We start from the raw sequence: 57,671 nt of genomic DNA on the forward strand, positions 1-57,671 counted from the left end.
CAACTGGAAGAAAACCCGGAGGCTTCCCAGTGGAACCTGTACAACCTCGTGTCGCAGTGCCTGTCGGTTCCAACAGAGCAGCGAGGGGCTTTCGTGCGCGAATATTTCCAGCGTACGTTCCGTTCCATGGACACCCGGAAGCTGCTCGACCTGGGCTCCTTTGCAGCGGCACGGCAGTACCTGGCCCTTCGTATTTACCCGGCGCAGACAGTGGAAGGGACGGCGCTGAAAGAAAACTCACTCACCCGCCGCGACCTCGAAGGCACCTACACCGTCGTTATGCTCGACCTGCCGGACGTCTTTACCAACCTGCGGCGGAATGACTTTGAGAAATGGAAAACGTCCGAAGAGGCCGTGTTTGCAGCAGCAACCGAAAACGTCGCCCGCCAGCAGGTGCAAAAGGTGAGCGAGGAATTTGAAGTGGACAGCAGCAAAATCCGCATCAGCTTTTTGGAAGAAGAAAACTACGCCGCCAGCTACGTGCTCAACCTGGAGCGCAACCAGCCCGATCTCGTCGGCGCCTGGGGTACCGTGGTGGCCATACCCAACAAAGGCTTTGCGCTGATGTGCCGGATCGACCCCGAGCGGCCGGTTGACTTTGTCAAATTCATCCAGGCTACCTATGGGCAAATGATGAAATCGTACCAGGAACACCCCCAACCGGTGAGTGATCGCTACTTCTGGTATTATAAAGGGAAGTTCACGCCTATTACGCTGACCACGCCAGGTACAGATGGCCTGCAGGTGCTGGCGCCGATGGGCCTGTCGGAACTGATGTCGAAAAAGAAATAAGCTTTACCAGTCAAGCCCCAGCTGCTGCGCGCCGCCCGCGTGCCGGGCCTCGTGTGCCAGCAGCCATTGCTTCCGGTGCAAACCGCCGGCATAACCCGTGAGTGAGCGGTCGGAGCCGATGACACGGTGGCAGGGAACGACGATCGCCAGCTGGTTGCGACCATTCGCAGTACCCACGGCCCGGATAGCCTTGACGTCGCCCAACTGCTTCGAAAGGTCGCGGTAGGAGCAGGTTTTGCCAAAAGGTATCTGCAGCAGCCCATTCCAGACGCTTTGCTGGAAAGGCGTGCCGCCCTGCTGCATCGGGAAGTCGAAGTGCGTGCGGCTGCCCGCGAAATACTCCCCGAGCTGCCGCAGGCAGGCCTGCAGTTCGGGCGCTTCATCATACGGACCTTCGAGGGGTTCGTCGCTGAAGTGAATCACGCGGATGAACCCGTCTTCGGAATGAATGTGCAGGTAGCCGACGGGAGTTGATAAGCAGCTTTTCATCATCCGATCTTTAATCCGTTGGAAAGGGGCTGGCGGGGTTGGAGCAGCACGACTTCGCCGACCTCGTCGAAGATACCGAGCACGAGGCATTCGCTGAAAAACGTCCCGATCTGCTTGGGCGGAAAATTAACGACGGCCACAACCTGTGTGCCTATGAGTTCAAGTGTGCTATAGTGCTTCGTGATTTGCGCCGAAGACCGCTTCACACCGAGCTCTGCGCCGAAATCTATCTGCAGCTTATATGCCGGCTTGCGGGCACCCTCGAACACTTCCGCCGCCACAATAGTGCCGGTGCGGATGTCGATCTTTTCAAAGTCTTGCCAGGTGATTTGGGAAATAAGGGTTTAAAGATATAGCAGGTATTACACCGCAAAGTCAATAAGAAAAGAAGCAGGTACGCTAAGGAGAGACGCATCGGACGGATCTCCGGTTTCCATTCCAATGCGCCTATCGTGTGAAAAAGGTACCGCAGCCACGCGGGGTTCCAAGCCTTCTCCACTTTGGCTGCCCTAATCCAGCAGGTCGGAAAGATTATCGAGCTCGTCCTTCTTGTAATAGTCCTTTTCGTTGTCGAAGCACTTGCCCATCTCTTCCAGCACCGCCTGGATCACGCGTTTGTTGGAATAGGGGCGGAAGTAGGAGTGGACCGCGGGCACCTGGATACGCTTAAAATACAGCTCCAGGTCTTTGTGCGTAAAAACCATTCCCGAGGTGGGATCAATAAAGAACTCGATCTTGCTGATGGGCTGGTCCAATCCCTCCGAGCTGTACCCGGGCTTGAAGTAGGCCAGGATGAACTGCCGCGGGATACCAATCGCACGGACCGGGATGTCGAGCAGCTCGCACAGAATGAGGTAGAGCAGGCCATTCGCCACCTGGTTACCACGGCGGCTTTCCAGCGTTTTATGGATCAGGAAGTCGTTGACGTCGGTGTAGGCAGTTTCCATGCCTTTGAGGCCGTAATAGCCATAAAGAATGCCGGTGACGATGCGCACCTGCTCCAGTGGCGTCAGGTAGTTATTCAGTTCCAGCCAGATGTTGCGCCGGAGCTTTTCGATCTCCTGCACAATGGACGCAGTGGTGAGATCGGGGTATTGAAATTTAGCGGCCAGCAGCCCGCCCACGAGCAGGTCGTGGTGCCCGGCCAGCGACCACTGGCGGAAGTCTTCCCTGAGGTCGTTCACATGGAGCCGGTGGATGAGGAGTTCGATGCGTTCCTGCACCCGCTCGCTGACGGTGTTTTCCCAGAGGCTTTCCAGGTTGGGCACGATCTGGCGGCCAAACTCCACGATCCGGGTCGACACCGCGCCGAAGATTTCCTCGTCGGGATCTTCGATCAGGTTCAAAAGGGCATAAATCTCCTTGGTTTGTTCCATAAACTCACTCTCTCCAATATAATACCAAGCCGGGCTGGTTAGCTGCAAGTTTAAGGCAGGAACAGACGCCAAAAAACCTAATGTTTTCAACGGCGATCGCCCAAAAGAAAAGAGGCCCGGAGGCCTCTTGGTTCGTTATTTTTTCTTCGCCGCCGCCTTTTTCGCCGCTGCCTTTTTGGGTGCAGCTTTCTTGGCCGGGGCTTTCGATGCGGCAGCGCGTACTTTTTTGGTAAACGCATCGGGCACCTGCTCTTCGATCATCTTCTTCACGTTATCGAGCGGGAGCTGGGCGGCCTGCTCCGGCGTCAGCTTTTCGCCTTCGGGTCCGCGACCGAGCTTGAGCATCTTCTTGCCGAAGCGTATGAACGGACCCCAGCGGCCATTCTCGATGGTGATCTTCTCTTCGGGCCATTGCTGGATGTACCGGTTCGATTCCTTCTCCAGCTTCTTGCCAATGAGCTCGTTGATATCGTGCTGCGTGAGGTTGTCGTAGTTGTAGGCTTTCGGCACGTTGATATACAGGTCGCCCCACTTGAGGAACGGGCCGAAGCGGCCTTTTCCTTTCGTTACCGGCTGCTCCTGGAACTGCCCGATGGGCGCATCGGCTTCCTGCTTTTGTGTAATGAGTGCGATGGCGGCGTCCATATCCACGTCCATGGGATCGGTGCCTTTGGGGATGGAAACGAATTGCTCGCCGAACTTCACATATGGACCAAAGCGGCCGGAGTTGACCGACACTTCCTGGCCCTGGTATTCGCCGAGCGCCTTCGGCAACTGGAACAGCTCCAACGCCTCGGCCAGCGAGATCGTTTCGATGCTTTGATTCTGTTTCAGCTTTGCGTAGCGCGGCTTTTCCTCATCCTCGCTCTTGCCGATCTGCACCATCGGCCCAAAGCGCCCCATGCGTGCGATGATCGGCTTGTTGCTCACCGGGTCTACACCCAGGTCGCGCTCGCCGGAGATGCGTTCGGCCGTATCGATCGTCTTTTGTACTTCTTGCTTGAACGGATCGTAAAAGGCGCCGATCATTTTATTCCACTGCAGCTTGCCCTGCGCCACCTCGTCGAATTCTTCTTCGATGCGGGCGGTGAAGCCGTAGTCCATAATGTCGTCGAAGTATTGCTTCAGGAAGTCGGTGACTACCATGCCGAGGTCGGTGGGAAACAGCTTGCTTTTTTCGGCGCCCGTATTTTCACTGTCGGTTCGCTTCGTGATGGCGTCGTTGCGGAGCGTCAGCACGCCGAACTCGCGGCGCACACCTTCCTTGTCGCGCTTTTCCACGTAGCCGCGCTTCAGGATCGTAGAGATCGTGGGGGCATAGGTGGAAGGGCGGCCGATGCCGAGCTCCTCGAGCTTCTTCACCAGCGAGGCTTCCGTGTAGCGGGGCAGCGGGCGTGTGTAGCGCTCGATGGCGCTCATAGCCGTCAGCGGGAGGGTCTGGCCGGGGCGTAGCGGGGGCAGCATCCCTTCCTTCGTTTCGTTGCCGTCGTTTTCCGCTTCCACTTCCTCGTCGGAACTTTCGCGGTAAACTTTCATGAAGCCTTCAAACTTCATCACTTCGCCTTCGGCCTGCAATTCGGCATTGTTGGTTGACACTCCGATTTTTGCAATGGTCTTTTCCAGTTCTGCGTCGGCCATTTGTGAGGCCATCGTGCGCTTCCAGATCAGCTCATACAGGCGACGTGTATCCGCGTCGTCGATGCTGGTCTGCTGCATATAGGTCGGGCGGATCGCTTCGTGGGCTTCCTGTGCCGACTCGTTCTTATTCTTATAACGGCGGTGCTGGTGGTAGCGTTCGCCGTACATCGACTGCACCGCGCCCTGGATATCGCCCCGGGCGGTGTCGCTCAGGTTGACGCTGTCGGTACGCATGTAGGTGATGAGACCGCTTTCATACAGCTTCTGCGCCAGCAGCATCGTGCGGGCCACGCCGTAACCGAGCTTGCGGCTCGCTTCCTGCTGCAGGGTAGAGGTGGTAAAAGGCGCGGCAGGGGAGCGGCGCGTGGGTTTTACCTGGATGTCCTTAACGGTATACGTTGCCCCTTTGCAGCTTTCGAGGAACGCTTCAGCGTCTTCGGCTTTACTGAATTTGCTGCCTTCGGCCTTGAAGGGAACGGGGCGGCCGCCCGAATCGTTCGCGGTGAATAAGGCTTCTACTTTAAAGGAACTCTGCACGGCGAAGGCGTTGATCTCGCGCTCGCGCTCCACGATAATGCGCACGGCAACGCTCTGCACACGGCCCGCGGAGAGGTTGTTCTTCATGCTCATTTTCCGCCACAGCACGGGGCTCAGCTCGAAGCCCACGATGCGGTCGAGCACGCGGCGCGCCTGCTGGGCATTCACCAGGTCCATGTTGACCGTGCGCGGGTTTTGAACCGCACCAAGAATGGCCGGCTTGGTGATCTCGTGGAAGACGATGCGCTTTGTGGTCCGCGGGTCGAGGCCAAGCACCTCGCAGAGGTGCCAGGAAATGGCTTCTCCTTCGCGGTCCTCATCCGTCGCGAGCCACACCTCACCGCTCTTACGCGCGAGGGACTTGAGCTCGGAAACGACCTTTTGCTTGTCGTCGGAAACTTTATAGTGGGGCCGGAAGCCGTTCTGCACGTCGATGCCCATATCGCCTTTCTCAAGGTCGCGGATATGGCCATAGCAGCTCTTCACCTCGAAGTCCTTTCCCAGGATCTTCTCGATGGTTTTCGCCTTTGCAGGAGACTCAACGATTAACAGGTTCTTCGCCATACTTCATCAGGTTCCGCTGCCCAAGGTCGGACAACGGGAAATTTCAGCAAGATTAGCACATTTTCAATTAGTGGGTCCGGCAACGGCCGGGCTGCTTTCCGGGTTACTTCATCCGGAGGGCCATGCTTTCGGCCAGGTAGATCGCCCAGCGGGCGTATTCTTTGCCCGATGGGTGCAATGCATCGGTTGCCAGCAGCGAAGGATCGCGCTCGGCGTCGCGGCTGCCGGGTGTAATATCGATAAAGTTAGCGCCGTATTGCGCCGCCAGCCCGCGCGCCGCCGCGTTAAACTGGTCGATCTCCCGGGCGATCTTGTCTGTATCGAGCGATTTCTCCCGCGCAAAGGGCGTCACACCATAATCGGGGATGGACAGTAGAAATACGTGGTCGGCACGGCCATGTGCCAGGGCCACGGCGCGGGCCAGCAGCGCCTCGCACTCGGGGGTGTAGTCTTCCACCGTGCGGCCGCGGTACTGGTTGTTGACCCCGATGAGCAGGCTCACGAAGTCGTATTGCTTCAGGAAGGTGTAGCCGGAAAGCGCCGTCTGCAACTCGTCGGTGGTCCATCCGGTGCGGGCAATGAGCTCGGGCGGAGCCATGTGCACCTTGTCGCGGCGCAGGCGCTGGACGGCCTGGTAGGGAAAGCTTTCCGCGATGGGCAATGCTTCGCCGATAGTATAGGAATCGCCAAGGGCCAGGTAGGTGTAGAGTTTCTCCATGGGTTAAATGTAGCGATGGGACTCGTGAATCGGGAAGGTTGATCAGGATGCCAGGAAGTCGACCACCTTCCTGATCACCCCCGGGTCGCGGTAGATACGGCGGTGGCCCAATCCCTTCGTTATATAAAAGGTAACGTGCGGCAGGCCCGAGCGGCGCACCGGATCCACGTCGGACAGCGGGGTCATATCGTCGTCCTCGTCGTGCACCCACAGCACCGGCAGGTGAAGGTTGCGGATGGCACGGGCCACGGAGAACCAATGCACCGGGTGGCCGCCACGGCTTTCAACGAATGCGTCGAACGCCGGCCGGAGGGTGGCCGGAAGTTTCAAAAAGCGGAAATACATGTCGATGGCGGTACGCGTTTCGGTAGCGGCGGCGATGAGTACGGCGCGGGCGCCCTCGGTGTGGCCCTGCTCTTCGAGCGCAAGGCAAAGCGACAGCCCGCCGAGCGAATGGCCCATGAAGCGTTCGATGGGCCCGAAGCGGTCCCGTATTTCTTCAATGAACTGCATATAGATCCGTACGTTCATCTGCGTTCCCGAACTGCGGCCGTGGGCGGGCGCGTCGAAACCGAGCACGCAAAAGCCACGGTCGATAAAGGGTTGTATGTATTGCTCGAAATTGACAATACCCGACTCGAAACCGTGCAGGATCAGCAGGCGCCGGGGCGCACCGTCATTCCAGCGATAGCCCTGGATATCGAATTCCTGGAAGCGAAAACGCAGCGATTCCGCGGCCCGGTAAATTTCCGGAAGGTCTTTGCGGTTGCGGTACTGCGGCGTTGTGAACAGGTGAAAGGCCGCCGCTGCGGCGCGGCGCTTACTCAGCAGGTTCAGTAGCTGCAGTTTCGTTCGGATCAGGGCCAGCGCCGCCTTCTTTTTAAAAGACATGTAAAAGGGTTCGGGCCCAAAACTAAGCCCGGAATGCCAGAACTTCGCAGCATGCGTATTGTGATCATCGGCACCGGCAACACGGCCACCGTGCTCGGCCGCAAGCTGAAAGCGGCGGGCCACCATATCGTTCAGGTCTTTGGCCGCGATGCCGCCGCCGCGTCGGCGCTGGCCTATGAGCTCGACAGCGTGTCGGTGAACCATTGGACCATCGTGGACCGCGGCGCCGAGCTGTACCTGCTGGCCGTGTCTGACCTGGCAGTGGCCGAGGTGCGCCGGCAGCTCGACCTCCCCGAAGGCACACTGGTGCACACTGCCGCTTCGGTGCCGCTCGAAGCGCTCAAAGGCGCGGCCGCGCACTACGGTGTGTTCTACCCGCTGCAAAGCCTGCGCAAAGGCAGCGAGCGATTGCCCGAGATCCCGGTGCTGGTAGACGCCGGCGACGCACCGACACTCCACCAGCTGGAGGTGCTCGCCTCCAGCATCAGCGGCCAGGTGGCCACCGCCGACGATGCTACCCGGCTGCGCCTGCACCTGGCAGCAGTGTTCTGCAACAACTTTGTCAACCATATTTATACGCTGATGGAAGAGTGGTGCGACCGGCAGGGGCTCGACTTCCGGCTGCTGCTACCGCTGATCCGCGAAACCGCTGAGCGGGTAGGTGAGGTGGCACCGAAGCAGAGCCAGACCGGCCCGGCCCTCCGCCGCGACAGCGCCACCCTGGAGCGACACCGCCGCCTGCTGGCCGGCGAGCCAAAACTGCTGGCGCTTTACGACCTGTTTACCGAGAGCATTCAGAACAACGGTGTGTAGTTTGTTGTTCGGGGCTGAAGTCCCGCGCCGAGGGCGTACTTTTGCCGCCGAAACGAACGACTGATGTATACGATCCAATTCAACTTCGAGCAGGCAGGCCTTCAGCCGGTGACGCTGGAGAATATTCCCGCCGGGCACAGCCTGCTGGAAGTGGCCCTCATGAACGATATCGAGCTGCACCACAACTGCGGCGGCGTCTGCGCCTGCAGCACCTGCCACCTGTATGTGCAGAAAGGAGAGCAGCACCTCGAAGAGCTGAGCGACAAAGAAGAAGACTTTATCGACCGCGCCGTGCGGCCGCGCCTCAACTCGCGCCTGGGCTGCCAGTGCCTCCTCCTCGACGGGGACGGCGTGGTGGAGGTGACCCTGCCCGACCAGACGCAGTTCCTGGGCGAATAATTTACCGAATCCCTATTTTCATTGCACCTTATGAGTCATTTTGAGCCCCCGATACACTGGAGCGATTATGAAGACATCGCCCTGAAGCTTTACGAGAAATTCGGCGACGACTTCTCCGAGAGCAAGATCTACCGCATCCGCTTCACCGACCTGCTCGAGTGGGTGCTGAGCCTTCCGGGCTTCGTGGGCACCCGCGAGGATTCGAACGAAGGCCACCTCGAGCGCATCCAGAGCGAATGGGTGTATGAGTGGCGCGACAACCAGAAATAAATGAATGGAGTAGTGGGGTGATGTCCTGATGGGATAACGGTGATTGATCCTGTCCGTGTATTACCCCATTACCCGATTATCCCCATACGCACCATGGAGCTGCTGGACCAATTCAAGGCTGTAAAAACATTCGTGTTCGACGTGGACGGCGTGCTGACCGACAGCACGGTGCTTCTCCTCGAAAACGGGCTGCAGGCACGCCGCATGAACATCAAGGACGGGCTGGCCCTGCAACTCGCCCTGCGCAACGGCTACCGCGTGGTGATACTTTCGGGCGCTTACTCGGCACCGGTGGTGGCGCGGATGCAGTACCTTGGGCTGACGGATATTTTTACCGCGGTGAAAGACAAGAAAGCCTTCCTCGAGCGGTTTGCCAAAGAGGAAGCCGTAGACCTCGGCGCATTGCTGTTTATGGGCGACGACCTGCCCGACCTGCCCGCTCTGGCGGTGGCCGGCCTGCCTTGCTGCCCCGCCGACGCGGTGCCTGAAGTGCTGGCGGCCAGCCGCTACATCGCCACACGCAAGGGTGGTGATGGCTGCGTGCGCGAAGTGATTGAGAAAGTGCTGCGCCAGAACGGACACTGGCACTACGAAGCCGGATTGACCTCCAAATAAACTGCATGAGATCCATCGCTGCGTTCTTCAAGCTGGTGCGCTGGCAAAACCTGCTCTTCATTGTGCTGACGCAGCTGCTTTTCTATTTCTGCGTCTTCGTGCCGCTGTACAAGCCCACGGTGGCACCGGTGCGCCTCGCCTGGCTCATCCTCGCGTCGGTCTTTATTGCCGCTGCCGGTTACGTCATCAACGACTACTTCGACCTCAACATCGACCAGGTCAACAAGCCGAACAAAAACGTGATCAACCGGATCATCCCGCGGCGCTGGGCCATCTTCTGGCACGGCTTCCTCAGCCTGCTGGGACTCCTCGCTACCGTGTATGCCGTGGGCTTTCACAAAAGCTACCTGATCCTGGCCAACGCGGTGGTGATCGTGCTGCTTTGGTTTTATTCCACCTCGCTCAAGAAAAAAATGCTGATCGGCAACATCCTCATCTCGGCACTCACGGCCTGGACGATCCTGATCCTCTTTTTTGCGCAGGTGTCGTTCCGTGCTGCCTTCGGCGTGGTGCAGGATGCGGTCACGACCAAGTTCTTCCGCGTTGCGTTTCTCTATGCCGGTTTCGCCTTCGTGCTTTCGCTGATACGCGAGGCCGTAAAAGACGTGGAAGATATGGAAGGCGACCGCCGCTACGGCTGCCGTACACTTCCCATCGTGTCGGGGCTGGTGGCCACCAAGGTATATACCACGGTTTGGATCGTGGTGCTGCTCGGTGCGCTCATCGTGCTGCAGTTGTACATACTGCAATTCCGCTGGTGGGCCGCGGTGATTTACTCCGTTTCCTGCGTGATTTTTCCCCTGATTATCCTGTTCTTTTCCCATCTCAAAGCCCGCAGCACTTCCGACTTTAGCAGCCTGAGCCGCCTGGCGAAATGGATCATGCTGGCGGGGATCGGATCGATGCTGTTCTTCCGTCTGTATTTTTGAGCCCATGACGGAACGCTACATCCTGGCCTCGCAAAGCCCCCGCCGCAAGCAGTTGCTGGAATGGGCCGAGATCCCCTTCGACATCCGCGTGGCCAATACCGACGAAAGCTATCCCGCGGGTCTCACGCCCGGGCAGGTGGCCGAACACATCGCCCGCGAAAAGGCCGCCGCCGTGGCGCCGCTGGAGCCCGGGCGCACGGTGATCGCCGCCGACACCATCGTGGTGCTCGACGACGACATCATCGGCAAACCCGCCGGCCGCGACGAAGCCGTAGCCACGCTGCTGCGCCTCAGTGGGCGCACACACCGCGTAATCACGGCCGTGGCCCTGCGCCGCGACGGCAAAGAGATGCTGTTTCACGACGTGACCGAGGTGGAGTTTCACCCGCTGACCGGGGAAATGGCGACGTTCTATGTAGATAAGTACCAGCCTTACGACAAGGCCGGCGCCTATGCCATCCAGGAATGGATCGGCGTGGTGGGCATCCGGTCAATCCGGGGCGACTTCTACAACGTGATGGGATTGCCGGTAAGCCGCGTGGTGCAGGCGCTCAGTTCGTTCTGAGCACCCAAGCACCCCACATATGACCGAACGACTCTTCCACTTCCTGTGGCAATTCGGCTACTTCAGCCACAACGAGCTGCGCAGCGCCGGCGGCGAGCTTATTCAGATCGTTGACCGTGGCCGCTACAACAGCAACGAAGGCCCCGACTTCCTCGACGCCCGCATACGCATCGGCCCCGCGCTGTTGGCCGGCTCCGTGGAGCTGCACCTGCGCACTTCCGATTGGGACCGCCACCGGCACAGCGGCGACCCCAATTACCGCAACGTGATTCTGCACGTAGTTTATGTGCACGATCGGCCAACCGAGGAGCGACACCTGCCCGTGCTCGAACTGCAGCCACACGTATCGACCATCCTGCTCGACCGCTACGCGGAGCTGCTGGCGCAGGAAGGATTCATTCCCTGCGAGAAAGAAGCGCTGCTGGTGCCCGACCTGCTGTGGACCTCCTGGAAAGACCGGCTGCTGGCCGAACGGATGCTCGAAAAAACCAGTCGCATCGCCGCCCTGCTGCAGGAGGCCCGCAATGATTGGGAGGAAGTATTCTGGTGGCTGCTGGCCCGCAATTTCGGGATGACGGTGAATACGGATGCCTTCGAAGCCGTTGCGCGGAGCCTGCAGTTGCCGCTGTTGTGGCGCCACCGGGGGAGCATTCACCAGCTGGAGGCACTGTTGTTGGGTCAGGCAAACCTGCTGCACGGCCGCTTCAGCGAAGACTACCCGCAACTGCTCCAGCGCGAGTATCGCTACCTGCAGAAGCTGCACCCGCTGCAACCGGTGCACCGGGCCGTGCACTTTCTGCGGATGCGGCCACCGGCCTTTCCCACGGTTCGCCTGGCGCAGCTGGCGGCCCTGTTGAAAGGGGAGGAGCACCTGTTTTCACGGGTGCTGGAAGCAAAAGAGCTGGCCGATGTACAGCAGCCGTTCGCCGTAACGGCCAATGATTACTGGCATTACCACTACCGTTTTGACGAAGAATCGGCCTATGCGCCCAAAAAAGTGGGCGCGGTGCTGCTTAACAGTTTGCTGACGAATACGCTGGCGCCGGTGGTCTTCGCCTACGGACACCTGCAGGCTCGCCCCGAGCTCAAAGAGCGGGCGCTGGGCTGGTTGCGCACCCTGCCGGCCGAGGACAATAAAGTGCTTCGCCGCTTTGCCGCTGCGGGCATCCGCGCCGAAGGCGCGGCCGACGGACAGGCGCTGCTCTACCTCGAAAAGACGTATTGCCGGGAAAAGCGATGCCTTGATTGTGCGATCGGTTGTGCGTTACTGAAACGGGAATGGGCACCCATCGCCGGAAAGAAATAAGACGACCGATCCAGCCATCAGGACCAGGCGCCCCAATCCACCTGCACTTCGATGTCGGGGTGCAAGCTCTGGGCAACGGGGCAGGTGTTGCCGGTCTGGATCAGGATGGCCTTCGACCGGGCGTCGAGGTCGCGGAGGGCATCGGGAATGTGAAAGGTGAGCCGGATGCCGCCAACGCGCCGGGGCTCCGCCTTCATGATCTTCTCAGTGTCTACGGAAAGGCCATCCAGGTCGAATCCCATACTGCGGGCTTTGATGCCCATCACGGTGGCCATGCAGGTGGCGAGCGAGGTGGCGAGCAGGTCGGTGGGCGAGAAACGCTCGCCGAGACCGTTGTTGTCGACCGGTGCATCGGTCTCAAACGAAGAGCCCGATTGGAGGTGGGTACAAGTTGTGCGCAATGCTCCATCGTAGCGAACCGTAGACGTCATGGTTTTTTACTTGATTTGTGCATAAATTTACGCTTACAACCGTTTGATGCTCGTGAAAAAACTCATTCCCGTCCTTTGCCTGATCCTGCTCAGCGCCGGCGCTTTCGCGCAGAAAGAGCAGCGTAAAGAGAAACGCACCGAGAAGACCAAAAAGATCGACGCCCTCATCAGGCAGGAGGAGGAAGGCGTGCTGGTATACCGCAAGCAAACCGCCTTCGGTCTGCAGCTCCGCTCCAACGGGTACGGAGTCTTCCTGGAGATCGGTCGCCGCAAAACGCCGCGCTGGACGAACGTTTATGCCGCCGAGCTCACCGAGATCAAGCATGGTAAGGAAGAAAAAGGCAGCAATACCAACGGTACATTCAACAGCTCGTATATCTACGGGAAGATCAACAACTTTTACCAGTTCAAGCTGGGCTTTGGCCGCGAATACATCCTGGGCCAGAAAGGCAACAAGAACGGTGTGGCGGTGATTGCCTTCGGGCAGGGCGGCCTGTCGCTGGGCCTCCTGCGTCCCTATTACATCGATGTGCAGGAAGGCGCCGACAAGCGCGCCATCAAATACGAAAGCGCCGACAGCCTCAAGTTCCTCGGCCTCGGCCCGGCCACCATCCTCGGCTCGTCGGGTATCGGCAAGGGCTGGAACGAGCTCCAGGTGCGTCCGGGCGCCTACGTTAAAATGGGCCTCCGGTTCGATTTCAACCGCTATAACGAACGGATGCAGGCCGTCCAGATCGGCTTCAGCCTCGAAGGCTATGGCAAGGGCATCGAGCAACTCGTATACAACGACCCCAAGAAACTGTTCTTCCAGCTCCACCTGGCCTACGTGTTTGGAGGCAGGAAAGGCTAGGCCCCGCCCCGGTCCCCGAAGGGGGCAACCACAGGACGCCTCCGTACCATTTGCGGCCTCCATTCAAAGGACAGGTGAAAGCCCGGAACGCGATGCGATCCGGGCTTTTCTAACATAGGCAACTAAGAAAAGTCACCTTCCTGTAAAAATGTCCCGCCTACCTGCCCCCTTTGGGGCCAACCAAGCTAAAGCGAAGGTTGCGCGCAAAGCGCTGGGGCTTAACTTTGCACCCATGTCGTGTAATTCGGTCAGTGATCAACCCGTGAAAAGAAACAAGCCCGACTGGCTGCGCGTGAAGCTGCCCATCGGCGAGAGCTACAAGCATGTGCGCAGCCTCGTGGACACCCACAAGCTGCACACGATCTGCGAAAGCGGTAATTGTCCCAACATGGGCGAATGCTGGGGCGCCGGCACCGCCACGTTCATGATCCTGGGCAACGTGTGCACCCGGAGCTGCGGCTTTTGCGCCGTGGCCACCGGCCGTCCCCCGGAGCTTGACTGGGATGAGCCTCAGCGCGTGGCCGAGGCCATACACCTGATGAAGGTGAAGCACGCCGTGATCACTTCGGTGGACCGCGACGAGCTCAAGGACGGCGGCTCCACGATCTGGTACAATACCATCAAAGCCGTTAAATCGCTCAACCCCGGCACCACACTGGAGACCCTGATCCCCGACTTCAAAGGAAAAAAAGAAGACATCCAGCGCGTGATCGACGCGGCGCCGGAAGTGGTGTCGCACAATATTGAAACCGTGGAGCGCCTCACCCGGCAGGTGCGCATCCAGGCCAAGTACTGGCGCTCGATGGACGTCATCCGCACCCTGAAAGAAGGTGGCATGCGCACCAAAAGCGGCATCATGCTCGGCCTCGGCGAAACGAAGGAAGAAGTGCTCCAGACGATGCAGAACCTCAAAGAAGCCGGTTGCGACGTAGTGACCATCGGCCAGTACCTGCAGCCCACCAAAAAGCACCTGCCCGTGCAGCGCTTCGTGCACCCCGACGAGTTTGCCGAGTACCGCTCCGCCGGCTACGAAATGGGCCTCGACTACGTGGAGAGCGGTCCCCTGGTACGCTCTTCTTACCACAGCGAACGGCACGTATTCCCAGGCCTTGGCCGGAAAGAGTGGGAGATGAGCAAGGCGAACGCGACGTTGGAAAGTTTATAGTTTACAGGTAAAGGAAAAAGTAGAATAAAAGAAGGCCGCTCCTAGAGCGGCCTTCTTTATTATGCGTTGGCGCCAGCCAACTGTAAACTGGAAACTATAAACTCCAAACTATTCTTTGATCTCCCACACTAACGCCGATGCTCCCAAAATGGCGGCATCCGCTTCTTTGAGCTCGCTGAACACCAGCTTTACCTTGTCGCGGAAAATAGGCAGCAGGTTGGCCTCCATATGCTCGCGGGTAGGGTTCATCAGCAAGTCGCCGGCTTTGATGACGCCGCCAAAGAGGATGATGGCTTCCGGGGAGGAGAACATGACAAAGTTGGCCAGCGCTTCGCCGAGCACCTGGCCCGTAAAGCGGTAGGTTTCCAGGGCAATCGCATCGCCCTGCTGCGCCAGCTCGAACACTTTTTTCGAATCCAGCGTCTCGTCGTCGATGCCGCGCAGGGCGCTGCTTTCCGAAGACTGCTCCAGCAGTTCCTTTGCCGTCAGCACGATGCCGGTGGCGGAGCAATAGGTTTCCAGTGAGCCGCGTAGGCCGGTGCCCCAGTGCAGGCGGCCGCCGGGGCGGATGCAGGTATGTCCGAGCTCGCCGGCAAAGCCGTCGTGACCGAGAATGAGCTGGCCGTTGGCGACGATGCCGCTGCCCACGCCCGTGCCGAGGGTGATCATGATGAAATCTTTCATACCGCGCGCCGCGCCGTACATCATTTCGCCCACGGCCGCCGCATTGGCGTCGTTGGTGAGCAGGCACGGAAAGCCGAACTTGTCGGTCATCAACTTTGTCATCGGTATGATGCCCCGCCAGTGCAGGTTCGGGGCATACTCAATGGTGCCCTTGTAAAAGTTGCCGTTCGGAGCGCCAATGCCCATGCCCTTGATCACCTTGCCGTCGCCGACCTCGTCGATGATGGGCTGGAGGGTATCGTACAGCGCCTGGATAAAATCGTTGACGTCTTCATGGGCATCGGTACGCAGCTCGCCCTTTCGAACAATCTCGCCGCGGTGATTAACAAGGCCCCATTTCGTATTCGTGCCGCCGATGTCGACACCGATGGCTAGTTCGTGTGAAAGATCCATATCGTGAAGCAAAAAAGTTTAGTGTCCGCCGGATTGGGTTACATCGTAGTCGATGCCCTGGCCTTTCAGAATGGCCTTGGCACGGACCGCATAGAAGGCAAGATACGCGAAGCAGGCTACGCCCACCAGATAAGATAGTTGGATGCCCAGGTGCTCGGAGCCTGCCAGCCAGCCCTGGAGGCCGGCTACGAGGCCGCCGCCCATGATCATCATGATCAGGAAGCTCGAACCTTTGTTGGTATGACGCCCCAGGCCGGCGATGGCCAGCGTGAAGATGCAGGGCCACAGCGTCGAGCAGAAAAGACCTACCGAGATAAAGGCATACACCGATACCATCCCGTCGGCCAGCATGCCGATGATGAGGGCGGTGATACCGAGCAGCGAGAAGATCAGCAGCTGCCGCGCGGGGTTACCGCGGCTCAAAAGGTCGCCGATGATGAGCGCGAGGATCACGACGGCATACACATAGAAAGGAGTGATGTCGTGGTTGGCGATCTTGTTGACCAACAGGAAAACGCCGAAGGCGAGGTAGGGCATGATAAAGCGGAGTATCGATTTGGCGCCGGCACCAACGCCGAAGGCGCCTACCGATGCCGTCCAGCGGCCCATCATGAGCGAGGCCCAGAACAGGGAAACAAAAGGCGCAATCCGCTCGGTGGGGAAGGGGCGTCCGTCGGTGCCGGCCACGTGCTGCTTCATGAACTCAGGCAGGTTGGAAGCGGTGGAAACTTCCACGCCTACATACAGGAAGATGGCCACCATGCCCAGTGCGAGCTGGCCGTAGCTGAGCGCGCTGCGGCGTCCCGAAAGCGCGGCCGGCTGTGCAATATCGGTGGGTGTAGCCACGCGGCTGTCCGCCAGGTCCACATCGCTTTTCGTTTCCGTATCGAGGTCGATCTTGTTGGGCACCGACGACACCTTAAAGATGATGGCCACCATAATGAACAGGGCACCGAGAATGAGGTACGGCGTTTTTACCGCGCTGATGTCGGCCACGCCGGAAGAAGCCGTCACCGAACCGAAGATGGCGAAGCTCACCAGCAATGGGCCGATGGTGGTGCCGAAATTGTTGACGCCGCCCGCCATGCTGAGTCGCTGCGAACCGGTCCGTGGATCGCCCATAACGATGGCAAGCGGGTTGGCCGCCGTTTGCTGCAGCGAAAAGCCGAGACCTACAATGAACAGGCCCGAGAGCATGAGGCCGAAGGAGGCGTTGTTGGCCGCCGGGTAAAAGAGGAGTGTGCCCAGCGCCGAGATCACCAGGCCGAGCGCAATGCCGTTCTTGTAACCGATGCGGTTGAGCAGGTCGCCGCCAAAGAGGCTGCTGACGCCGTTGTAAATCAGCGCCCCGACCGTGTAGGCCACGTAAAAAGCGACCGCTACCAGCTGTGACTGTCCCTGCGTGAGGTTGAGCTTTTCTTTGAATACGGGAATGAGAATGTCGTTACTGGCAGCCACAAAGCCCCAGAAGAAGAACACGGAAACGAGCACGCCGAACTGAGACCATCGGGTTTGCTGATTCATAAGATTGGTTTCGGTTTTTAAAGGGCTGAAAATAGGACTTATTTGCTTACGCGATCCGAACGTGGGAACGTTGTTGAAAAACGGTTGTTCCTTCAGGTGGCACTTGTTTTTCCCCTAATTTCAAACCGCATTTGAAGCTATGGAGATAATACATGTATCGGCGGAATGTTACCCCGTGGCCAAGGCCGGCGGGCTCGGCGACGTTGTGGGCGCCCTGCCCAAGTACCAGGCAGGCCTCGGGCAGGTGGCCAAGGTGGTGATGCCGATGTACCGCACGAAGTTTTTATATGCCAACGAATTCGAGCTCGTACACGAAGGCGGGCAACTCCTCGGCGAGCACTATTTCAACTACGCCGTCATCAAGGAAAAGACCAACACGCTCGGCTTCGATCTCTACCTCGTAGACATCAACGGGCTGCTGGACCGGGAGAAGGTGTATGGCTACGACGACGATACCGAACGTTTCCTGGCCTTCCAGATCGCCGTGTGCGACTGGATGAGCAAATGGGAACACCAGCCCGACATCATCCACTGCCACGACCACCACACGGGACTTATCCCGTTCATGCTCCAGAATTGCTACGCCTTTCAGCGCCTTGCCAATATCCCCAGCATTTTTACCATCCACAATGCCCAGTACCAAGGCTGGATCGGCTGGGAGCGGAGCAACTTGCTGCCGGCTTACGACAGCTGGAAATGGGGCATGCTTGACTGGAAGGACACGATCAACCCGCTGGCCTCCGCGGTGCGCTGCGCCTGGCGCGTGACCACCGTTAGCCCGACGTATATGGAAGAATTGCGTCAATCCGCAGCCGGCCTGGAAGACCTCATGAATTATGAACGCGGCAAATGTGTGGGGATCCTCAACGGCATCGATACGGAGGTGTGGGATCCGCAGACCGACCCGATGCTGGTAAAAAATTACAACGACAGCACGGCGCGCGAGGGCAAGCGGAAGAACAAAAAAGAAATTTGCGAGCGCTTCGGCCTCGATAAAAACAAGCCGCTCTTCGTGTTCATCGGGCGCCTGGTCGGTGAAAAAGCCGCCGACGTGCTGCCGGAGGCCATCCGGCAATCGATTTACCAATACCATGGGGCTGCCCAGTTTATGGTGCTCGGCTCGGGCGAAACGGCTGTGGAAAACACGCTGGAAACGATCAAGTACCAGTTCCAGGGTTATGTGAACACCTTCATCGGCTACAACGAAGCGCTGAGCCACCTCATGTATGCCGGGGCCGACTTCCTGCTCATGCCCAGCCGCGTGGAGCCCTGCGGGTTGAACCAGCTCTACGCACTGCGCTACGGCACTGTGCCGATGGTACGCAATACCGGTGGCCTCCACGATACGGTGCGCGATTTTGGCGACTGGCAGGGCTACGGCATCCGCTTCGACCAGGCCAGCGCCGGCGACATCGTGTATTCCGTGGGACGGGCGCTGCGGTTGTACAACGACCAGACCGAGCTGCTGCACTGGATGCAGAGCTATATGATGCGGCTCGATTTTTCATGGAATTCGTCCGCCCGCGCCTATTTGGAGCTCTACGAATCGGCACGGGGCTGAACCCTTATTATTCAAACCATAAACGATCTAAAGACAGGCTATGAAAGAAATGCTCTCTGTGATTTTGGGTGGCGGCGCCGGAACCCGGTTGTATCCGCTCACTGCCACGCGTTCGAAGCCCGCCGTACCCATCGCCGGTAAATACCGGCTCGTCGACATCCCCATCTCCAACTGCCTCAACTCCGGCATCAGCCGCATGTTCGTACTCACGATGTACAACTCGGCATCGCTCAACCGTCACATCAAGAACACGTATCACTTCAGCGCCTTCAGCAGCGCCTTCGTGGACATCCTGGCGGCCGAGCAAACGCCCGACAACTTCACCTGGTTCCAGGGCACTGCCGACGCCGTGCGCCAGAGCCTGCGCCACATCCGGCCTTTCCCGGCCGAGTACGTGCTGATCCTCTCCGGCGACCAGCTGTACCAGCTCGATTTCGTACGGATGCTCGAAGAGCACAAGCAAAAAGGCGCCGATATCACCGTGGCCACGATCCCGGTGACGGGCCGGGAAGCGTCGGAGTTCGGCATCCTGAAAACGCAGGAAGGCATGATCAGCTCTTTCATCGAAAAGCCGAAGAGCGGTCTCGAAGACTGGGTGAGCGATACCGGCGACGAAATGCGCGCTTCCGGCCGTGAATACCTGGCCTCGATGGGCATCTACATTTTCAACCGCAACCTCCTTTTCGACATGCTCGAAAAGGAATACGCGGAGTCGACCGACTTCGGCAAAAACATCATTCCCGATTCGATCAACAAATACAAGGTGGCCTCGTTCCAGTACGAAGGCTACTGGGAGGATATCGGCAACATCCGGGCGTTCTACGAAGCCAACCTGGCGCTGACGGACGACCTGCCGGCCTTCAACCTGTTCGATAACTCGAAGGCCATCTACACCCGCGCACGCATGTTGCCCCCAGCCAAGATCTCCGGCACCCAGCTCGATAAAACCCTGATCGCCGAAGGCTCGATCATCAGCGCGAAGCATATCGAAAACTCCATCGTGGGCATCCGCTCGCGCATCGGCGAAGGCAGCACCATTATCGGCTCGTACCTGATGGGCAACGACTACTTCGAAACCCTCGAAGACATCGCGCACGACCAGCAGCACGGTCTGCCCGTGCTCGGCATCGGCGCCCGCTGCCATATCCAGAATGCGATCATCGACAAGGATTGCCGCATCGGCGACGACGTGCGCATCACCGGCGGCACCCACCTCGAGGACGGCGACCACCCGCTCTATACCATCAAGGACGGCATCGTTGTGATCAAGAAAGGATCCGTGCTGCCCAACGGGTTCACACTGGGCGCGTAGCACGCAGATAGCGCGGTTAGCGCAGATCAACAAATTCGCTACAAAAAAACCATCGCTTTGCGGTGGTTTTTTTATCCGCGTTTTCTGCGCGATCCGTATGCCGAATCAGAATTGTGTCTTGAAAACACAATAGTTACCAATTACTTGCTAACTTTCGGCAATCAAGAATTGATTGCTTATGGCTGCCAACACACCGCTTGCTACCGGGACGCAGAAACCGCGTTTGTCCCTTTCCCAGATCATAAACATGAGCGTCGGCTTTTTCGGGATCCAGTTTGGCTGGGACCTGCAGCGGGCCAATATGGGCCCTATTTATAAAGTGCTCGGGGCGAATGCCGACGACATTCCCTTACTGTTTCTCGCCGCCCCGCTCACCGGCCTGCTGGTGCAGCCGATCATCGGCTACCTGAGCGACCGGACCTGGCACCCGCGTTGGGGCCGCCGCCGACCCTACTTCCTCATCGGCGCGATCCTGAGCTCCATCGCCCTCATCCTCATGCCCCATAGCGCCACGCTCTGGATGGCCGCCGGCCTGCTGTGGGTGATGGATGTGTTCGGCAACGTGGCCATGGAACCCTTCCGCGCTTTTGTGGCCGACAAGCTACCCGACAGCCAGCTGAACCGGGGCTTCGTAATGCAAAGCCTTATGATCGGGCTTGGGGGCAGTGTCGCCTCCTCGCTGCCCTGGGTGCTGCGCAACTGGTTTGGCCAGGCCAATACCGCGGAAGCCGGAATCATCGCCGACAACGTCAAGTACTCGTTTTACATCGGCGCTTTCTTCTTCCTGGCGGCCGTATTGTGGACCGTGTTTACTACGAAAGAATACCCGCCATCCGATGTGGCCTATAAAGACAAGGTTCAGGAAAGCAACAAAGGATTTGGGGGCGGCCTGGGTGAGATCATCGATGCAATCCGCAACATGCCATCGCGGATGCGCGCGGTTTCGCTGGTCCAGTTTTTTACCTGGCCGGGACTCTTCCTCATGTGGTTTTATTACTCGCTGGCCGTAGCCTACCACGTTTTCGGCGCCAAGTCGGAAACGGATCCTGCGTTCGGCAACGGCAAGGACTTCGCCGGGTTGACCCTGGCGTTTTATAACGTTGTCACATTTCTCTTTGCCTTTATTCTCCCTTCGATTGCCGACCGCCTTGGTCGCAAAACGACCCACGCGCTCTGCCTGTTGGCGGGTGCCGCGGGCCTGATCAGCGTAGCCTTTGTGACCAACAAATACATGCTCTATGTGTGCATGACCGGTGTGGGTATCGCCTGGGCGAGCATCCTTTCGATGCCCTACGCCATGCTTGGCGGTGTGCTGCCGCCGAAGAAAATCGGTATCTACATGGGTATCTTCAACTTCTTCATTGTGCTCCCCGAGATCATGGCTTCGCTGGGCTTCAAGTGGCTCATGAACAATGTGCTGCACAACGACATGCTGCTCGCCGTGCAGCTTGGTGGCGGGCTGATGATCCTGGCAGCGGCCATCTGTTTCTTTATGATCAAGGAAACAAAAGGCGGCTCGGTGGAAGACCCCGAAGTAGCCGAAATGGAAATACTCGAACAACGCTCTGTTTAATATGAACAAGAACCTGCTATTAGGATGCGCGCTGCTCTTTTCGGGCAGCGCTGCTTTTGCCCAGAAGCTGCAACTCGACGGCGTTTACCCGACCAACTGGTGGGTGAACATGAAAAACCCCAGGCTCCAGCTGCTGCTGCGCGGTAAAGACGCCGCGAAGTATACGTACAGCATCAGCGACCCGCGGGTGCAGCTGCAAAAAGCAACCCCTGCCGAAAATGCCAACTACGCTTTCCTCGACCTCGTGGTAAAGCCGGGTGCGAAGCCGGGCATTGTGAAGGTGAACTGGAAAAAAGGCCCGGAAAAGGGCTCCTTCGACTACGAGCTCAAAGCCCGCCGCGGCGGCAAGGGTACCCGCTACGCGCAAGGCGTCCGCTCCGAGGATTTTATCTATTTCCTGATGCCCGACCGGTTTTCGAACGGTGATTACAGCAACGACCGCGTGGCGCATTACAAAGACCAGACGCTCAACCGCGACTCGATGTATCACCGCCACGGCGGCGACCTGCAGGGGGTGATGAATCACCTCGACTACATCCAGGACCTGGGCGCTACCACGGTATGGCTCACGCCGGTGCTGGAAAACGACATGCCCAACCGTACCGAGCATGGATACGCCATCACCAACCACTACCAGGTGGACGAACGCTATGGCGGCAACGCTGCCTACCTGCGCCTCAGCGATGCCATTCACCAGCGGGGCATGAAACTGATCCAGGACGCCGTGCCCAACCACAGCGGCCTCTGGAACTGGTTTGTGCAGGACGCGCCCATGAAGGATTGGCTGCACCAGTGGCCTTCCTACCAGCAAACGAACTATAAGGACCAGACGCTGATGGATCCCTATGCCGCCCCGAAAGAGGCGCGGATCATGGAGAAAGGCTGGTTTACCCACCAGATGCCCGATATGAACGAGGGCAATCCCTACGTGGCCAACTTCCTCATCCAGCACGCCCTCTGGAGCGTGGAGGCGTTCGGCGTGGACGGATGGCGCGTGGATACGTATATCTACAACGACCTGAATTTCATGAACCGCTGGAACGCCGCCCTGTACCAGGAGTACCCGAAAATGACCATCTTCGGCGAAACCTGGGTGCACGGCGTGGCCAACCAGGCTTATTTCGTAAAGAACAACATCAGCAACATTCCCATCAAGAGCAACCTGCTGGGTGCTACCGACTTCCAGCTGCTGTTTTATGGCATCCAGCCGGCGCTGAACCAGGCCTTCGGCTGGACCGAAGGCGTGAACAAGCTCTACTCCACGCTGGCCAACGACTTCCTGTACCAGGATCCGATGAACAACGTGGTGTTTCTCGACAACCACGACATGACCCGCGCGCTTTCCAGCTTCGGCGAAGACGTGGACAAGCTCAAAGTGGGACTGGGCTGGCTGCTCACCACGCGCGGCATCCCGCAGCTGTATTACGGTACGGAAGTATTGATGAAAGGTGTGTCTAATCCTGATGGCCTCGTGCGCGGCGATTTCCCCGGCGGCTGGAAGGGCGACTCCCTCAATAAGTTTACCGCTGCCGGCCGCATTGGGCGTGAAGCCGAAGTGCACAACTGGGTTAAGACCATCGCCAACTACCGCAAAGCTTCCACCGCTCTCAAGACGGGCGCCTTCATGCAATACCTGCCGCAGGATTGGGTGTACACCTATTTCCGCTACGACAAGAACAGCACGGTGATGGTGATCATGAATACGAGCACCGACGAAAAAACGGTCGATCCGCACTACTTTACGGAGCGCGTCGCCGGGTTCAACTCCGCCAGGAGTATCACGGGCAATGGGTCGATGAGCCTTACCGAAAAATGGAAAGTTCCGGGCAAGTCGATCTGGATCCTCGAACTGGGGAAATAGCACAGCTAACGCGGATTGCACAGATCAATTGAATCCATGAAAACGCCCATCGCTTTGCGATGGGCGTTTTTATATCGTTCCAGGCGTTCGCTAGATGGTGAAGTTGACGACCATCTTAGAACCGTAAGTACCCCATTCGCGGAGGATGTCTCCGAGCTGCTTCATCAGCGCTGCACGGGTCATTTTTTTGCCCTTTGTGGCGGGCTTTACCTGGCTCATTGGGATGTCGAACACGTCTACCTTGGTGGCGAACCAGGTGGTGTGGAGGCGTGGAATGCCCATGCCCAGGATCATACCCGGCAGGCCATGTACTCCCTCCGGTCCGCCCGGGATCATGATCTCGTCGGTATAAAAGGCGAAGATCGCCACGCTGTCGTCGAGGATGCCCACGGCCTTGCGGCACTCGAAGCCGGCAATGACGCGCGTGTCGGAGGTGATCTTCCAGTTAATCTTCGAGAGCGAGTCTTCCACCAGGAAGGTTTCGTCGTACACGGGCTTTTGCGACACGGTATGCTGCGCTGCAAAGTCGGTATACACCACGTTCTTATCGGCTACGGGACGGTAGAACATGCGTGGGTCGAGGCTCGCTTCCTTGCCCGGGCGAAACAGCGAGCGCGTGCTGTCGCCGATGAATTCATGATACGTAGTCACCGATTGCGGGAGGCGGTCCTTGATGCGATCGAACCATTCGGCGTTGAGTTCCTTGTAATAGGCGGGCACGTTGACCGTGCGCTCGTATTCGATCTTGACCTGGCCGAAAAAGCGGGTCTGTGCGCCGGCGCTCAGCGCCGCAAAGAAGGAGAGGATAAAAAGTAGTTTTCTCATGGTATGCAGTTATTTGGCAGCGCCGGCGCCGGTTTTGTTGAACTGCCATTCGAGGCGCAGCATGAAATAGCGGGCGATGCGGTTGTAGCGCTGCTCGTTGATGAAGTTGCTGTCGAAGTTGCGGTCGAAGCCCACGTTCTGGTTGAACAGGTCGTTCACCGTGAGCTTCAGCTGCAGGGATTTGTCCTTCATGAACTTGCGGGCCAGGTAGCCGTTCACCAGGTAGTTGTTGGGGGTGTTGGAGAAACCGGCCACTTGCTGGCGGATGTCGATGCGGGCGTTCACGTTCAGCTGCACTTTCCAGGGCAGTTCCACAGTGGCCCCGAGATCGCCGCCATAGGTGAAGTAATTGACATGCGGCAAACTGGTCGACTTCGAAATGTTGTAGGACACTTCGGGGCCGGCCGATACCTCGAAATGTTCGTCCCAGCGGTAGCTCACATTGGGGTTAACATTCGTGCCGTAGCTGTTCGTTACGTTCTCCAGGCCATTGACGAAGTTGACGCGCCGGCCGCCGTTGCTGCTCAACTGCACGCCGTAGCTCAGTTTTTTGTTACCGCGGTCGCGGCTCCAGTTGCCCCAGAACCACAGGTTGCGGTTGCCGTTGACGTTCACCGGCTGGCGCGTTTGCTTGCCCGTGGCGGTGTCGAGCGTGGTGAGGAAAGCAATGTCGTTGCTGATGATGTTGTAGCTCAGGCTGGCATACATCCACACATTCTTCAATGGCTTCGCTTTGTTGAAGCCCACGTTGATGCTGTGGTTGAAGCCGACCTTCAGATCGGGGTTGCCCAGGAACACGTTGAGGGGATCGTTGTTGTCGCGGATCGGTTGCAACTGGTCGATGGTCGGTTGCTTCGTATTGCCCCGGTAGCTGAGGTTGATGCCCGTTTGCGGCTTCGGACTGAAGTTGATGCCCGCCTGCGGGGTCAGGTTGAGAAAGCGATAGTCGGTCACGCGGCCGGAAAAAAGATCGTTGAGTCGCAGGCGAACGCCCGACACGCCCGAGCCGATAGCGGCACGCCACTTTTTGTACACATATTTCATCGTGGCCGAACCGTTGTTCGAAAAGGCATCCAGTTCAAAGTTGTTGCTGAACACCGTGTCTAGGTTCTCGTACTTGCCGTTGTTGGTTTTGTTGTAGGTGTTGCGGTACGACTCCGACGTGTTCTTGTTGTAGCCGTACTCCAGCACCAGGTTCCACCGCTTGTTCAGTGGCTCCAGGTAGCTGAATTTGAAGCCGAAGCTGCGCGAAGCACCGTCGATCTTCCGCATCTGGTCAATAACGGCCATCGAATCAACGGCATTACGGAAAAAGTGGTTGTCGGAGCGGGTGAGGCCGCGCTGTTCGTCCTGCACAAGCCCGTGGCGGAAGGTGCCGATGAGCAGGCGCCCTTTCTTTTTAAAGGCCCGGCGCAATACGAGTTGCTGATCAAGCTGGTAGCGGGTGGTGGTGTTCGTCCGGTCCTGGTTGCTGTAGTTGATGGTGTCGCCGGCGTCGTTGAGGAAGTGGCTGTAGGTGTTCGAGCCGGTCTCCGAAGCCTTGAAGGTGCCTCCGACGCTGTATTTGAGGGTAGTAAGCGAATCGAGTTTCCATTCGTATTTCGCGTTTACAACGTGCTGGCGGGTAACTCCGCGCGTGTCGGTGTTGATGTACCGCGAACTACGGCTGCCCTGGAGGCGGTTTTGCGTGGTCGTGACCGAGTTGTTGACGTTGCCCAGCTGGTTGTAGCGGTAGGAGAGGTTTACGTTTTGCTTTTCCTTATCCCACCTGTTGCTGAACTGCGCACCGCCGGCCCAGGCGTCGGGGTAGCCGCGCAGGCTCCAGTCGTTGAACACATCGTCGTTGTCGCCGAAGTACATGTAAAAGCCCGTGAGCTCATCGTATTCCGTGTTGTTGTCCAGCCCCAGCTTCTGCCGCGCGTTCCAATCGAGCGAGCCCGTATTGACGTTGCTGCGGTTGGCATAAACCGATACCTTTCGCTTGCCCGTAAACCGGTTGAGCATGGTGCGGGCTTCCAGGAAGCGGTTGAAGTCGGTGCCCACCTGTACGTTGCCGAAGCCGCCGCGCTTCTTATCTTCCTTCAGCTTGATGTTGAGCGTCTTTCCTTCATTGCCGCTGCTGCCTACGCTTTTAAGGTTGTCCTGCTCGGTACGGGTGTCGAACACCTGCACTTTGTCCACGATCTTGGCGGAGAGGTTTTGCGTGGCCATCGTCGGATCGTCGCCGAAGAATTCTTCGCCGTCCACGAGCACTTTGTCTACGCGCTTGCCCTGCGTGGTGATCTCGCCCTTGGCGTTCACCGAGAAGCCGGGCAGGCGCTTCAGCAGGTCTTCCACTGTTGCCCCTTCCTTTACGTGGAAGGAGTCGGCGGCAAACTCGGTGGTGTCGCCCTTGATACGGATGGCCGCAGCCGTGCGGATGATCACTTCCTGCAGAAGCCGGCTCTTCGGCGTGAGCGCCAGCTGACCCATGTCGACGTCGCTGTCTTTCACGTCGACGTTCTCGGCCAGGTCGGCAAACTTGGGATAAGTAATCAACAGTACATAGGAGCCGGGGGCCACGCTGCGGGTGCGGAACTTCCCGTTGGCATCGCTGCGGGTGAACGTGACCAGCGAACTATCTTTTTTGTTCAGGAGGGTTACCGTTGCGTTGGCCGGGTTGTTGCGGGCGGTAGTGTCGCGCAGGGAGCCCGTTACCCGGTACTGGGCCTGTCCGGCCATCGCCGCCAGGCAAAGCAGTAGCAGGCCAAGGATTCTTTTTCTCATGCAGTAAGTTTTCAACAGTGTGTGTTACCGTCGGTTTGGTTGGAAGCGTTAAGGTAACTTTACCCGTATCGCCAGCTACCCGGCCCGCCCTGTTTTGGTATTAATTTAACAATTACGAAAAGCTTCGCACAAGGTATCATGGAAACCAGACCCGTCAAAGCCGCTCATCAAAAAACCACTGCACCCGGGGGCGATCCGGCGGACGCCGCGCCGGTGCAGCGTTATGAAGACGCCAATTTCGTGGATACGGAGAATTCCGTCTGGAACTATTCGGTTCTTTACGACAACGACGTGCAGACCTTCGGCGCCGGCACCCACTACACCTTGTACGAAAAGTTCGGCTCCCGGGCGATGGAAGTGCTGGGACGCGCCGGCTTCTATTTTGCCGTCTGGGCGCCCAACGCCACGGCGGTATCCGTGGTCGGAAATTTCAACGACTGGCAGGAGCGGGCGCACCCGCTCTACCCGCGCCTGGACCGCAGCGGCATCTGGGAAGGATTTATCCCCGACATCGGCAAGGGTGAATTGTATAAATACCATATCACCGGCTACCAGGGCCGCGTGACCGTCAAGGGCGACCCCTTTGCGAATTACTGGGAAAAACGCCCCGCCACTTCGTCCATCACCTGGAGCTTCGATTATGCCTGGCAGGACGAAGAGTGGATGCGCAACCGCGAAAAGCACAACGCCCTCGATGCTCCGTGGAGTGTGTACGAAGTGCACCTGGCCAGCTGGATGCGTCCCGACCCTTCGGATGAAGAAAGCTATAACGACTACTGGATGATCGCCGACCGCCTCGTACCCTACGTGCAGGACCTGGGCTTCACGCACGTGGAGCTGATGCCGGTGATGGAGCATCCCTTCGACGGCAGCTGGGGCTACCAGTGCACCGGCTTTTTTGCGCCGACCTCGCGCTTCGGCACGCCCGAGGGGCTGATGTACCTCGTGGACAAGCTGCACGCCGCGGGTATCGGCGTCATCCTCGACTGGGTGCCCTCGCATTTTCCCTACGACGCGCACGGCCTCTTCCTGTTCGACGGCACACATACGTATGAGTATGCCGACATGCGCAAGGGTTTTCACCCCGACTGGAATTCGTACATCTTCAACTATAAGCGCGGCGAGGTGAAGTCGTTCCTGATCAGCAGCGCCCACTTCTGGTTCAGATACTTTCACATCGACGGCATTCGCGTGGACGCCGTTTCCTCGATGCTGAAGCTCGATTACTCACGCGGCCAGGGCCAATGGGAACCCAATGAATTCGGTGGCAACGGCAACCTGGAGGCCATTGCCTTCATCAAGGATCTGAACGAAACGATCTTCCGCGACTTCCCCGACGTGCAAACGATCGCCGAGGAGGCTACGGACTGGCCGGGCGTATCGAAGCCGACTTTCGCCGGCGGCCTGGGTTTCGGCATGAAGTGGATGATGGGCTGGATGCACGACACGCTCGACTACTTCAAGTTCGACCCGATCTACCGCAAGCACCACCAGGACAAGTTCACCTTCAGCATGATGTACTTCTTCGACGAGAACTTCATGCTTCCGCTGAGCCACGACGAGGTGGTGCACGGCAAAAGCCCGATGCTGTACAAGATGCCCGGCGACGAGTGGCAGAAGTTTGCGAACCTGCGTACGCTCTATACGTATATGTGGACGCATCCCGGTGCGCGGCTCCTGTTTATGGGCAACGAGTTCGGACAAACCTCGGAATGGAACTACAAGTCGGAGCTGGATTGGAGACTACTCGAGTTTGCCCCGCACAAGGGGCTGCAGCTGTGCGTGCGCGACCTGAACCGGATCCTGAAGGCCGCGCCGCCTCTGTTTTGCAACCAGTATCGCGCGGAAGGCTTTGAATGGATCGACCTGAACCACCGGGACGAATGCGTGGTGGCCTACCGGCGCAAGGGAAAGAAAAAGGGCGACGAGCTGCTCGTTTTACTGAACCTGAGCCCGGAGCCGCGCTGGAACTGGTCTGTGGATGTGCCTGGCAAATACTTTAGCAAAGAGCTCTTCAATTCAGATGCACCGCACTACGGCGGGGCGGGCGACGTTTTCAACGAAAAGATCCCGCGAAAGCTCATCGATAAAGAGACGAATACCTGGCGACTGACCCTGCATTTGCCCCCGTTAGCCGGACTCATCCTTAAATAAACCACTTCAGCCGACAGAATGGCTGACCGGTCGTTTTTTAACAGGAAAAAGAAAACGGGATTTTCTAATTTAGTGCGACCCTATGAGTTTAACCCGTTCCGACGTAAAAAAACGAAGCATACCGCCCATGCGTAAACTGTTCCTGACCGCCCTGACCGGCCTCTTTTGCGCCACTACTTTTGCCCAGACCGACAGCGCCGCGTATTACAGCGACAAGGGCGCCCAGGAATGGCTGAAAGGCCGTGTTTTGGTGGCTTACAAGCTGTTCGACTCCGCCTACAGCTATAATAAAACGGATAAAAAGGTCGTTGGCGACCTGGCCAAAGCGCTCATGGCGCTGCGCCGCTACCCCGAAGCACGCCTGCGCTACCTGGAGCTCGAAAAGCTCGGCGACCAGTCGGCCGATACCTACAACCAGCTGATGACCCTTTCATTTAACATGCGGCAGTTCCCGGAGGCGGTGAAGTATGCGCAGTTGCTCAAGGGCGTCGATCCCAGCGTTAAGGTGGCCTACTATATCGGCAAGGCCCAGTACGACGATGAGAACTACGGCGAAGCGATCAAATACCTCAATGAAGCCGCCAAGGAAGACCCGTCGAACGCCCAGGTGCCGTACCTCGTGGCCCGCGCGTATGCCGACATGAACAACAACAAGCTTGCGATTCCTTATTTTATCAAGGCCCTCGAGCTCGAGCCCAAGAATACCCGCTGGATGTACGAAACGGCGCTCATCTACTACGCGATGAACGATGACAAGAACTCGCTGAAGTATTTCGAGCTGGCCATTGACAACGGTATCCGCCAGGACAATGAATTCAAGGAGAACCTGGCCATCGCTTACCTCAACAACAAGCAGGTCGACAAAGGCCTCGCCATCCTCGAGGAAATGGTCCAGCGACGCCCGGCCGACCTCACCCTGCTCAATATGATCGCAGAGGCCAACTATGATGCGAAGCGCTACGAAGCGGCCATCGACTACTGGGATAAAATGCTGGAGTTGGACAAGACCAATGCACCGGCCCTGTATATGATCGGCATGAGCTACCAGAAGAAAGGGGAGAAGGCCAAAGGGCAGGCCCTTTGCGACAAAGCCATTGAAATGGACCCCCAGCTCGCCCGCAACCGGCAGAAAATGGAAATGCCGGGCATGTAAACGCACACAGCGTACCCCGAACTCACAAAAACAGATTAAACAAAAGGCTCGCCGTGCGAGCCTTTTGTTATTGAAGATGCAAGGATGAAAACCTGTCGATACCTATCGATACTTTAGTCGATCCGGATCTCGTCCGCAAAAATCCAGGCCTTCGTACCGGCGCCGGGCTGGCCTTCGGGGATGATGCCGTAGTTGCGGGCGAACACCCGCACGTAGCGTGCAGCTGTGGGCGGGAAGCCAACGGTGATCCAGCCCTGCGTCAGGTTGGGATCGTCTTTGACAAAGGTTTGCCCGGTGCCCACGGTGCGGAAGTTCTGACCGTCATCAGACACCTGTATTTCTACGGATTGCGGCAGGTAGATCCAGGACCCGTTCTGGTCGAGCGTGTGCAGCGCGACGGTGCTGATCGATTGGGTACGATCCAGGTCGATGGTGGCGTCGATGTCGCCGCCGAGAAATCCGAGCCAGTCGGTGCTGGCCAGCCCTTTGGCCGACTTGATGCCGTTGACCAGGCTCAGTGCGCCCAGTCCCGGGTAATTGCGGCTGGGCGAGCCTACAAGGGTCGCTTTGTGGGCCGTGGCCTTATTGAATTGAAAGTTGAAAGCGAGGCGATGCACCTGTTTCCTGTCGGGTGTCAGCAGGGCAACCGTAATCGAGTCGCTTTGGCGCACCAGGATGCCATCGCGGTAGGTCTGCAGGGGCACCGTATTCTGGTTAACCGCGTTCCGCGTATACACAATGGTCGGGTTGGCAAGCCGGGTACGAAAGCGGAGCATAAGTCCGCCGTTCATCGAATCGCGCTGCAGGTCGGGCTGCAGGTTGTAGTAGGCCCGGCTGGCGGTCCAATGCATCCGGTCGTACCGGGCAAAGAGCCTTGGCAGGCGCTGCTCGAACGAGGGCCAGTTGCGTTTTTCCTTCGGGGTCCACAACACTTCACTCAGCGCCGCGAGGCGCGGCAGGATCATGTATTCCACCTTGGCGGGGTTGGTCATGTATTCGGTCCACACGTTGGCTTGCCCGCCCAGGATATAGCGGTGAAAGGCGCTGTCCAATGTCCGCGGGACCGGCTCGAACGCATACACCGAATCGACCGGGTTATAGCCGCCCCATACCAGTGAATCATCGGGCTTTGCCTGGGCATAGTCGAAGTACACCGGTTGCGTCGGCGACATCACGACGCCATGCCGCTGCTTCGCCGCTTCGGCGCCCCCGCGCTGGCCCTGCCAGCTCATAACAATGGCGTTCGGCGATAGTCCTCCTTCCAGGATCTCGTCCCAGCCGATGATCTGCTTTCCCTTGCTGCTGACGTAATTGTCGATACGCCGGATGAAATAGCTCTGCAGCTCGTGTTCGTCCTTGAGTCCCTCTGCCTTCATACGCGCCTGGCAATGCGGGCAGCGCTTCCAGTTCGACTTTGGCGCTTCATCGCCGCCGATGTGCACATAGCGGTCGGGAAAGAGGGACAGCACCTCGTCGAGCACAGCTTCGAGGAATTGAAACGTAGAATCTTTACCGGCACACATGATATCGTAAATAACACCCCAGGTTTCCTGCACCTGCTTCGGTTTGCCGGCGGCCTGTGCGCGCTTGCTACCCTCGGAAGGCCAGGAGGCGATCTGCGTCGGCTCCGCCGGGAAACAGCTCAGGTAGGGGTACGCTGCAATCGCCGCGGAGGCATGCCCGGGCATTTCGATCTCCGGGATCACCGAAATGTATCGCTCCCGCGCATAACGGATTACTTCCCGTACTTCCTCCTGCGAATAGTAACCGCCGTAGCGGAGATTGTCGTTGCCCGTACCGGGATAGCGCCCCACAATGGTGCCGTGCCTCCAGGCTCCGGTGGCCGTCAGCTCCGGAAACTTCCGTATCTCGATGCGCCAGCCCTGGTCGTCGGTGAGGTGCCAGTGAAAGGTATTCATCTTGTGCGCCGCCAGGATATCGATATACGTTTTGATAAACGATACCGGGAAGAAGTGCCGGCACACGTCGAGATGCATCCCGCGGTAGGCAAAGCGGGGATAGTCGGCAATGGAAAGCTGTGGCAGGGAAAGTTTGGAATTGGCAGGTTGGAGTTTATAGTTGGCGGTAACGCCGGTGGCCTTGGTCTTCGACTTGCCCGGCTTTTCCTTCACCTTGACTTCTTTGGCGCCTGCCGTTTGGGCAGCCGCAGCTGGCGAAGCGGCAGGGGCGGGGAGTAGCTGGATCAGCGTCTGCAGTCCGTAAAAAAGCCCGGGGTAGGTGTCGCCTTCCACGCGGACACCCTGTCCGTCGATCAACAGCCCATACCCATCCTTGTCGGGCGCTTTGATAAAACGGCGGGTTACGAAACGGACCGCCGGACTGCTTGCCTCTTTGGCCGTTTTCAGGCGGAAACCGTAATACCGCTGCAGGTAATCATTGAACAGCGCGGCGATACGGGCTTCTTCGGCATCGCGCGCCACCAGCATAGTGGCCGGCGACAACGTAAAGGTGCCGCGGCCCATCCGTAGATCTACGGGTTGCGGCACGAGGGCAGGCGTTTGCGCAAGAAGCGCGCTTGAAAGCAGGAGGCTGAATGCGGCCAGCAGGCATCGTATCATGGTTCCGGGTTTGATGCCCGGAAATTAGCTATTTCTGGTTCACCGGCGTCTCGATGAGCACGAACTCTCCGGCGTCCAGGACATTAATATCGATGCGGTCCGTGTTCCAGATCCCGAGCGCATCCCGCGCCGGCACTTCGTGGCCGGACAGGTCGTATCGGCCGCTGATCGCAAAAAAGAACAGGCATTTGTTGGCCGGGTTGAATGTATGGGGCACCCTGGAGCCTGCGTCGAAGAGCCCGAGGCGGAGCGTTGCATTCTGGTTGATCCAGCAATGCGCGGCGCCTTCTTCCGGCGACACGATCGTAGTGAGCGTATTCCTGCGGCGCTCTTTAGGAAAATGCCGGAACTGGTAGCGTGGGTCGATGTTCTGCTGCTTCGGCTGGATCCAGATCTGCAGGAAATTTACCGGGCCCTCGCCCACATTGTATTCCTCGTGGCGCAGGCCGCTGCCCGCGCTCATGATCTGCACCCAGTCTTCCTGCACGGTGTTGCTGTAGCCCAGCGAGTCTTTGTGATTCATGCTTCCCTGCAGCATCACCGAAACGATCTCCATGTTCTTGTGCGGGTGCAGGCCGAAACCCTTGCCCGTCTCTACGAAATCGTCGTTAAAGGCCAGCAGCGTTCCAAAGGCCGATCGCGTGGGGTCGGCAAAGTCGCTGAAGCTGAAAAAGAAGTTACTGCGCAGCCAGCCGATGTCTTTAACGCCGCGCTGTGCGGCCGGTAAGGGGTGTACGTTCATAGTCGCGTGTTGATGCCCTGTTTTCTCATCACCGGCGGAACGGGCAACGCCGCCGGTTATTTCCATTCCGCTTCAGCACGTCGGAATTCGTTCTTTAACCCGGCATACTGCACGCGCAGCTGTTCCAGCTCACCGCGCAGCCCGGTGTGGTTGTCCATCCGCACGCTGTCGAGGCCCATCCCAGACATAGCGCGGGCGAAATCAGCCAGTTGCTCCTCGCTGCCCCGCAGTCCGAGCTTCAGCAAGCGGATCGCTGCGCGGTGCCGGGAAAATCGTTGCCGGAATGGTTCGGATTGCACCCGAGCGGGATCATGGGCATACCGGTCGAGGTGCTTTTCGAAAATACAGAGCTCCTGCTCGTGAAAGTGAAGTTCATTCATCCATTGCTGGTATTCCCGGTGTAGGTCGGTGACGGTTGTGGAAGGATACATAACGCGCAGTTTTGTGGTCCAAAGAGCCGCAAATCCGCGCGAACTTTCCCTGACACAGCTACCGCCGGCGCCTGATTCCCGTCAACTCTCTAGAACGCCCATGCGGCCGGACTCGTAGTCGAGGATCGCCTGCTTGATCTCGCCGGGATAATTCATCACAAAGGGCCCGTAGGAAACCATCGGCTCATCGATCGGCGCGCCGGCCAGGAGCAGCAGGTAGCCTTCCGATTGCGCTTCGAGCAGCACGGTGTCGCCATCGTGGCGAAAAACAGCCGTCTGCCGGTCCGTCACATCTGTCCCGCCGGCCCGCACAGCGCCTTTCAGCACGTAAGCCAACGCGTTCCATCCTTGTGGCACGGGCACTTCGATCTTTCCGGCACCATCAAAATGCACCATGAGCGCAAGGATGGGCGTGAAGGTGGATGCCGGCCCGGTATTGCCCTCAAACGTACCGGCTACTACCTGCATCCGGAAGCCGTCGCGCTCTACCACGGGTATCGAGGCACGCTTGATGTCCTGGTATTTCGGCGGGGTCATCTTTTCGGCGCGGGGCAGGTTCACCCACAGCTGCACCAGTTCCATGCGGCCGCCTTCTTCGGCGAATGCCGCGGAGGGCCCCTCGCTGTGAATGATCCCCGAGCCGGCGGTCATCCACTGTACGTCACCGCTTTCGAGGTAACCCTCGGCGCCGGTACTGTCCTTGTGGTGCAGCTTGCCGCTAAACAGGAACGTGACCGGCTCGAAACCGCGGTGCGGGTGCGGGCTGAGACGTGCCTGCAAGGCGCCGGGCGCGTGCTGTTGCGGGCCCGCATGGTGGAGCAGGATGAACGGGCTGATTGCTTCCAGTCCGTTGGTGGGAAACGGTTGCGCTACTTTGAAAGCCGGCCCCACATTCATGTGCACCAGCTCTGTATGTTTTTGGGCAGTACGTATGTTCATGATGATTGTTTTTATTGGGGTTCCGTTTTGCGCGGCACACCGTAAGATCAGTTCATCGGGACTTCCATCAGCAGTATCTCCGCATCGCTGTCGGCTTGCAGCGTTAGCGTGGCGGCGCCGGTAATGCCCAGGCCATCGCGGCGGTTGAGCAATACTTCATTGACCACAACGTCACCGGAAAGCACGAAAGCATACACGCCATGGGCAGGGTCTTTCAGGTCGTAGGTCAGTGCGGTGCCCTTTTCGAGGCGGCCGAGGTGAAACCAGGCATCCTGGTGGATCTGCACGCCGCCGCCATCGCTTCCCAGCGGTGAAAGCACGGTCTGGAGGCTGTTCCGGCGGTCTTCCGAAGCAAATGATTTCTGGTCATAACGCGGCTGCACGTCGCGTTTATTGGGGAAAACCCAGATCTGTAAAAACTTGACGGGGTTGCTGCTGCTGGCGTTCTTTTCCGAGTGCACCACGCCGGTGCCGGCGCTCATTACCTGCACGTCGCCCTGTCGGATGACGGTGCTGTTACCCATATTGTCGCCGTGCTCGAGGTCGCCCTCCAGCGGGATGGAAATGATCTCCATGTTGTCGTGCGGATGCTTACCGAAGCCCATGCCGGCCGCAACGCTGTCGTCGTTGAGCACGCGGAGCACACCAAAGTGCACGCGCTCGGGATCGTGGTAGCCGGCAAAGCTGAAGGTATGCCAGGAGTCGAGCCAACCGTGGTTGGCATGGCCGCGGGTAGCGGCTTTATGCAAGATGGTCGTCATTGTTAAGTAGTTTATTCGTCTAATGGTCTATTGGTCTATTGGTAACTTGTACGGCGCAAAGCCTACTCATTACTCATTACTCATTACTCATTACTCATTACTCATTACTGCTTCAGGCTTCCACTTTCGCTTCCACCACTTTCTCGGCCAGCCAGAGGAATTCGTTGAGGAAGAGGTCCACGCTCTTCTCGAAGGCCGGGTCGATCAGGTTGCCTTCGGCGTCGAACTTCTTATCCACCTGCGGCGTAACAAGCATATAGGGTGAGGGGATGCCGAAGAGCGCCATCACGAATTGCTGCAGCTGCATGGCGGCGCGGATGCCACCGAGGGCGCCAGGAGAGGCCGTGGCCAGGCCGAACACCTTGCGCTGCTGCTTCGGGAAGTGGTCGAACAGGTTCTGCATGGCCGGCGAGTAGGAGCCGTTGTATTCGGGCGTGACGATGATGAACGCGTCGGCGGCGAATATCCGGCGGGCTACCGGGCGCAGGGCTTCGGGAGCGGCATCGGGGCTTGTAAATACGGAGTCGAGGATCGGGAATACGTTTTCCTTCAGGTTGATAATACCCACCTCGTGCTCGCTGCGGCTCTCAATGGCGCCTTTCAGGTGCAGGGCCACACGATGCGTTACGCTATTTTGACGGGGACTTCCAGATACGATTTCGATTTTCATAATTCAAATTTAAGCATTTTCGATGTTTAAACATCAAATTTAATTCCAAGGTCTTTTAGCTGAAAAAATGGCAGACGGTATCTTTAGCCCAAACAAAAAGAATGCTTGATCGCCGCCGGTTCCTGCAAAACTCTGTGCTGACCAGTTTGGGTTTACTCTTTCGTCCAACAACCTGGGCCGCACCTGGTTCACTGCCGGCAGGAAAGCCCATCGTGGTCTCAACCTGGGCGCCTAACGTGAAAGCCAATGCGGAAGCCTGGAAGGTGCTTGGCCGTGGCGGTCGGGCGCTGGATGCCGTCGAAGCCGGCGTGCAGGTACCGGAGGCCGACCCGGCCGACCAGAGCGTGGGCTACGGCGGTCTGCCCGACCGCGACGGCAAGGTGACGCTCGACGCCTGCATCATGGATGAGGCCGGCAACATCGGCGCGGTGATGGCCCTCGAAGGGATCATGCACCCCATCAAGGTAGCCCGGCTCGTCATGGAGAAATCGCCGCACGTGCAGTTGGTGGGCGAAGGCGCCCTGCAGTTTGCCCTGTCGCAGGGCTTCAAGATCGAAAACCTGCTCACCCCGCAAGCCGAGGCGGCCTGGAAGCGCTGGCTCGAAAAGGCGCAATACGACCCGATGACCATCCCGAAGCTGTTGGAGCAGAAAAGTGTCAAAGATGGCAATGGCCAGCAGCACAACCACGATACGATCGGTATGCTGGCCCTGGATGCGGCCGGGAACCTCAGCGGCGCCTGCACCACCAGCGGGATGGCTTTCAAGCTGCGGGGCCGCGTGGGCGACAGCCCGATCATCGGCGCCGGCTTGTTTGTAGACAACGAGGTAGGCGCCGCCACCAGCAGCGGGGTAGGAGAAGAGGTGGTGCGCGGTTGCGGCTCACACACCGTCGTGGAATACATGCGCCATGGATCGTCGCCCGACGAAGCCTGTCGCAAAACGGTGGAGCGGATGCTGCGCCAGCGCGGCAACAAGCTGAAAGACCTGCAGGTGGGCTTCGTGGCCGTCAACCGCAAAGGCGTCGTCGGCGCTTTTGCGTTGCAGAAAGGATTCAGCGTTGCGGTGCACAGCACCGAAGGGGTGCGCACCTTCGTGGCCCCAAGTCTCTTCCCGTAATTCTACAGGTCAACCCCGAACCCACACTTTAAACTACCGCTTTGTCTTACCTAATTGAAATCGCCACGACCGACTTTGAAACCACCAGCGCCGCCGTCGAAGGCGGCGCCGATCGCATCGAGTTGTGCAGTGCGCTGTCGGAGGGCGGCCTGACGCCGTCCTTCGGCCTTATCCGGCAATGCCGCGCCGCGTTCAGTGTGCCGCTTTTCCCCATCCTGCGCCCCCGTGGCGGCGACTTTCGGTACAGCGACGATGAGCTCGCGATCCTGGAAGCCGACCTGCGCGCCTGCAAAGACCTGGGTTGCGACGGTGTGGTGCTGGGCCTGTTGAAAAAAGACGGCACCCTGCCCCTGAAAAAACTCGCGCGGCTGCAAGAACTGGCCTACCCTATGGAGGTGACCTTTCACCGGGCCTTCGACCGTTGCCGCGATCCCTTTGAAGCGCTGGAAGCATTGATCCAACTAGGCTATCAACGCATCCTGACCTCCGGTCAAAAGCCCAGCGCGCCGGAAGGAGCGCGGCTGATCGCGCAACTCGTAGCGGCGGCCGACGGTCGCATCAGCATCATGCCCGGCGCCGGTGTTCGTCCCGACAACATCAAAGCGCTGGCAGCAGCTACCGGTGCCACCGAGTTCCATTCGGCTATGCGCAGCCGCCGCGATTCTACCATGGAGTTCCGCCACCCGTCATTCCCTGCTACCGACTTCCAGCTCGATGCCATCGATCCCGCACAGGTGCGCCACCTGCGCAAAAACCTCGAATCATGAGACCGCTTCTTTCCCTCTTCGCCTTCTTACTTCTAACGACTGACCTGGTTGCGCAGAAAGACTACACCCAGCTGGTAAACCCGTTCATCGGCACCGGTGGTCACGGCCATACCTGGCCCGGCGCTTCAATGCCCTTCGGTATGATGCAGCTGAGCCCCGACACGCGTATGGACGACTGGGACGGCTCCGGTGGCTACCATTATTCCGATTCGGTGATCTACGGCTTTTCCCACACGCACCTGAGCGGCACCGGCATCCCCGACTACTGCGACCTGCTGCTGATGCCGTTCACCGGTGCCGTCAAATGGGCCAACAGCGATTACCGCAGTCCCTTCGCACACAGCAGCGAGAAGGCTTCGCCGGGTTATTACGAAGTGCGGCTGAAGAAAGGAAACATCCTGGCGCAGCTGACCACAGCCGTGCGCAGCGGGATGCACCAGTACACGTTCCCGGCAGGAACTACAAACGGCGGGTTGCTGATCGACCTGGTGCACCGCGACCAGGTGCTGGACGCCGCGCTGGAAAAGGTGGATGCGTATACGCTCCGCGGATACCGCCGCAGCAAGAGCTGGGCGAGCGACCAGGTACTGTATTTCTATATCCGCTTCGACAGCCCGATCCGTAGTTATGCGGTGCGGCATGGCGGGCGTGAGGACAGTGCTGCCGCAATCCAGGGGAAAGACCTGCAAGCCGCACTGCGTTTCGGTCTGGCCGCCGGCGGACAGCTGCGCTGCCGCGTAGGGATTTCGGGTGTCAGCATGGACGGCGCCCAGGCAAACCTCGACGGGGAGGTTGGTCGGAAGCCGTTTGCGCAGGTGCGGGCCGAAGCCAAAGCCGCCTGGAACAAGGAGCTTTCAAAGATCGACATCGCCGGTGGCTCACACGACCAGCAGGTAGCATTTTACACAGCGCTGTACCATACGAACCTGGTGCCGAACATTTACCAGGACCGCAACGGCGACTACCGTGGCACCGATGGCAAGGTGCACAACGCAAGACGCTTTCAATACTACAGTGTGTTCTCCCTGTGGGACACGTACCGGGCCTATCATCCGCTGATGACCATCCTCAACCCGGAACGCACCGGCGACTGGATCAACACGTTCCTGGCACAATACGAAGACGGCGGCATGCTACCCGTGTGGGAGCTGTCGGGCAATGAAACCTTTTGCATGATCGGCTACCATTCGGTGCCGGTGATCGTTGATGCCTGGCAGAAAGGCATCCGCAACTTCGACGCACAGCTGGCGCTCAAAGCCGCGCGCAGTTATGCTGAAAGCGACCGCTTTGGTCTCGCGTACTACCGGCGCCAGGGCTATATCGCCAACAACCAGGAACACGAGTCGGTATCGAAAACGCTGGAATACGCCTACGATGATTGGTGCATCGCGCAGCTGGCCCGTGGTTTGGGACAAGACTCGCTATACCGCCGCTACATTCGCCGTGCGCAACATTACCGGAACCTGTTTGACCCGGGCACGGGCCACATGCGCGGCAAGCTCGACGCGCGCTGGCACAGCCCCTTCGATCCGCGTGAGATCAACAACTTCTTCACCGAAGGCAACTCCTGGCACTACAGCTTCGCCGTGCCGCAGGACATTGAAGGCCTCATCCGCCTGCACGGCGGCCGCGCCGCCTTCGGCCGCCAGCTTGACGAGCTTTTCGCCACCTCCTCGCAAACCACCGGGCGCGAACAGCCCGATGTGACGGGGCTGATCGGTCAATACGCGCAAGGCAACGAGCCCAGTCACCACATGGCGTACCTGTATAACTACATCGGACGGCCTTCAAGAACGCAGGAGCTGGTGCACCGTATTTGTACGGAATTCTATCGCAACCGCCCCGACGGCCTTATCGGCAACGAAGACTGCGGGCAAATGAGCGCCTGGTACGTACTCAGCGCGCTGGGCATGTACCCCGTTTGCCCGGGCAACAACGATTACGTGTTCGGCACGCCGCTGTTTGACAAGGCGACGATCCGGTTGGAAAACGGCAAGACCTTTACCATCAGCGCGCAACGGGCGGCGCCCGGCGACTTTTACGTGCAGTCAGCCCGGCTCAACGGCAAACCGTATTCCTACAGCTACCTCCTTCACCAGCTGATCGCTGCCGGCGGTACGCTCGATTTTGTGCTGGGCACGAAGCCGGGGAAGCTGGGTACAGGCAGTGGGGAAGGACCGATCTCCCGTATCACCGACCTCCAAACGACGGCCGTCCCTTACTTCGTTAATGAAACCAACCGGTTCCGCGACTCCGTGCTCGTGCGCGTGGCGCAGCAGGACAGCAGCCGGCCTGTCTATTACCGTGTGGTGGAAAAGGGCAACGAAGACGCGCGCAGCCGGCGCTATACAGGACCGTTCTGGTTGCGGCAGACAGCCACTGTTTTCCTGGAAGAAACCTATAGCAAAGAGCAGAACCTGGTGCAGGGCCAGACGTTTTACAAGATCCCGACCGACCGGACCGTCACCGTGCAAAGCAAGGTGCACCCGTTGTACACCGCCGGGGGGGATGAGGCCCTGGTGGACAGCGTTTTCGGAACCACCAACTGGCGCGCCGGCGACTGGCAAAGCTATTTCGGGAACGACTTTGAAGCTACGGTCGACCTGAAGTCCGTGCGCCCCGTGTCGTACGCGGGCGTGCACGTGCTGCAGGATCCTGAGCCGTGGATCCTGTTTCCAAGGGAAGTGATCATCTCCGTGTCGGAAGACGGGAAAACCTTCCGCGAAGCTGCGCGTGTAGCCAATACGATCGGGCCAGGTGCAGAGTACGCGCAGCTGCAAACACTGGGAAGCCCCCTCCGGGTGCAGGCGCGGTACATACGGTTAAAAGCTGTTAACGGCGGCCCGCTGCCGCCGGGGCACCGTAGTGCGGGCCAGCCCGCACACCTGTTTGTAGACGAAGTGTTGGTCCGTTAACGTTAGCGGACGCACATTGATTTCCGTTTTGCGCAGTAAATTTCCCCCATGCTGAAACAGCTTACGGTTCTTCTTGGAAAAGTCGACTACCAATGCCGGGTAACCGATGGCAGCCATACCTGGCTCATCGACGAGCCGTCGGAAAAAGGGGGCGGCGATACGGCGCACGATCCCATTGCAGCTTTACTGTCCAGCCTCGGGTCCTGTTCGGCGATCACCCTCCGGATGTACGCCGAGCGCAAGGGCTGGCCGGTTGAAGAAATTGCTGTGTCCGTGCAGTGGGAGCAGCAGGAAGTGGAGGGTCAGAAGGTCAGCCGGTTTACCCGCGATGTGACCCTCACCGGGCCGATCGACGAGGCGCAGCGCCAGCGCCTGCAGCAGATCGTACAGGCCTGTCCGGTAAGCCGCATCCTGGAAGGACGCAGCGTCATCGACACAATGATCCGGAACAGTTGAACCTTACTTCCGCCGGCTTACTTCCTCGATCTTCTGCTGCATCTCGGCAATGCCTTCGCCGATCTTCGCCACCTTGGCGCTGATCTCCGAAATATCTTTTTCATTGGTATCGATACGTTGCTGTACGCTTTTCATGTCGGCTTCCACTTCGGCGATCCGGGCCCGCTTGCTTTCCAGGGCTACCTCGAACCGTTCGCGCATGTCGAAGTTGCGGGCGCCGTTGTGCCTGGCCTGCAACTCATCAAGGTCGTCGTATAGCTTGTTGAGGTAATCCTGCTGGTTGAGGAGCCGCTGCTCGAGCTTCGGGGCGAAGGCCCGCTTCGCCTCGATGACCTTCTCCAGGTTGATTTGGTCGGAGCGACGCTTCTGCAGCTTTTCGCCGAGCATGTCCACAAACGCTTTTTGCTTCTCCTTCCACTCGTCGGTCTTTTTCTGACGCTCATCTTTATAAGCCGCCCAGGCGGCGTCCATCTCTTTTTGAACCGTGCTGATGAGCGCATAGGTCGCGCCTGCGTCTTCCTTGTTGAATTGTGCGCGCTGCTCCGTAAAGAGACGCCGCAGCTCACGCAACGTATCGCTCTTCAATTTCAGCGGCGCCCTGGAAGCCGAGCCTTCCTGCAGGGCTTTTTGTAAAAAATCCAGCCCGGCCAGCGGAAGACTGCGGGTGCTGAATAATTCCTGTAATTGTCCGAAAGCCGGGCCCAGCGCCCCCGCGGTGGCATCGGGCTTCAGGGCTTCGAGCAGGGCGCGGAAGGGGGCGGCTATTGCGGCCGATCGTTCCTGCCGCTCGCCGATGGCCGTGCGGACGCGGGCAAAGAGGGCATCTTCCAGCGCTTTAATGCGGTCGCGGGTGGCGCTGAAGCGGTCCCACACGGCGGTGCGGCGTTCCCGCGCCGGCCAGCGGTTCTGGCGCATGAAATCAAACACTTCGTTGGCACCGGCGCGCAGTTCGGCCAGCTCTTCACGGGTCCATTCGTGCTCCGGGTCGGCGCCATCGAGCACGCGTTGCAGCAGTTCTACCTTTTCCTCGGCTTCCGTGGCAAACGCTTCGTTCTCCACCTGGAGCAGGGCTGCCTTTTGCCGGAGCATGTCCATGCCGTCCTGCAGGCGCTGCCAGGCATCCTTGCGTTCGCCCGGGTCGGCAAATTCCACCGAGCGAAAATCTTCCACGATCTCCGCCCGCAGGTCCCAGATTTCTTTAGCGGTGAACTTGCTCACTCCGTAGGCCGCCAGCGCCGCCTCGAAGGCGTCCAGCCTGGCGGAAAGCTCGTTTTTTGTCATCGGCGCTAAGTTACGTGAATCAGCAATCGGCAATCGGGAATGGGAGCAGCCTGCTTCGTTCCGTGGCCTGACTTTTTCATTATCCCGGTCACCAACGAATACCAATAACGAGTGCATGGAATATCGAGTAATCCCGGGGCGGCCATACCCCCTGGGCGCCAACTGGGACGGGAACGGTGTGAATTTCGCCCTACACGCCGAACACGCTACTGCGGTGGAGCTCTGCCTTTTTGAATCGGGCCCCAAGCGCACCCGTGAAGTGGCACGGTTGCGCCTCCGGGAACGTTCCCACCACGTGTGGCACGGCTATATCGCCGGCCTCAAACCCGGACAGCAATACGGTTACCGCGTTCACGGGCCTTACGAGCCCGGCAACGGCCATCGCTTCAACCCCCATAAGCTGCTCATCGACCCATACGCCAAAGCCATTTCCGGCACCATCCAGTGGCACGATTCCCTCTTTGGCTACAGGGTGGGACATAAAGACAGCGACCTCAGCTTCAGCAGGACCGACAGCGCCAGCTACATTCCCAAATCCGTGGTCATCGATGCCGGCTTCGATTGGGAGGACGACCGACCCCTGCGCATTCCTTACCACAAGAGCATCATTTACGAAGCACATGTAAAGGGACTCACGTACCGGCACCCGGGCATCCCCGAAAATATCCGGGGCACCTATGCCGCACTTGCGCACCCGGTAATGATCCAGTACCTGCAGGACCTCGGCATTTCAGCCATCGAGCTGATGCCGGTACACCAGTTCGTCAGGGACCGCGTTCTTTTTGACCGGGGGCTTACCAATTACTGGGGCTACAACACCATCGGCTACTTTGCCCCCGATGTCCGCTACAGCTCATCAGGCCGCCGCGGCGAGCAGGTGCGCGAGTTCAAAGAGATGGTAAAAGCCCTGCACAAAGCCGGTATCGAGGTGATCCTCGACGTGGTATACAACCACACGGCCGAAGGCAATCAACTGGGTGCGACGCTCTGCTTCCGTGGTGTAGACAACCTCGATTACTACCGGCTAACGGAAGACAAGCGCTACTACATGGATTATACCGGCACCGGCAACACGCTCAACGTTATGTCGCCGAACACGCTGCGCCTTATCATGGACAGCCTGCGTTACTGGATCCTCGAGATGCATGTCGATGGCTTCCGCTTCGACCTCGCCTCGGCACTTGCCCGCGAGCTCCACGACGTGGACCGGCTCGGATCGTTTTTCGACATCATCCACCAGGATCCGGTGATCTCGCAGGTAAAACTTATCGCCGAACCCTGGGACATCGGGGAAGGCGGCTACCAGGTGGGAAAGTTCCCGCCGGGCTGGGCCGAATGGAACGGCAAATACCGCGATACCATGCGCGACTACTGGCGCGGCGCCGACTCGGTGCTCGGCGAATTCGCCCTGCGCCTTACCGGTTCGCCCGACCTTTATTTCAAAGACTACCGGCATCCCTTTTCTTCCATCAATTTCGTAACGGCCCACGACGGGTTCACCCTGCACGACCTCGTATCGTACAATGAAAAGCACAACGAGGCCAACGGCGAAAACAACAACGATGGAGAAAGCCACAACCGATCCTGGAACTGCGGTACCGAAGGCCCTACGGACGACCCGGAAATACAAAAGCTACGGGCCCGGCAGAAGCGCAACTTCATGACCACCCTGTTTCTCAGCCAGGGAGTACCGATGATCGTAGCCGGCGACGAGCTGGGCCGCACACAGGTCGGTAACAACAACGCTTATTGCCAGGACAACGAAATATCCTGGATCAACTGGGAAACGCACGATGCGGGCCTGCTGGCTTTCATGCAGAAGATGATCCACTTTCACCGGCGCCATCCCGTGTTCTCGCGCAAGCGCTGGTTCAAGGGACAGCCCATCAAGGGCAGCGAGCTAAAAGACATCAATTGGTTCCAGCCGAGTGGTGCTGAAATGACCGAGGACAACTGGAACAACGACTTTGCCAAATCGCTCGGCGTATTTCTGAACGGCACAGCATTGCGATCGGTCGACGAGCAGGGAAATCCCATTCACGACGATAGCTTCTACCTGATCTTCAACGCCCATTTCGATGGACTCGACTTCCAGCTTCCCGAACGCTACGGCGATGGGTGGGCGAAGGTCATCGACACCTCCGATGATTTTGTTTCCGAAGAAGGGATCCCGATCACAAAGGGGGAGCCGATTCACGCGTTTGGCCACACCCTGATCGTACTGCGTCAGATCTGGCGACTACCCAATGAGACCCTGGAATGAAGCTCCTCTAAATGAAACCAGATGCAATCAATTAATATCAGCCACCGAACGTTGGGTGCAACCGTGCTGAAGGATGGATCGGTAGAAATACGGGTGTGGGCACCGGTGAAACATTCCGTCGAGCTCGATACGGGCGGCCGCAGGCTGCCGCTGTATGCGGAGGAGGGCGGTTACTGGACGCTGCGCAGCACGGATCTGAGGCCCGGCGATCGCTACCAGCTCCGCGTGGAAGGCGGCGATGCGCTCCCGGATCCTGCTTCGCTGGCGCAGCCCGACGGCGTGCACGGCCCTTCGGAGATCGTCGACACAGCGCGCTTTGCCTGGAGCGACAGTCATTGGGAAAACCCCGAACTCGACCGCTACCTTATGTATGAGTTGCATACAGGCACCTTTTCGCCCGAGGGCACCTTCGCGGGGATTGAATCCAGGCTTGATCACCTGGTTGCACTGGGCGTGACGGCCATAGAGCTGATGCCTGTGGCACAATTTCCCGGCGGCCGCAACTGGGGCTACGATGCGGTGTTTCCATTCGCGGTGCAACAGAGCTATGGCGGTGCCGAAGGCCTGCAGCGGCTGGTGGACACCTGCCACCGGCGCGGGCTCGCTGTGGTGCTCGACGTCGTGTACAACCACCTGGGGCCAGAAGGCAACTACCTGGGCGCTTATGGGCCCTATTTTACGAGCAAATACCAAACGCCCTGGGGTGGCGCGCTGAACTTCGATGACGCCTGGAGTGACGGCGTGCGCCGCTATTTTATCGAGAACGCGCTGATGTGGCTGCGCGATTTTCATATCGACGCCCTGCGCCTGGATGCCGTGCACGCCATCAAGGATTTCGGCGCCAGTCACTTTCTCCGCGACCTGCGCCTTTGTGTAGACCAACTGCAATCGGAGACCGGCCGCCGGCATTACCTCATTGTGGAGTGCGACCTCAACGACCCGCGCTTCATCGATCCTATAGAAGAAAAAGGCTTCGGGATGCACAGCCAGTGGATCGACGAGTTTCACCACGCCCTCCGCGTGACCGCCACTGGCGAGCGAAGCGGCTATTACGCGGACTTCAGCAGCATCAGCCAGCTGGCGAAAGCTTACCGCGATGCGTATGTGTACGACGGTCAATGGTCGGAGCACCGGAAGAAACACTTCGGGCAACCAGCGACAAATAACACGGGCCGGCAGTTTATCGTGTTTTCCCAAAACCACGACCAGGTGGGCAACCGGATGCTCGGCGAGCGGTGCAGTGCGCTTGTATCGTTTGAAATGCTGAAGCTGATGGCGGGCGCGGTGCTCACAGCACCCTTTCTGCCGATGCTGTGGATGGGCGAGGAGTGGGGCGAGCAGAATCCGTTTCTCTACTTTGTCAGCCATTCCGACCCAGAACTGGCCACTGCCGTGCGCGAAGGCCGCAAGAAAGAGTTCGCCGCCTTTCACGCGCAGGGCGAGGCGCCCGACCCGGTGTCGGAAGAGACCTTTCTTCGCTCGAAGCTCCAATGGAATTTGTTGGAAGAAGACCGGCATAACAGCCTGCTGCGTTTCTACCGCGCATTGATCCGGTTGCGCCAAAACGAGCCTGCGCTCTATACCCTCGACCGGAGCACCGTATCGGCGAAGGCTTCGGAAAGCGAGGGCACGCTCGTGCTGCAGCGCAGTGGCGGCGGCCAGTCGCTGCTTTGCCTGATGAACTTCTCCCAAAAAGCCGCCACGCTGACCTTGCCGGTTGCAGACAGCAGCTGGGAGCTGCGGCTGTATTCCGCCGCCGAAGAGTGGGGCGCCACCGCTTCCGCACCCGGTGACGGCCTCAGCGGCGAATCCGTAGAACTACAACCCGAGTCCTTCATCCTGTATACCCACCCCGATGTATAACCCGATCTCCACCTACCGCATCCAGTTTCATAAAGACTTCACCTTTGCCGACTTCGAGCGGCACCTTGATTACTTTATCGGCCTCGGCGTGAAAACGATCTACGCTTCGCCGATCTTCACCGCCACGCCCGGCAGCACCCACGGTTATGATGCCCTTAACCCGCACGAGATCAACCCGGAGATCGGAACGCTGGAACAACTGCGCTCCATCAGCGCGCGGCTGCGGAAAGCGGGGATCGGCTGGCTGCAGGACATTGTGCCCAACCATATGGCCTACGACACCCGCAACCACTGGCTGCACGATGTGCTCGAAAAAGGCCGGCAATCGGTGTATGCAACTTTCTTTGATGTAACCTGGAACGACGCCGTGGCGGCCGGCCACATCATGGCACCCTTTCTCGGTAAGCCGCTCGAAAGCGCTGTGCGCGACGGCGAGCTCGTGTTGATTGCATCCGAAGGCAGGTTGCACCTGGAGTACTTCGGAGCGCGCTATCCGCTGCGCCTTGGTTCTTACCAAACCGTGCTGCACCGGGCAGAGGGCACCGAAGCAGTAAAGCAGTGGATTCAGCAGGCCTCGGAGCTGCAGGCAACCGAAGACGCCACGCAATTTGCCACCCGTTTTGAAGAACTGATGCAGCAGCTCGCCGGCCTGCTCAAGAACGTGGTCGTACGCAATGACCTTGAAGCTTCCGTTGCAGCGGTCAATGAAAACAAAGATGCGCTGCTCGCTATTGCCAACGACCAGGTATACCGCCTTTGCCACTGGCAGGAAACCGACGGCAACATCAACTACCGGCGCTTCTTTACGGTCAACGGCCTCATTTGCCTAAACATGCAGGACGAGCAGGTGTTTACCGCCTTCCACGGACACATCCGCCAATTGGTGAAGGAGGGCGTTTTCCAGGGCGTGCGGGTAGACCACGTGGATGGCCTTTACGATCCGACTACCTACCTGGAACGCTTGCGGACGCTGTTGGGCCCTGAATGCTACATCGTGGTGGAAAAGATCCTGGAGCTGCACGAGGAGCTGCCGCAGGGCTGGCCCATTGAAGGCACTACGGGATACGAATTCCTGGCGCAAGTAAACCAGTTGCTCACCGACCCCGCGAGCGAAGAAGCCTTCACCCGGTATTACTATAGCCTCGTGCCCGACCACCGAACGGTTGCGCAGCAGGTGCGCGATAAAAAAGCGCATATACTTTACCAGCACATGGGCGGCGAGCTTGAAAACCTCTACCAGTTGCTGATGCAGTTGCTGCTCCCGGCAGACTACGCGCAGATGCGTACCGAGGACCTGAAAACAGCGGTGGCGGAATTCCTGATTCATATGCCGGTGTACCGCTATTACGGCAACCGCCAGCCCTTTGACGAGGCCGAGACGCGCCACTTGCACGAAGCCTTTGAGCAGGCCCGCGCGAGCCGTCCCGACCTCGCGCCCGCGCTCGGCTTGCTCGAGCACACCCTGCTGCATCCCGAAGTCGACGAAGTACGGGCGGGGAAGATCGGGCACCTGTACAAACGGCTGATGCAACTGAGCGGGCCGCTGATGGCCAAGGGAGTGGAAGACACGCTGATGTACACGTTCTTCCGGTTCATCGGGCACAACGAAGTGGGCGACGCGCCGGCCCAATTCGGCTGGAAACCCGCCGAACTGCATGCGGTACTCCGGGAACGCCAGGCTGAATGGCCCTTCGCGCTCAATGCTAGTTCTACACACGACACGAAGCGGGGTGAGGACGTGCGGGCGCGCCTGCAGGCGCTGTCGGCGCTTCCCGACCAGTGGATCGCGCTCGCCCGGAAATGGTTCGCCGGCTACCGCGATGAATCACCGGACGCGAATGACGCCTACCTGCTGCTTCAAACGCTGATCGGCTCGTTTCCGGCAGATCCCACTGAAGAGCCAGGCTATGCGGACCGACTGGAAGCATACTTCGAAAAAGCGCTCCGTGAAAGCAAGCGCAGATCCGACTGGGCAAGGCCCGACAGTGCCTATGAAGCGGCTGCCAAACAGTTGGCGCGTACGCTTTCGGCGCCGGACAGTAGCTTTTGGAAGGAAGCAAAAGTCTTGCGGGAACGGGTAACCGAATTCGGAATCGTCAACTCGCTCGCCCAGCTCCTGCTTAAATGCACGGCGCCGGGCACACCGGATATTTACCAAGGTTGCGAGGGTTGGGACCTCAGTCTCGTTGACCCCGACAACCGGCGCCCGGTGAATTATGAGCTGCGCAAACAATGGCTCCGGCAGCTCCCGGAAGGAGCGGAGGAGCGCATACAACTCTGGCAGCAGCGCCGCGATGGCCGCTTCAAATTCTGGCTCACGCAGCACCTGCTGCAGCAGCGTGCCCGCCACAGCGACTTGTTTGCCCGCGGGGCGTATATCCCACTCAAAACGGAGGGTAAACGAAAGGACCACGTTTTTGCTTTTGCCCGCAGGTATGCCGGCGAAGTGTTGCTGGTGGCATTGCCGCTCTACACCGCGGCCCTGGCAGAAACTCCGGATGCAGTCGATTGGCAGGACACCCGCGTCCTGTTGCCACAGGGGTTCGGCGATGTATGGACCAGCACTTTGACGAACGAAACATGCCGGGGTAAAAAAGTATTGGATATCGCCACACTTTTCGCGAAGCTTCCTTTCGCATTATTGGAGGGAAAGGCGAAGGAAACGCGTGGGCGCTCAGCCGGCCTCTTGCTGCATATCAGCTCGTTGCCTTCTGCATTCGCCATCGGCGACCTCGGCCCCGAAGCATACCGCTTTGCCGACTTCCTGGAAAAATCGCGGCAGCAATACTGGCAACTGCTCCCGCTCAATCCAACGGAGGCCGGACAGGCACATTCGCCCTACAGCAGCATCTCCGCCGACGCGGGCAACCGGCTGCTGATCAGTCCCGAGGGTTTGCTGGCGGAAGGCTGGCTCACTCAGCAGGAAATGCAAGGCCAGTACCGCCCGCCGGAAGAAAAGACCGATTATGCCGCTGCTGAAAGCGTCCGGGAGCATATGCTTGGGCTTGCCTACCGGCGATTCAAAGAACAAGGTGGCTCTGTTGAATTTGACACTTTCGGCGCCCGCGAGCAGTGCTGGCTCGAAGACTTTGCCCGCTACACGGTGCTGAAGCGCCGCCACGAGGGAAAGCCCTGGCATGAATGGGACGAGCCGTTCCGGCTGCGCGACTCGGCTGCGCTGGCAAAAGTAGACCGGGAAGAGGCAGAGGCCCTACAGCAGGTGCGGTGGGAACAATTTGTATTTGAACGGCAGTGGAAGGCCCTGAAGCTTTATTGCAACGAGCGCGGCATCCGCCTCATCGGCGACCTGCCCTTTTATGTCAGCTACGATTCAGTGGATGTGTGGGCGCATCGCGGGCTGTTCCGGCTCGATGCGGAAGGCAAGCGGCTAGGTCTTGCGGGCGTGCCGCCGGATGCGTTCAGTGCCGACGGCCAGTTGTGGGGCATGCCGGTGTATGATTGGAAGGCGATGCGGGAGCAGGACTACGCATGGTGGGTAGCGCGCTTGCGGCGCAACAGCGAGCTATTCGACCTTGTGCGCCTCGACCACTTCCGGGCCTTCGCTGCTTATTGGGAGGTGCCGGCGTACGAGGATACGGCCCGCAACGGCCAATGGATCGAAGGACCGGGCGCCACTTTCTTTGAAGCAGTACATGCGCAGCTGGGCAGCCTGCCCTTTGTGGCCGAGGACCTGGGCGACATCGACGAGGCCGTACTGGAATTGCGCGACCAGTTTCAACTTCCGGGTATGAAGGTCCTTCAGTTCGCGTTCGGCGACGATGCGCCGGAATCACCCCACATCCCGCACAACTTCACCCGCCGCTTCCTGGCCTACCCGGGCACCCACGACAACAATACCTCCCGCGGCTGGTACCGCCACGACATCGACGAGGCCACCCGGCACCGCCTATGGGCCTATGCCGGTCGCGAGCTGACCGAAATCGAAGTGCCGACCTACCTGTGTCGTCTCGCCTTATCTTCCGTGGCCGAAACGGCCATCCTGCCCATGCAGGACCTGCTGGGTCTCGACGAACTCGGACGGATGAACACACCGGCTTCGGGGGAGAACAACTGGGGCTGGCGCCTGCTTCCCGGGCAGCTGAACAAAGAAGTCCGCCGCCGCCTCCGGCAGTGGACGGAGTGGTTCAACAGGTGCTGAACGGACATTGGGCCGATGAGTTATCGGTGAGGAGCAGGGAAGTAAAGAGCCGGTAACAAGTTGGGAAGCTCTTGTAACCAATAAACCAACAGACTATCAGAACACTAGACCTTTTCCATGGAAGATCGCAATAGCCAGCTGGCACCGAATGTATATATACTGGATACGGCTTTTTATATGCCGCAGCTGGGCCGCTACCGCCGTATCTGGTTGTACCTGCCGCCCGACTATCACCAAAGTGAAAAGCATTTCCCGGTGCTGTATATGCACGACGGCCAAAACCTGTTTGAGGAGTGGAGTGCCTTCGGCGAAGAATGGCAGGTGGATGAAACAATCGACGAGGCGGAACGCAAATGCATCGTGGTGGGTATCGACAACGGCGGCGAGCACCGCCTCCGCGAATACAAGCTGCACGACGATGAAGAGTTCGGCAAAGGGGAGGGACGTCCCTACCTGGCCTTTCTCACCGAAACGCTAAAACCCTTTATCGACAAGCATTATCGAACGAAGAGCGGCCGAGAGCACACCTGGATCGCCGGATCTTCGATGGGAGGCCTGATCTCCTATTATGCAGCCCTGCTGCACCCGGAAGTATACGGCAAAGCGGGAATTTTTTCACCGTCCTTCTGGCTCCAGAACGATCTCGAGCAGCAGACCCGCGCACTGGCGGACCGAAGCCAGGCCAGCATGCAACTGTATTTCTACGCGGGTGAAAAAGAAGGCGCTCAGATGGCGGAACGCGTCCGGCACATCACCGCGTTGCTTCGGCGATACCCGCGTTTTCACCTCCATGAAATAGTCAATCCGGAAGGCGAGCACAGCGAAGCGGCCTGGCGCGATTCGTTTCGCGATTTTTATCACTGGCTCTGGAAGCGCCCGGAACGGATTATTCTTTAGTTTAGGGGCAGCTGGGTTCACGGAATTCCGACCGCCACCAACCGCATGCGTGCATTTTCCCGGCACCTGGTCAGGCAGACTTCTCGCACAGACCTCCGGCATTGCTGTTTCCTGCGATACGTTTACCAAAAGCGTACGGGTGGTATTCTTCGATGCTGGTGCGCTATTTCCGCGTGAAGTAACAACACGCGCCATACCTGCACGCGAGGATCAGGACCCTACTTCTTCCACCACGGAGGTGCCGCTGCTTCCGTCTCCACTCGTCCAGCGCCAGCTTTCGTGCAGGCGCAGCCGGCCATCGGGCAGCAGTTCCGGTACCGAGCGGCATTCACCCGTCAAGAGCTCGCCCGCGGTGTTGACGTGGTGATAGCGCATATCAAGCACCCCCGATTCATCGGCCGTAGCCAGCAAGTGCCCGATCAGGATCGGGCCGCCCGAATAGATGGCAGTGACGATGTTGCCCGACTGCCGGTACTGGAATTCCGTATCGCCGCTCACCTCGCCGTTTTCTGTATTGCTGACTCCGCGAAACCGCCGGCCGTTGTAATCGATCATGGTACAAAGTAAGGCATCGCCCAAAATGAAGTAAGGGCCGCATAATGCGCCCCTTACCAATAATCTAAAAAACCAGAAAGCTTAATCCACCTTCGTGATCTTGACCACGTTGGTCGGAAGGTGCAGGTGCACCGGCGTGGAGCCGGTATTCACCACCACATCACCGCTCTTCAGGAAACCGCGCTCCTTCAGGATGTCGATCTGGTCGTTGATGATATCGTCGAGGCTGTCCTCTTCGTCGTAGAAGAAGGCACGCACGCCCCAGCTGAGGCTCAGCTGGTTTACCAGCGAGCGTTCCTTGGTAAATACGTACAGCGGCGACTTGGGCCGGTACGAGCTGAGCATGAAGCCCGTGTAGCCGCTTTGCGTCATCCCGATCAGGGCATCGGCGTTCACGTCGGAAGCCAGCTTACAGGCGTTGTAGCAGATGGCGTCGCTCTGGAACGAAGGGGAGTGGGGCTGCGGCGTCAGCGATTCTTCGCGGTCGTAGCGGTACTCAGTACGCTCCACCTCCATAATGATCTTGCGCATCGTTTCCACCACGAGCTTGGGGTGGTTGCCCGTAGCCGTTTCGCCCGAAAGCATAACAGCGTCGGCGCCCTCGAGTACGGCGTTGGCGACGTCGGTGATCTCGGAGCGGTTGGGCTTGCTGCGGTCGATCATCGATTCCATCATCTGCGTGGCCACGATCACCGGCTTGGCACGGTGCAGGCACTTGCGGATCAGCTGGCGCTGGATCAGCGGGATCTGCTCTACGGGCAGCTCCACGCCGAGGTCGCCGCGGGCGATCATGATGGCGTCCGACTCCACGATGATGTCGCGGATATTGTTCAGCGCCTCGGGCTTTTCGATCTTGGCGATGATCTTCGTTTTACTCTTGCGTTCCTGGAGCTTGTTGCGCAGGATGATGATGTCCTTTACGCTACGTACGAAGGAAAGCGCCACCCAGTCGAGCTCCTGGTCGATGATGAACTCGAGGTCCACGAGGTCTTTGTCGGTGATAGCCGGCAGGGAGATCTTCGTATCGGGCAGGTTAACACCCTTCTTGCTCGAAAGGTATCCACCCAACACCACTTCCACCTGCACGTCGTTGTTGCGCAGGATGTTGGCAACCTTCACCTCGATCTTGCCATCATCGATCATGATGGTGTTGCCCACCTTCACGTCGGCGTGCAGGTTGGGGTACGATACGTAGATGCGCTCCTTGTTGCCCACCAGCTTTTCGTTGGTAAACGTGAGGATGTCGCCGGGACGCACGTCCATACCGCCGTTTTCCATCTCACCCACACGCAGCTTCGGTCCCTGCAGGTCGCCGAGAATAGCGATGTTGTAGGGCTCGGTCTTATTGATCTGGCGGATGAACTCGATGATCTTGGCTTTGTCTTCGTGGGTGCCGTGCGAGAAGTTGAGGCGGAACACGTTCACGCCGCACTTGATCAGCTCCAGCAGCTTGTCGTAGGTATCGCAGGCGGGGCCAACGGTAGCAACGATCTTCGTGCGATGGTAGGTATGCTCGATACCCGCGGTGCGGTCCATCGACTTGTGGTAATATTTTCCGACGTTCTTGCTCATAATATCTTTTTGATGTCTGATCTCTGATGTCGGATGTCTGATTTAGAATACGTCAGCCATCCTACATCCTACATCAGCGATTAGGAAGCGAGTATTTTAACGATTTTCATCCATTCCTGGCTGATGGTACCTTTTTTCTTGCCCACCTGGTCCAGCGGCACATAGTTCATCCGGTTGTTCTGGATGCCGACGAACACATTGTGACGGCCTTCGATGAGGCATTCCACGGCATGGTACCCCATGCGGCTCGCAATGAGGCGGTCCATCGAAGATGGGGCGCCGCCGCGCTGGATATGTCCCAGGATGCACACGCGGGTCTCCGCGTTGGGCAACTCCTGTTTGATGACCTCGGCCACTTTGTTGGCGCCGCCAAATTCGTCGCCTTCCGCCACCACGATGATGTTCACCAGCTTCTTGCGGCGTTCCTTTTCCTTCAGGGAAGCCACCACGGCGTTGATGTCGGTCTTTTGCTCGGGCACCAGGATGTGCTCGGCGCCGGTGCCAATGCCGCTATGTAATGCGATATAGCCTGCGTCGCGGCCCATTACTTCCACAATAAAAAGGCGGTCGTGGGCATCGGCAGTGTCGCGGATCTTGTCGATGGCCTCAATGGCGGTGTTCACGGCCGTATCGAAGCCGATGGTGAAGTCGGTGCCGAAGATGTCTTTATCAATGGTGCCGGCGATGCCGATGCAGGGGATGTCGAACTCGGCGCTGAACTTGACGGCGCCGCGGAAGGAGCCGTCGCCACCTATGATCACGAGGCCGTCGATGCCGTGGCTCTTGGCCACTTCGTAAGCCTTCTGACGGCCTTCGGCTTCGTAAAAGGATTTGCAGCGCGCGGTCTTGAGGATCGTTCCGCCGCGCTGGATGATGTTGGCCACGGACCGGCTGTCCATGCGCACGATGTCGTTCTCGATGAGCCCCTGGTATCCGCGCATGATGCCGAATACATCGAGGCCATAATAGTTACCGGTACGCACCACCGCACGGATCGCTGCATTCATCCCCGGCGAGTCGCCTCCGGATGTCAGCACGCCAATGCGGGAAACTTTTTTTTCCATTCCAGATAATCGTTTCAGTTCGTTTTAGCGCAAGCAGTCGTTACGGTCGGGCCCAAAATTAAGGTTTTGCCGTCATTGTGTCCTTTCCACACAGTAAATCGGTCCAAACCCTTAGGCCGCGGAAGGTAATTTGTTTTAGCGAGTCTGCATCATGGCATGAATTGTGATTTTTTAACAAAAGCTAACCTCAAAAACACTCCTAAATGAAACGGGTACTTTTTACCACACTCAGCCTCGTGCTGCTGGCTTCCGCCTGCCGTAAGGCAGATGTTGCCGCCCCCAACGATGCCATCAGCATCGATACCACGCAGTTCCCCGCGACGCCGCCACCGGCACATCCCGAGCGCGGACTGCTCAACAACATCAACAGCAGCAACGTGATCGTTACCGACTGGGAGCCCGCCAACGGCTGGAACCGCAGCGCCGGCGACAACAGCACCGTGCGGTACAAAACATCCCGGTCTTTCCACGCCATCACCCAGGCGCTGATGGACAACGGCGCGGTGCTGGTATTCAGCAAAGGCTACAACTTTGCCGACACGAGCGCCATGCGACCGATGGGAATGCCCTTCTCGTTTTACCTGCCCATTGAGCGGATGAATTTCCCGGTATACTGGGAATACCTCAAAAAGATCGGAGGCGTGGATGTGAACCTGCAGATGAAGGAAGATGCCGCATCGGTCTTCAACAGCGGCCAGGGCAACATCCGCCTGCGTTATTTCGTGCTCTCGCAGCAGGAGCTGCAGCGCCGCGGCTGGACGCCCAACAGCGCCCGCACGCTCAGCTACGATCAACTGACGTCGATGTACGGACTGGTGCCGTAAGGCTTCTATATTTGGCCCATGCAAACGGTACTGATCACCGGGGCCAACGGATTTGTCGGCAATTATCTCTGCGAGCGGTTGGCACCCCACTTCCGGGTGCTGGCCAGCGGGCGGGGTGATTGCCGGCTTTCGTTTTCACACCCTTCGCTTACCTACGAAGCACTTGATATCACCGACGGGCCAGCCGTACAACAAATGCTGAAGCGGGTGCGGCCCGATGTCATCGTTCATGGTGCCGCTATTTCCCAGCCCGATCGCTGCGAGCAGGACCACGCAGAGGCCGATGCCATCAATGTCGGGGGCACGCGGCACCTGCTGGAAGGCGCCGGGGGCGCGCAATTTGTGTACCTGTCCACCGACTTTGTGTTCAGCGGTGACCAAGGTTTTTACAAAGAGGACGACCCGCAGGGGCCGGTAAATTATTACGGCGAAACAAAACAGCGGGCGGAGGAATGGGTCCGTAGTTATACGGGGCCATGGTCCATTGTGCGCACAGTGCTGGTGTATGGCGCCCCCCGCGCCGGCCGCGGCAACCTGCTGACGATGGTGGCCGACAACCTGCGCGCCGGTAAACCGCTGCGGATCTTCAACGACCAACTGCGCACCCCAACCTATGTGGGCGATTTAGTGGAAGCCCTTGCCCGGATCGTGCAGGAGCGGCGCCTGGGCACCTGGCATATCTCCGGCGCCGACCCGCGCACGCCCTATGAAATTGCCGTGGCCGTAGCACGGCACCTGGGTCTGGACGAAAGCCTCATTACACCGGAAACGGAACAAACCTTCGCCCAGCCGGCGCGACGGCCTCCGAAAACGGGTTTTGATATCAGTAAGGCAAGAATGGAATTGGGTTATGAGCCCACACCCTTCGTAGCAGGCTTGTGTAAGACCTTGGGCATTCCGGGTTAGCGAAAGAACGCAGGTGCTGTATGCTTCTTATGAGTACATCAGCACATTCACGCTCCGCTGCAAAATGTTGAATGCGATCTCGGCCATCAGGTTTTCCTTATCCAGGGTTGGGTTCACTTCCGTCAGCTCAAAGCAGCACACCTTGCGGTTCTGCATGAATTTACTCACCAGGTCTTCCGCCTCGCGCTCACGCAGGCCGTTGTTCACGGGTGTACCGGTGCCTTTGCTGATGGAGGAGTCGAGCGAGTCGACGTCGAAGGACACGTAGATATCGGTGCAGTCGGACAAGTAGCGCGTTACAGCCCGGACGATGTTCTCCGGGCCTTTGCTGCGCACTTCTTTGGTGGTGATTACCTTGATGCCGTACTTGTCGATGAGTGCTTTTTCCTCCTTTTCAAAATCGCGGAGAGCGATGAACACGATGTCTTCGGGGAGCACCTTGGGCGCGATCTTGCCCAGGTTCTTCAGGCCGTTCCACATTTTGGCGGTCTCGGGGTCGAGCTCGTGCACGGCGCTTTCGATATTGTCTTCGTTGATGGAAAGGGAGAGGGGCATGCCGTGCATATTGCCCGACGGCGTAGTATAGGGTGTGTGCAGGTCCGCGTGCGCGTCGATCCAGATGACACCCAGCTTGCTTTTAGGCTTGGCGATCTTGATACCGGCAATGGTGGCGCCGGCGATGCTGTGGTCGCCACTCAATACAACGGGAAAGAAATTCGATTTCATCGTTTCGCTGACCGACTTGCTCACCTTGT

General features: G+C 58.7%; 48 protein-coding genes (2 of these 48 only partly in view). 26 read left to right on the top strand and 22 right to left on the bottom strand.

The window, feature by feature from the left end:
* Nucleotides 1–792, top strand: the 3' portion of a protein-coding gene (locus E0486_RS04375) for a DUF1444 domain-containing protein (RefSeq protein ID WP_131850922.1). It extends 189 nt beyond the left edge of the window; only the last 792 of its 981 coding nucleotides appear in the window; the start codon falls outside the window, past its left edge; its stop codon occupies nt 790–792.
* Between the two features lie 3 nt (nt 793–795).
* On the opposite strand, the gene E0486_RS04380 is transcribed toward E0486_RS04375, so the two are convergent.
* From E0486_RS04380 to E0486_RS04405, 6 genes are all read right to left on the bottom strand, one after another.
* Complete coding sequence (locus tag E0486_RS04380; protein WP_131850923.1) at nt 796–1,281, bottom strand: methylated-DNA--[protein]-cysteine S-methyltransferase; 486 nt, start codon at nt 1,279–1,281, stop codon at nt 796–798.
* Nucleotides 1,281–1,562 (bottom strand): tRNA-binding protein, encoded by a 282-nt coding sequence (locus E0486_RS04385; protein WP_243697371.1) that lies wholly within the window; start codon nt 1,560–1,562, stop codon nt 1,281–1,283. Before E0486_RS04385 ends, E0486_RS04380 begins: the two co-directional genes overlap by 1 nt.
* 228 nt (nt 1,563–1,790) lie before the next feature.
* On the bottom strand, nt 1,791–2,657 hold the full coding sequence (locus E0486_RS04390; protein ID WP_131850924.1) for a transglutaminase family protein: 867 nt from the start codon (nt 2,655–2,657) through the stop codon (nt 1,791–1,793).
* Between the two features lie 135 nt (nt 2,658–2,792).
* Nucleotides 2,793–5,396 carry a type I DNA topoisomerase gene (gene topA / locus E0486_RS04395; RefSeq protein ID WP_131850925.1) on the bottom strand — a complete coding sequence of 868 codons (2,604 nt, stop codon included), beginning with the start codon at nt 5,394–5,396 and terminating at the stop codon, nt 2,793–2,795.
* A 103-nt stretch (nt 5,397–5,499) separates the two neighbouring features.
* The gene (locus E0486_RS04400) at nt 5,500–6,114 is read right to left on the bottom strand and encodes an SGNH/GDSL hydrolase family protein (RefSeq protein ID WP_131850926.1); all 615 of its coding nucleotides are present in this window, start codon (nt 6,112–6,114) and stop codon (nt 5,500–5,502) included.
* Between the two features lie 42 nt (nt 6,115–6,156).
* The gene (locus E0486_RS04405; RefSeq protein ID WP_165917189.1) at nt 6,157–7,005 is read right to left on the bottom strand and encodes an alpha/beta hydrolase; all 849 of its coding nucleotides are present in this window, start codon (nt 7,003–7,005) and stop codon (nt 6,157–6,159) included.
* A gap of 51 nt (nt 7,006–7,056) precedes the next feature.
* Between E0486_RS04405 and E0486_RS04410 the strand changes: the two genes are divergently transcribed.
* The 7 genes from E0486_RS04410 to E0486_RS04440 all read left to right on the top strand — a co-directional run bounded on the left by E0486_RS04410 (nt 7,057) and on the right by E0486_RS04440 (nt 11,902).
* A complete protein-coding gene (locus E0486_RS04410; protein ID WP_165917190.1) occupies nt 7,057–7,818 on the top strand; it encodes a Rossmann-like and DUF2520 domain-containing protein in 762 nt (253 codons plus the stop codon).
* A 63-nt stretch (nt 7,819–7,881) separates the two neighbouring features.
* The gene (locus E0486_RS04415; RefSeq protein WP_131850929.1) at nt 7,882–8,217 is read left to right on the top strand and encodes a 2Fe-2S iron-sulfur cluster-binding protein; all 336 of its coding nucleotides are present in this window, start codon (nt 7,882–7,884) and stop codon (nt 8,215–8,217) included.
* Between the two features lie 30 nt (nt 8,218–8,247).
* A complete protein-coding gene (iscX, locus tag E0486_RS04420; protein ID WP_131850930.1) occupies nt 8,248–8,487 on the top strand; it encodes a Fe-S cluster assembly protein IscX in 240 nt (79 codons plus the stop codon).
* A 93-nt stretch (nt 8,488–8,580) separates the two neighbouring features.
* Complete coding sequence (locus tag E0486_RS04425; protein WP_131850931.1) at nt 8,581–9,102, top strand: KdsC family phosphatase; 522 nt, start codon at nt 8,581–8,583, stop codon at nt 9,100–9,102.
* A 5-nt stretch (nt 9,103–9,107) separates the two neighbouring features.
* The gene (locus E0486_RS04430) at nt 9,108–10,031 is read left to right on the top strand and encodes a geranylgeranylglycerol-phosphate geranylgeranyltransferase (RefSeq protein ID WP_131850932.1); all 924 of its coding nucleotides are present in this window, start codon (nt 9,108–9,110) and stop codon (nt 10,029–10,031) included.
* Nucleotides 10,032–10,035: 4 nt separating this feature from the next.
* On the top strand, nt 10,036–10,596 hold the full coding sequence (locus E0486_RS04435) for a Maf family protein (RefSeq protein ID WP_131850933.1): 561 nt from the start codon (nt 10,036–10,038) through the stop codon (nt 10,594–10,596).
* A 19-nt stretch (nt 10,597–10,615) separates the two neighbouring features.
* On the top strand, nt 10,616–11,902 hold the full coding sequence (locus tag E0486_RS04440) for a DUF2851 family protein (protein ID WP_131850934.1): 1,287 nt from the start codon (nt 10,616–10,618) through the stop codon (nt 11,900–11,902).
* 17 nt (nt 11,903–11,919) lie between these two features.
* Here E0486_RS04440 and E0486_RS04445 read toward each other — a convergent pair whose 3' ends face one another.
* Nucleotides 11,920–12,333 (bottom strand): OsmC family protein, encoded by a 414-nt coding sequence (locus E0486_RS04445; protein ID WP_131850935.1) that lies wholly within the window; start codon nt 12,331–12,333, stop codon nt 11,920–11,922.
* A gap of 52 nt (nt 12,334–12,385) precedes the next feature.
* On the opposite strand from E0486_RS04445, the gene E0486_RS04450 reads away from it, so the two are divergent.
* Both E0486_RS04450 and lipA read left to right on the top strand, forming a co-directional pair.
* Nucleotides 12,386–13,183: a hypothetical protein gene (locus tag E0486_RS04450; protein ID WP_131850936.1), complete on the top strand. Its 798-nt coding sequence runs from the start codon at nt 12,386–12,388 to the stop codon at nt 13,181–13,183.
* 262 nt (nt 13,184–13,445) lie between these two features.
* Nucleotides 13,446–14,348, top strand: coding sequence for a lipoyl synthase (gene lipA / locus E0486_RS04455; protein WP_262709619.1), 903 nt, complete (start codon nt 13,446–13,448; stop codon nt 14,346–14,348).
* Nucleotides 14,349–14,456: 108 nt separating this feature from the next.
* Here lipA and E0486_RS04460 read toward each other — a convergent pair whose 3' ends face one another.
* Together E0486_RS04460 and E0486_RS04465 are read right to left on the bottom strand one after the other, a co-directional pair.
* Entirely contained in the window at nt 14,457–15,425 is a 969-nt protein-coding gene (locus E0486_RS04460) for an ROK family protein (RefSeq protein WP_131850938.1), read from the bottom strand.
* An 18-nt stretch (nt 15,426–15,443) separates the two neighbouring features.
* Nucleotides 15,444–16,949, bottom strand: coding sequence for an MFS transporter (locus E0486_RS04465; protein WP_131850939.1), 1,506 nt, complete (start codon nt 16,947–16,949; stop codon nt 15,444–15,446).
* A gap of 139 nt (nt 16,950–17,088) precedes the next feature.
* Here E0486_RS04465 and E0486_RS04470 point away from each other — a divergent pair, with 139 nt between their 5' ends.
* The 4 genes from E0486_RS04470 (at nt 17,089) to E0486_RS04485 (ending at nt 23,256) form a co-directional block, all read left to right on the top strand.
* On the top strand, nt 17,089–18,510 hold the full coding sequence (locus E0486_RS04470) for a glycogen synthase (protein ID WP_131850940.1): 1,422 nt from the start codon (nt 17,089–17,091) through the stop codon (nt 18,508–18,510).
* 40 nt (nt 18,511–18,550) lie between these two features.
* Complete coding sequence (locus tag E0486_RS04475) at nt 18,551–19,822, top strand: glucose-1-phosphate adenylyltransferase (RefSeq protein WP_131850941.1); 1,272 nt, start codon at nt 18,551–18,553, stop codon at nt 19,820–19,822.
* Nucleotides 19,823–20,069: 247 nt separating this feature from the next.
* On the top strand, nt 20,070–21,395 hold the full coding sequence (locus E0486_RS04480) for an MFS transporter (RefSeq protein ID WP_243697372.1): 1,326 nt from the start codon (nt 20,070–20,072) through the stop codon (nt 21,393–21,395).
* A 1-nt stretch (nt 21,396) separates the two neighbouring features.
* A complete protein-coding gene (locus E0486_RS04485) occupies nt 21,397–23,256 on the top strand; it encodes a glycoside hydrolase family 13 protein (protein WP_131850943.1) in 1,860 nt (619 codons plus the stop codon).
* A 90-nt stretch (nt 23,257–23,346) separates the two neighbouring features.
* Here the strand turns inward: E0486_RS04485 and E0486_RS04490 are convergent, their stop codons facing one another.
* Both E0486_RS04490 and E0486_RS04495 read right to left on the bottom strand, forming a co-directional pair.
* Nucleotides 23,347–24,081 (bottom strand): GLPGLI family protein, encoded by a 735-nt coding sequence (locus E0486_RS04490; protein WP_131850944.1) that lies wholly within the window; start codon nt 24,079–24,081, stop codon nt 23,347–23,349.
* A gap of 9 nt (nt 24,082–24,090) precedes the next feature.
* On the bottom strand, nt 24,091–26,847 hold the full coding sequence (locus E0486_RS04495) for a TonB-dependent receptor (protein ID WP_131850945.1): 2,757 nt from the start codon (nt 26,845–26,847) through the stop codon (nt 24,091–24,093).
* Nucleotides 26,848–26,985: 138 nt separating this feature from the next.
* On the opposite strand from E0486_RS04495, the gene glgB reads away from it, so the two are divergent.
* Nucleotides 26,986–29,001 carry a 1,4-alpha-glucan branching protein GlgB gene (glgB, locus tag E0486_RS04500; RefSeq protein ID WP_131850946.1) on the top strand — a complete coding sequence of 672 codons (2,016 nt, stop codon included), beginning with the start codon at nt 26,986–26,988 and terminating at the stop codon, nt 28,999–29,001.
* Nucleotides 29,002–29,128: 127 nt separating this feature from the next.
* Complete coding sequence (locus E0486_RS04505) at nt 29,129–30,154, top strand: tetratricopeptide repeat protein (RefSeq protein ID WP_165917191.1); 1,026 nt, start codon at nt 29,129–29,131, stop codon at nt 30,152–30,154.
* Between the two features lie 113 nt (nt 30,155–30,267).
* Here E0486_RS04505 and E0486_RS04510 read toward each other — a convergent pair whose 3' ends face one another.
* The 6 genes from E0486_RS04510 to E0486_RS04535 form a co-directional block, all read right to left on the bottom strand.
* A complete protein-coding gene (locus E0486_RS04510; RefSeq protein ID WP_131850948.1) occupies nt 30,268–32,733 on the bottom strand; it encodes a glycoside hydrolase family 20 protein in 2,466 nt (821 codons plus the stop codon).
* 28 nt (nt 32,734–32,761) lie between these two features.
* Nucleotides 32,762–33,475, bottom strand: a complete 714-nt coding sequence (locus E0486_RS04515) for a pirin family protein (RefSeq protein ID WP_131850949.1) — start codon at nt 33,473–33,475, stop codon at nt 32,762–32,764.
* 56 nt (nt 33,476–33,531) lie between these two features.
* Nucleotides 33,532–33,906 carry a hypothetical protein gene (locus E0486_RS04520; protein ID WP_131850950.1) on the bottom strand — a complete coding sequence of 125 codons (375 nt, stop codon included), beginning with the start codon at nt 33,904–33,906 and terminating at the stop codon, nt 33,532–33,534.
* Nucleotides 33,907–33,987: 81 nt separating this feature from the next.
* Entirely contained in the window at nt 33,988–34,845 is an 858-nt protein-coding gene (locus tag E0486_RS04525; protein WP_131850951.1) for a pirin family protein, read from the bottom strand.
* A gap of 47 nt (nt 34,846–34,892) precedes the next feature.
* The gene (locus E0486_RS04530) at nt 34,893–35,606 is read right to left on the bottom strand and encodes a pirin family protein (protein ID WP_131850952.1); all 714 of its coding nucleotides are present in this window, start codon (nt 35,604–35,606) and stop codon (nt 34,893–34,895) included.
* Nucleotides 35,607–35,718: 112 nt separating this feature from the next.
* Entirely contained in the window at nt 35,719–36,276 is a 558-nt protein-coding gene (locus tag E0486_RS04535; protein WP_131850953.1) for an NADPH-dependent FMN reductase, read from the bottom strand.
* A 236-nt stretch (nt 36,277–36,512) separates the two neighbouring features.
* Between E0486_RS04535 and E0486_RS04540 the strand changes: the two genes are divergently transcribed.
* The 4 genes from E0486_RS04540 to E0486_RS04555 are packed head-to-tail and all read left to right on the top strand — an operon-like array spanning nt 36,513 to nt 41,532.
* Complete coding sequence (locus E0486_RS04540; protein WP_243697373.1) at nt 36,513–37,394, top strand: glycosylasparaginase; 882 nt, start codon at nt 36,513–36,515, stop codon at nt 37,392–37,394.
* Nucleotides 37,395–37,435: 41 nt separating this feature from the next.
* Nucleotides 37,436–38,161: a copper homeostasis protein CutC gene (locus tag E0486_RS04545; RefSeq protein ID WP_131850955.1), complete on the top strand. Its 726-nt coding sequence runs from the start codon at nt 37,436–37,438 to the stop codon at nt 38,159–38,161.
* Nucleotides 38,158–41,076, top strand: a complete 2,919-nt coding sequence (locus E0486_RS04550) for a GH92 family glycosyl hydrolase (protein WP_131850956.1) — start codon at nt 38,158–38,160, stop codon at nt 41,074–41,076. Before E0486_RS04545 ends, E0486_RS04550 begins: the two co-directional genes overlap by 4 nt.
* Before the next feature lie 48 nt (nt 41,077–41,124).
* Nucleotides 41,125–41,532 carry an OsmC family protein gene (locus E0486_RS04555; RefSeq protein WP_207906199.1) on the top strand — a complete coding sequence of 136 codons (408 nt, stop codon included), beginning with the start codon at nt 41,125–41,127 and terminating at the stop codon, nt 41,530–41,532.
* Nucleotides 41,533–41,535: 3 nt separating this feature from the next.
* Here the strand turns inward: E0486_RS04555 and E0486_RS04560 are convergent, their stop codons facing one another.
* Nucleotides 41,536–42,813: a coiled-coil domain-containing protein gene (locus E0486_RS04560; RefSeq protein WP_131850957.1), complete on the bottom strand. Its 1,278-nt coding sequence runs from the start codon at nt 42,811–42,813 to the stop codon at nt 41,536–41,538.
* A 115-nt stretch (nt 42,814–42,928) separates the two neighbouring features.
* Here E0486_RS04560 and glgX point away from each other — a divergent pair, with 115 nt between their 5' ends.
* The 4 genes from glgX to E0486_RS04580 all read left to right on the top strand — a co-directional run bounded on the left by glgX (nt 42,929) and on the right by E0486_RS04580 (nt 51,995).
* On the top strand, nt 42,929–45,076 hold the full coding sequence (gene glgX, locus E0486_RS04565) for a glycogen debranching protein GlgX (protein WP_131850958.1): 2,148 nt from the start codon (nt 42,929–42,931) through the stop codon (nt 45,074–45,076).
* Nucleotides 45,077–45,097: 21 nt separating this feature from the next.
* Nucleotides 45,098–46,939, top strand: a complete 1,842-nt coding sequence (treZ, locus tag E0486_RS04570; RefSeq protein WP_131850959.1) for a malto-oligosyltrehalose trehalohydrolase — start codon at nt 45,098–45,100, stop codon at nt 46,937–46,939.
* Nucleotides 46,932–51,098, top strand: coding sequence for a malto-oligosyltrehalose synthase (gene treY / locus E0486_RS04575; protein ID WP_131850960.1), 4,167 nt, complete (start codon nt 46,932–46,934; stop codon nt 51,096–51,098). Before treZ ends, treY begins: the two co-directional genes overlap by 8 nt.
* A gap of 117 nt (nt 51,099–51,215) precedes the next feature.
* On the top strand, nt 51,216–51,995 hold the full coding sequence (locus tag E0486_RS04580) for an alpha/beta hydrolase (RefSeq protein WP_131850961.1): 780 nt from the start codon (nt 51,216–51,218) through the stop codon (nt 51,993–51,995).
* A gap of 210 nt (nt 51,996–52,205) precedes the next feature.
* Here the strand turns inward: E0486_RS04580 and E0486_RS04585 are convergent, their stop codons facing one another.
* The 3 genes from E0486_RS04585 to pfkA all read right to left on the bottom strand — a co-directional run bounded on the left by E0486_RS04585 (nt 52,206) and on the right by pfkA (nt 55,186).
* Entirely contained in the window at nt 52,206–52,550 is a 345-nt protein-coding gene (locus tag E0486_RS04585) for an avidin-fold protein (RefSeq protein ID WP_131850962.1), read from the bottom strand.
* Nucleotides 52,551–52,631: 81 nt separating this feature from the next.
* Nucleotides 52,632–54,122, bottom strand: a complete 1,491-nt coding sequence (gene pyk / locus E0486_RS04590; protein ID WP_131850963.1) for a pyruvate kinase — start codon at nt 54,120–54,122, stop codon at nt 52,632–52,634.
* Nucleotides 54,123–54,202: 80 nt separating this feature from the next.
* Nucleotides 54,203–55,186 carry a 6-phosphofructokinase gene (gene pfkA / locus E0486_RS04595; RefSeq protein WP_131850964.1) on the bottom strand — a complete coding sequence of 328 codons (984 nt, stop codon included), beginning with the start codon at nt 55,184–55,186 and terminating at the stop codon, nt 54,203–54,205.
* Between the two features lie 203 nt (nt 55,187–55,389).
* Here pfkA and E0486_RS04600 point away from each other — a divergent pair, with 203 nt between their 5' ends.
* Together E0486_RS04600 and E0486_RS04605 are read left to right on the top strand one after the other, a co-directional pair.
* Nucleotides 55,390–56,010, top strand: coding sequence for a hypothetical protein (locus tag E0486_RS04600; protein ID WP_131850965.1), 621 nt, complete (start codon nt 55,390–55,392; stop codon nt 56,008–56,010).
* 18 nt (nt 56,011–56,028) lie between these two features.
* Nucleotides 56,029–56,916 (top strand): SDR family oxidoreductase, encoded by an 888-nt coding sequence (locus tag E0486_RS04605; RefSeq protein WP_131850966.1) that lies wholly within the window; start codon nt 56,029–56,031, stop codon nt 56,914–56,916.
* Nucleotides 56,917–56,943: 27 nt separating this feature from the next.
* Here the strand turns inward: E0486_RS04605 and E0486_RS04610 are convergent, their stop codons facing one another.
* Nucleotides 56,944–57,671 carry the 3' portion of an arginase gene (locus E0486_RS04610; RefSeq protein WP_131850967.1) on the bottom strand. 220 nt of this gene lie beyond the right edge of the window, so 728 of the gene's 948 nt are visible here — the last part of the coding sequence; its start codon lies off the right edge, out of view; the stop codon is at nt 56,944–56,946.

The organism is Flaviaesturariibacter aridisoli (genome assembly GCF_004343705.1).
Taxonomy (GTDB): Bacteria; Bacteroidota; Bacteroidia; order Chitinophagales; family Chitinophagaceae; genus Flavisolibacter; species Flavisolibacter aridisoli.

What these genes read in the sequence shown, in the direction of transcription:
- E0486_RS04380 (WP_131850923.1), bottom strand. Translation starts at nt 1,281, where the DNA reads ATGAAAAGCTGCTTATCAACTCCCGTCGGCTACCTGCACATTCATTCC.
- E0486_RS04390 (WP_131850924.1), bottom strand. Translation starts at nt 2,657, where the DNA reads ATGGAACAAACCAAGGAGATTTATGCCCTTTTGAACCTGATCGAAGAT.
- topA (WP_131850925.1), bottom strand. Translation starts at nt 5,396, where the DNA reads ATGGCGAAGAACCTGTTAATCGTTGAGTCTCCTGCAAAGGCGAAAACC.
- E0486_RS04400 (WP_131850926.1), bottom strand. Translation starts at nt 6,114, where the DNA reads ATGGAGAAACTCTACACCTACCTGGCCCTTGGCGATTCCTATACTATC.
- E0486_RS04405 (WP_165917189.1), bottom strand. Translation starts at nt 7,005, where the DNA reads ATGTCTTTTAAAAAGAAGGCGGCGCTGGCCCTGATCCGAACGAAACTG.
- E0486_RS04410 (WP_165917190.1), top strand. Translation starts at nt 7,057, where the DNA reads ATGCGTATTGTGATCATCGGCACCGGCAACACGGCCACCGTGCTCGGC.
- E0486_RS04415 (WP_131850929.1), top strand. Translation starts at nt 7,882, where the DNA reads ATGTATACGATCCAATTCAACTTCGAGCAGGCAGGCCTTCAGCCGGTG.
- iscX (WP_131850930.1), top strand. Translation starts at nt 8,248, where the DNA reads ATGAGTCATTTTGAGCCCCCGATACACTGGAGCGATTATGAAGACATC.
- E0486_RS04425 (WP_131850931.1), top strand. Translation starts at nt 8,581, where the DNA reads ATGGAGCTGCTGGACCAATTCAAGGCTGTAAAAACATTCGTGTTCGAC.
- E0486_RS04430 (WP_131850932.1), top strand. Translation starts at nt 9,108, where the DNA reads ATGAGATCCATCGCTGCGTTCTTCAAGCTGGTGCGCTGGCAAAACCTG.
- E0486_RS04435 (WP_131850933.1), top strand. Translation starts at nt 10,036, where the DNA reads ATGACGGAACGCTACATCCTGGCCTCGCAAAGCCCCCGCCGCAAGCAG.
- E0486_RS04440 (WP_131850934.1), top strand. Translation starts at nt 10,616, where the DNA reads ATGACCGAACGACTCTTCCACTTCCTGTGGCAATTCGGCTACTTCAGC.
- E0486_RS04445 (WP_131850935.1), bottom strand. Translation starts at nt 12,333, where the DNA reads ATGACGTCTACGGTTCGCTACGATGGAGCATTGCGCACAACTTGTACC.
- E0486_RS04460 (WP_131850938.1), bottom strand. Translation starts at nt 15,425, where the DNA reads ATGGATCTTTCACACGAACTAGCCATCGGTGTCGACATCGGCGGCACG.
- E0486_RS04465 (WP_131850939.1), bottom strand. Translation starts at nt 16,949, where the DNA reads ATGAATCAGCAAACCCGATGGTCTCAGTTCGGCGTGCTCGTTTCCGTG.
- E0486_RS04470 (WP_131850940.1), top strand. Translation starts at nt 17,089, where the DNA reads ATGGAGATAATACATGTATCGGCGGAATGTTACCCCGTGGCCAAGGCC.
- E0486_RS04475 (WP_131850941.1), top strand. Translation starts at nt 18,551, where the DNA reads ATGAAAGAAATGCTCTCTGTGATTTTGGGTGGCGGCGCCGGAACCCGG.
- E0486_RS04480 (WP_243697372.1), top strand. Translation starts at nt 20,070, where the DNA reads ATGAGCGTCGGCTTTTTCGGGATCCAGTTTGGCTGGGACCTGCAGCGG.
- E0486_RS04485 (WP_131850943.1), top strand. Translation starts at nt 21,397, where the DNA reads ATGAACAAGAACCTGCTATTAGGATGCGCGCTGCTCTTTTCGGGCAGC.
- E0486_RS04490 (WP_131850944.1), bottom strand. Translation starts at nt 24,081, where the DNA reads ATGAGAAAACTACTTTTTATCCTCTCCTTCTTTGCGGCGCTGAGCGCC.
- E0486_RS04495 (WP_131850945.1), bottom strand. Translation starts at nt 26,847, where the DNA reads ATGAGAAAAAGAATCCTTGGCCTGCTACTGCTTTGCCTGGCGGCGATG.
- glgB (WP_131850946.1), top strand. Translation starts at nt 26,986, where the DNA reads ATGGAAACCAGACCCGTCAAAGCCGCTCATCAAAAAACCACTGCACCC.
- E0486_RS04505 (WP_165917191.1), top strand. Translation starts at nt 29,129, where the DNA reads ATGCGTAAACTGTTCCTGACCGCCCTGACCGGCCTCTTTTGCGCCACT.
- E0486_RS04510 (WP_131850948.1), bottom strand. Translation starts at nt 32,733, where the DNA reads ATGATACGATGCCTGCTGGCCGCATTCAGCCTCCTGCTTTCAAGCGCG.
- E0486_RS04515 (WP_131850949.1), bottom strand. Translation starts at nt 33,475, where the DNA reads ATGAACGTACACCCCTTACCGGCCGCACAGCGCGGCGTTAAAGACATC.
- E0486_RS04520 (WP_131850950.1), bottom strand. Translation starts at nt 33,906, where the DNA reads ATGTATCCTTCCACAACCGTCACCGACCTACACCGGGAATACCAGCAA.
- E0486_RS04525 (WP_131850951.1), bottom strand. Translation starts at nt 34,845, where the DNA reads ATGAACATACGTACTGCCCAAAAACATACAGAGCTGGTGCACATGAAT.
- E0486_RS04530 (WP_131850952.1), bottom strand. Translation starts at nt 35,606, where the DNA reads ATGACGACCATCTTGCATAAAGCCGCTACCCGCGGCCATGCCAACCAC.
- E0486_RS04535 (WP_131850953.1), bottom strand. Translation starts at nt 36,276, where the DNA reads ATGAAAATCGAAATCGTATCTGGAAGTCCCCGTCAAAATAGCGTAACG.
- E0486_RS04550 (WP_131850956.1), top strand. Translation starts at nt 38,158, where the DNA reads ATGAGACCGCTTCTTTCCCTCTTCGCCTTCTTACTTCTAACGACTGAC.
- E0486_RS04555 (WP_207906199.1), top strand. Translation starts at nt 41,125, where the DNA reads ATGCTGAAACAGCTTACGGTTCTTCTTGGAAAAGTCGACTACCAATGC.
- E0486_RS04560 (WP_131850957.1), bottom strand. Translation starts at nt 42,813, where the DNA reads ATGACAAAAAACGAGCTTTCCGCCAGGCTGGACGCCTTCGAGGCGGCG.
- glgX (WP_131850958.1), top strand. Translation starts at nt 42,929, where the DNA reads ATGGAATATCGAGTAATCCCGGGGCGGCCATACCCCCTGGGCGCCAAC.
- treZ (WP_131850959.1), top strand. Translation starts at nt 45,098, where the DNA reads ATGCAATCAATTAATATCAGCCACCGAACGTTGGGTGCAACCGTGCTG.
- treY (WP_131850960.1), top strand. Translation starts at nt 46,932, where the DNA reads ATGTATAACCCGATCTCCACCTACCGCATCCAGTTTCATAAAGACTTC.
- E0486_RS04580 (WP_131850961.1), top strand. Translation starts at nt 51,216, where the DNA reads ATGGAAGATCGCAATAGCCAGCTGGCACCGAATGTATATATACTGGAT.
- E0486_RS04585 (WP_131850962.1), bottom strand. Translation starts at nt 52,550, where the DNA reads ATGATCGATTACAACGGCCGGCGGTTTCGCGGAGTCAGCAATACAGAA.
- pyk (WP_131850963.1), bottom strand. Translation starts at nt 54,122, where the DNA reads ATGAGCAAGAACGTCGGAAAATATTACCACAAGTCGATGGACCGCACC.
- pfkA (WP_131850964.1), bottom strand. Translation starts at nt 55,186, where the DNA reads ATGGAAAAAAAAGTTTCCCGCATTGGCGTGCTGACATCCGGAGGCGAC.
- E0486_RS04600 (WP_131850965.1), top strand. Translation starts at nt 55,390, where the DNA reads ATGAAACGGGTACTTTTTACCACACTCAGCCTCGTGCTGCTGGCTTCC.
- E0486_RS04605 (WP_131850966.1), top strand. Translation starts at nt 56,029, where the DNA reads ATGCAAACGGTACTGATCACCGGGGCCAACGGATTTGTCGGCAATTAT.